The sequence below is a fragment of the Shewanella sp. GutCb genome (assembly GCF_002836135.1).
Lineage (GTDB): Bacteria > Pseudomonadota > Gammaproteobacteria > Enterobacterales > Shewanellaceae > Shewanella.
This window is the reverse complement of sequence record NZ_PJBL01000013.1, coordinates 1-57,671: the sequence shown is the minus strand read 5'-3', so window position 1 is coordinate 57,671 and position 57,671 is coordinate 1. Positions and strand designations below refer to the sequence as shown.

At 44.4% G+C, this 57,671-nt stretch carries 57 protein-coding genes and 1 pseudogene (1 of these 58 running past the window's edge); 40 read left to right on the top strand and 18 right to left on the bottom strand.

What is annotated here, in order from left to right; all coding sequences use genetic code 11:
• The 19 genes and pseudogenes from CXF86_RS07775 to CXF86_RS07685 form a co-directional block, all read left to right on the top strand.
• Nucleotides 1-538: the 3' portion of a beta-ketoacyl synthase chain length factor gene (locus CXF86_RS07775; protein ID WP_102038719.1), read on the top strand. 179 nt of this gene lie to the left of the window's left edge; only the last 538 of its 717 coding nucleotides appear in the window; its start codon lies off the left edge, out of view; its stop codon occupies nt 536-538.
• Nucleotides 531-1,350: pseudogene (locus CXF86_RS07770) on the top strand (lysophospholipid acyltransferase family protein). The gene CXF86_RS07775 and the pseudogene CXF86_RS07770 overlap by 8 nt, the downstream one beginning before the upstream one ends.
• Nucleotides 1,328-1,582, top strand: coding sequence for a phosphopantetheine-binding protein (locus CXF86_RS07765; RefSeq protein WP_101089487.1), 255 nt, complete (start codon nt 1,328-1,330; stop codon nt 1,580-1,582). The pseudogene CXF86_RS07770 and the gene CXF86_RS07765 overlap by 23 nt, the downstream one beginning before the upstream one ends.
• 8 nt (nt 1,583-1,590) lie before the next feature.
• Nucleotides 1,591-1,839: an acyl carrier protein gene (locus tag CXF86_RS07760; RefSeq protein WP_101089488.1), complete on the top strand. Its 249-nt coding sequence runs from the start codon at nt 1,591-1,593 to the stop codon at nt 1,837-1,839.
• Nucleotides 1,839-2,387 carry a COG4648 family protein gene (locus CXF86_RS07755; protein ID WP_102038718.1) on the top strand — a complete coding sequence of 183 codons (549 nt, stop codon included), beginning with the start codon at nt 1,839-1,841 and terminating at the stop codon, nt 2,385-2,387. Before CXF86_RS07760 ends, CXF86_RS07755 begins: the two co-directional genes overlap by 1 nt.
• Nucleotides 2,384-3,763, top strand: coding sequence for an AMP-binding protein (locus CXF86_RS07750; RefSeq protein ID WP_102038729.1), 1,380 nt, complete (start codon nt 2,384-2,386; stop codon nt 3,761-3,763). Before CXF86_RS07755 ends, CXF86_RS07750 begins: the two co-directional genes overlap by 4 nt.
• Nucleotides 3,760-4,149, top strand: a complete 390-nt coding sequence (locus CXF86_RS07745; protein WP_102038717.1) for an ApeI family dehydratase — start codon at nt 3,760-3,762, stop codon at nt 4,147-4,149. Before CXF86_RS07750 ends, CXF86_RS07745 begins: the two co-directional genes overlap by 4 nt.
• A complete protein-coding gene (locus CXF86_RS07740; protein WP_102038716.1) occupies nt 4,149-5,867 on the top strand; it encodes a glycosyltransferase family 2 protein in 1,719 nt (572 codons plus the stop codon). Before CXF86_RS07745 ends, CXF86_RS07740 begins: the two co-directional genes overlap by 1 nt.
• A complete protein-coding gene (hutH, locus tag CXF86_RS07735; protein ID WP_101089492.1) occupies nt 5,864-7,423 on the top strand; it encodes an HAL/PAL/TAL family ammonia-lyase in 1,560 nt (519 codons plus the stop codon). The genes CXF86_RS07740 and hutH overlap by 4 nt, the downstream gene beginning before the upstream one ends.
• A 34-nt stretch (nt 7,424-7,457) precedes the next feature.
• Nucleotides 7,458-7,928: an acyl-CoA thioesterase gene (locus tag CXF86_RS07730; protein ID WP_101089493.1), complete on the top strand. Its 471-nt coding sequence runs from the start codon at nt 7,458-7,460 to the stop codon at nt 7,926-7,928.
• Nucleotides 7,925-8,653 carry an outer membrane lipoprotein carrier protein LolA gene (locus tag CXF86_RS07725; protein ID WP_102038715.1) on the top strand — a complete coding sequence of 243 codons (729 nt, stop codon included), beginning with the start codon at nt 7,925-7,927 and terminating at the stop codon, nt 8,651-8,653. Before CXF86_RS07730 ends, CXF86_RS07725 begins: the two co-directional genes overlap by 4 nt.
• On the top strand, nt 8,650-11,067 hold the full coding sequence (locus CXF86_RS07720) for an MMPL family transporter (RefSeq protein ID WP_102038714.1): 2,418 nt from the start codon (nt 8,650-8,652) through the stop codon (nt 11,065-11,067). The genes CXF86_RS07725 and CXF86_RS07720 overlap by 4 nt, the downstream gene beginning before the upstream one ends.
• Complete coding sequence (locus tag CXF86_RS07715; RefSeq protein WP_101089496.1) at nt 11,061-12,338, top strand: NAD(P)/FAD-dependent oxidoreductase; 1,278 nt, start codon at nt 11,061-11,063, stop codon at nt 12,336-12,338. Before CXF86_RS07720 ends, CXF86_RS07715 begins: the two co-directional genes overlap by 7 nt.
• Entirely contained in the window at nt 12,326-12,976 is a 651-nt protein-coding gene (locus tag CXF86_RS07710) for a DUF3261 domain-containing protein (RefSeq protein WP_102038713.1), read from the top strand. Before CXF86_RS07715 ends, CXF86_RS07710 begins: the two co-directional genes overlap by 13 nt.
• 20 nt (nt 12,977-12,996) lie before the next feature.
• Nucleotides 12,997-14,226: a beta-ketoacyl-[acyl-carrier-protein] synthase family protein gene (locus CXF86_RS07705; RefSeq protein ID WP_257985311.1), complete on the top strand. Its 1,230-nt coding sequence runs from the start codon at nt 12,997-12,999 to the stop codon at nt 14,224-14,226.
• Nucleotides 14,219-14,695 (top strand): hotdog family protein, encoded by a 477-nt coding sequence (locus tag CXF86_RS07700; RefSeq protein ID WP_101089499.1) that lies wholly within the window; start codon nt 14,219-14,221, stop codon nt 14,693-14,695. The genes CXF86_RS07705 and CXF86_RS07700 overlap by 8 nt, the downstream gene beginning before the upstream one ends.
• Before the next feature lie 102 nt (nt 14,696-14,797).
• On the top strand, nt 14,798-15,523 hold the full coding sequence (locus CXF86_RS07695) for a 3-ketoacyl-ACP reductase FabG2 (protein ID WP_101089500.1): 726 nt from the start codon (nt 14,798-14,800) through the stop codon (nt 15,521-15,523).
• The gene (locus CXF86_RS07690) at nt 15,520-16,761 is read left to right on the top strand and encodes a beta-ketoacyl-ACP synthase (protein WP_102038712.1); all 1,242 of its coding nucleotides are present in this window, start codon (nt 15,520-15,522) and stop codon (nt 16,759-16,761) included. Before CXF86_RS07695 ends, CXF86_RS07690 begins: the two co-directional genes overlap by 4 nt.
• Before the next feature lie 160 nt (nt 16,762-16,921).
• The gene (locus tag CXF86_RS07685) at nt 16,922-17,248 is read left to right on the top strand and encodes a rhodanese-like domain-containing protein (RefSeq protein ID WP_101089502.1); all 327 of its coding nucleotides are present in this window, start codon (nt 16,922-16,924) and stop codon (nt 17,246-17,248) included.
• Between the two features lie 64 nt (nt 17,249-17,312).
• Here the strand turns inward: CXF86_RS07685 and CXF86_RS07680 are convergent, their stop codons facing one another.
• Complete coding sequence (locus tag CXF86_RS07680; protein ID WP_101089503.1) at nt 17,313-17,906, bottom strand: FMN-dependent NADH-azoreductase; 594 nt, start codon at nt 17,904-17,906, stop codon at nt 17,313-17,315.
• Between the two features lie 394 nt (nt 17,907-18,300).
• On the opposite strand from CXF86_RS07680, the gene CXF86_RS07675 reads away from it, so the two are divergent.
• Entirely contained in the window at nt 18,301-19,674 is a 1,374-nt protein-coding gene (locus CXF86_RS07675; RefSeq protein ID WP_101089542.1) for a DUF4397 domain-containing protein, read from the top strand.
• Between the two features lie 77 nt (nt 19,675-19,751).
• Here CXF86_RS07675 and CXF86_RS07670 read toward each other — a convergent pair whose 3' ends face one another.
• The 5 genes from CXF86_RS07670 to CXF86_RS07650 all read right to left on the bottom strand — a co-directional run bounded on the left by CXF86_RS07670 (nt 19,752) and on the right by CXF86_RS07650 (nt 23,241).
• Nucleotides 19,752-20,201 (bottom strand): thioesterase domain-containing protein, encoded by a 450-nt coding sequence (locus CXF86_RS07670; RefSeq protein WP_102038727.1) that lies wholly within the window; start codon nt 20,199-20,201, stop codon nt 19,752-19,754.
• 21 nt (nt 20,202-20,222) lie between these two features.
• The gene (dtd, locus tag CXF86_RS07665; protein ID WP_101089543.1) at nt 20,223-20,660 is read right to left on the bottom strand and encodes a D-aminoacyl-tRNA deacylase; all 438 of its coding nucleotides are present in this window, start codon (nt 20,658-20,660) and stop codon (nt 20,223-20,225) included.
• Nucleotides 20,661-20,745: 85 nt separating this feature from the next.
• The gene (locus tag CXF86_RS07660; protein WP_102038711.1) at nt 20,746-21,315 is read right to left on the bottom strand and encodes a hypothetical protein; all 570 of its coding nucleotides are present in this window, start codon (nt 21,313-21,315) and stop codon (nt 20,746-20,748) included.
• Nucleotides 21,312-22,268, bottom strand: a complete 957-nt coding sequence (locus CXF86_RS07655; RefSeq protein ID WP_101089545.1) for an alpha/beta fold hydrolase — start codon at nt 22,266-22,268, stop codon at nt 21,312-21,314. Before CXF86_RS07655 ends, CXF86_RS07660 begins: the two co-directional genes overlap by 4 nt.
• On the bottom strand, nt 22,237-23,241 hold the full coding sequence (locus CXF86_RS07650) for a virulence factor BrkB family protein (protein ID WP_257982829.1): 1,005 nt from the start codon (nt 23,239-23,241) through the stop codon (nt 22,237-22,239). The genes CXF86_RS07655 and CXF86_RS07650 overlap by 32 nt, the downstream gene beginning before the upstream one ends.
• 121 nt (nt 23,242-23,362) lie before the next feature.
• Between CXF86_RS07650 and CXF86_RS07645 the strand changes: the two genes are divergently transcribed.
• The 5 genes from CXF86_RS07645 to CXF86_RS07625 all read left to right on the top strand — a co-directional run bounded on the left by CXF86_RS07645 (nt 23,363) and on the right by CXF86_RS07625 (nt 27,911).
• The gene (locus CXF86_RS07645) at nt 23,363-23,584 is read left to right on the top strand and encodes a hypothetical protein (protein WP_101089546.1); all 222 of its coding nucleotides are present in this window, start codon (nt 23,363-23,365) and stop codon (nt 23,582-23,584) included.
• Nucleotides 23,585-23,646: 62 nt separating this feature from the next.
• On the top strand, nt 23,647-24,294 hold the full coding sequence (locus CXF86_RS07640; protein ID WP_101089547.1) for a DUF2959 domain-containing protein: 648 nt from the start codon (nt 23,647-23,649) through the stop codon (nt 24,292-24,294).
• Nucleotides 24,295-24,477: 183 nt separating this feature from the next.
• On the top strand, nt 24,478-25,692 hold the full coding sequence (locus CXF86_RS07635; RefSeq protein ID WP_101089548.1) for a 4Fe-4S binding protein: 1,215 nt from the start codon (nt 24,478-24,480) through the stop codon (nt 25,690-25,692).
• 759 nt (nt 25,693-26,451) lie between these two features.
• A complete protein-coding gene (locus CXF86_RS07630; RefSeq protein ID WP_257985310.1) occupies nt 26,452-27,600 on the top strand; it encodes a DUF418 domain-containing protein in 1,149 nt (382 codons plus the stop codon).
• A gap of 44 nt (nt 27,601-27,644) precedes the next feature.
• A complete protein-coding gene (locus tag CXF86_RS07625; RefSeq protein ID WP_102038709.1) occupies nt 27,645-27,911 on the top strand; it encodes a hypothetical protein in 267 nt (88 codons plus the stop codon).
• Nucleotides 27,912-28,220: 309 nt separating this feature from the next.
• Here the strand turns inward: CXF86_RS07625 and typA are convergent, their stop codons facing one another.
• A complete protein-coding gene (gene typA, locus CXF86_RS07620) occupies nt 28,221-30,050 on the bottom strand; it encodes a translational GTPase TypA (RefSeq protein ID WP_101089550.1) in 1,830 nt (609 codons plus the stop codon).
• A 721-nt stretch (nt 30,051-30,771) separates the two neighbouring features.
• Here typA and glnA point away from each other — a divergent pair.
• From glnA to CXF86_RS07605, 3 genes are all read left to right on the top strand, one after another.
• Nucleotides 30,772-32,181: a glutamate--ammonia ligase gene (glnA, locus tag CXF86_RS07615; protein ID WP_101089551.1), complete on the top strand. Its 1,410-nt coding sequence runs from the start codon at nt 30,772-30,774 to the stop codon at nt 32,179-32,181.
• A gap of 218 nt (nt 32,182-32,399) precedes the next feature.
• Nucleotides 32,400-34,580, top strand: coding sequence for a carbohydrate-binding family V/XII (locus tag CXF86_RS07610; protein ID WP_219622723.1), 2,181 nt, complete (start codon nt 32,400-32,402; stop codon nt 34,578-34,580).
• A 159-nt stretch (nt 34,581-34,739) separates the two neighbouring features.
• Nucleotides 34,740-35,972 (top strand): dicarboxylate/amino acid:cation symporter, encoded by a 1,233-nt coding sequence (locus CXF86_RS07605; RefSeq protein WP_102038708.1) that lies wholly within the window; start codon nt 34,740-34,742, stop codon nt 35,970-35,972.
• 62 nt (nt 35,973-36,034) lie between these two features.
• Here the strand turns inward: CXF86_RS07605 and CXF86_RS07600 are convergent, their stop codons facing one another.
• Nucleotides 36,035-37,054 carry a WD40/YVTN/BNR-like repeat-containing protein gene (locus CXF86_RS07600; protein ID WP_101089553.1) on the bottom strand — a complete coding sequence of 340 codons (1,020 nt, stop codon included), beginning with the start codon at nt 37,052-37,054 and terminating at the stop codon, nt 36,035-36,037.
• A 251-nt stretch (nt 37,055-37,305) separates the two neighbouring features.
• On the opposite strand from CXF86_RS07600, the gene CXF86_RS07595 reads away from it, so the two are divergent.
• Complete coding sequence (locus tag CXF86_RS07595; RefSeq protein ID WP_101089554.1) at nt 37,306-37,608, top strand: hypothetical protein; 303 nt, start codon at nt 37,306-37,308, stop codon at nt 37,606-37,608.
• Nucleotides 37,609-37,663: 55 nt separating this feature from the next.
• Here the strand turns inward: CXF86_RS07595 and CXF86_RS07590 are convergent, their stop codons facing one another.
• The gene (locus tag CXF86_RS07590; protein WP_102038707.1) at nt 37,664-38,797 is read right to left on the bottom strand and encodes an aminotransferase class V-fold PLP-dependent enzyme; all 1,134 of its coding nucleotides are present in this window, start codon (nt 38,795-38,797) and stop codon (nt 37,664-37,666) included.
• 1 nt (nt 38,798) lies between these two features.
• Complete coding sequence (locus tag CXF86_RS07585; protein ID WP_101089556.1) at nt 38,799-39,974, bottom strand: PrnB family protein; 1,176 nt, start codon at nt 39,972-39,974, stop codon at nt 38,799-38,801.
• A gap of 165 nt (nt 39,975-40,139) precedes the next feature.
• Between CXF86_RS07585 and CXF86_RS07580 the strand changes: the two genes are divergently transcribed.
• From CXF86_RS07580 to CXF86_RS07560, 5 genes are all read left to right on the top strand, one after another.
• A complete protein-coding gene (locus CXF86_RS07580) occupies nt 40,140-40,592 on the top strand; it encodes an Lrp/AsnC family transcriptional regulator (RefSeq protein WP_101089557.1) in 453 nt (150 codons plus the stop codon).
• A 123-nt stretch (nt 40,593-40,715) separates the two neighbouring features.
• Nucleotides 40,716-41,318: a TetR/AcrR family transcriptional regulator gene (locus CXF86_RS07575; RefSeq protein ID WP_101089558.1), complete on the top strand. Its 603-nt coding sequence runs from the start codon at nt 40,716-40,718 to the stop codon at nt 41,316-41,318.
• Between the two features lie 123 nt (nt 41,319-41,441).
• On the top strand, nt 41,442-42,599 hold the full coding sequence (locus CXF86_RS07570) for an iron-containing alcohol dehydrogenase (protein ID WP_101089559.1): 1,158 nt from the start codon (nt 41,442-41,444) through the stop codon (nt 42,597-42,599).
• 119 nt (nt 42,600-42,718) lie between these two features.
• Nucleotides 42,719-43,396, top strand: a complete 678-nt coding sequence (locus CXF86_RS07565; protein ID WP_101089560.1) for a type 1 glutamine amidotransferase domain-containing protein — start codon at nt 42,719-42,721, stop codon at nt 43,394-43,396.
• A gap of 112 nt (nt 43,397-43,508) precedes the next feature.
• On the top strand, nt 43,509-44,132 hold the full coding sequence (locus tag CXF86_RS07560; protein ID WP_101089561.1) for a glutathione S-transferase family protein: 624 nt from the start codon (nt 43,509-43,511) through the stop codon (nt 44,130-44,132).
• Between the two features lie 125 nt (nt 44,133-44,257).
• Here the strand turns inward: CXF86_RS07560 and CXF86_RS07555 are convergent, their stop codons facing one another.
• Nucleotides 44,258-44,830, bottom strand: a complete 573-nt coding sequence (locus CXF86_RS07555; RefSeq protein ID WP_232775178.1) for an MliC family protein — start codon at nt 44,828-44,830, stop codon at nt 44,258-44,260.
• 297 nt (nt 44,831-45,127) lie between these two features.
• Here CXF86_RS07555 and CXF86_RS07550 point away from each other — a divergent pair, with 297 nt between their 5' ends.
• The 3 genes from CXF86_RS07550 (at nt 45,128) to glnG (ending at nt 48,293) form a co-directional block, all read left to right on the top strand.
• A complete protein-coding gene (locus tag CXF86_RS07550; protein WP_101089563.1) occupies nt 45,128-45,646 on the top strand; it encodes a DUF4124 domain-containing protein in 519 nt (172 codons plus the stop codon).
• A gap of 179 nt (nt 45,647-45,825) precedes the next feature.
• Entirely contained in the window at nt 45,826-46,866 is a 1,041-nt protein-coding gene (gene glnL, locus CXF86_RS07545; protein ID WP_101089564.1) for a nitrogen regulation protein NR(II), read from the top strand.
• Nucleotides 46,867-46,883: 17 nt separating this feature from the next.
• Nucleotides 46,884-48,293, top strand: coding sequence for a nitrogen regulation protein NR(I) (gene glnG, locus CXF86_RS07540; protein WP_102038706.1), 1,410 nt, complete (start codon nt 46,884-46,886; stop codon nt 48,291-48,293).
• 91 nt (nt 48,294-48,384) lie between these two features.
• Here the strand turns inward: glnG and CXF86_RS07535 are convergent, their stop codons facing one another.
• The 3 genes from CXF86_RS07535 to CXF86_RS07525 form a co-directional block, all read right to left on the bottom strand.
• Complete coding sequence (locus CXF86_RS07535) at nt 48,385-48,939, bottom strand: porin family protein (protein ID WP_101089566.1); 555 nt, start codon at nt 48,937-48,939, stop codon at nt 48,385-48,387.
• Between the two features lie 171 nt (nt 48,940-49,110).
• Nucleotides 49,111-49,980, bottom strand: a complete 870-nt coding sequence (locus tag CXF86_RS07530; protein ID WP_101089567.1) for a cation efflux pump FieF — start codon at nt 49,978-49,980, stop codon at nt 49,111-49,113.
• A gap of 107 nt (nt 49,981-50,087) precedes the next feature.
• Nucleotides 50,088-50,573: a Spy/CpxP family protein refolding chaperone gene (locus tag CXF86_RS07525; protein ID WP_102038705.1), complete on the bottom strand. Its 486-nt coding sequence runs from the start codon at nt 50,571-50,573 to the stop codon at nt 50,088-50,090.
• 240 nt (nt 50,574-50,813) lie between these two features.
• Between CXF86_RS07525 and CXF86_RS07520 the strand changes: the two genes are divergently transcribed.
• Both CXF86_RS07520 and CXF86_RS07515 read left to right on the top strand, forming a co-directional pair.
• A complete protein-coding gene (locus CXF86_RS07520) occupies nt 50,814-51,497 on the top strand; it encodes a response regulator (RefSeq protein WP_102038704.1) in 684 nt (227 codons plus the stop codon).
• On the top strand, nt 51,498-52,868 hold the full coding sequence (locus CXF86_RS07515) for an ATP-binding protein (protein ID WP_101089570.1): 1,371 nt from the start codon (nt 51,498-51,500) through the stop codon (nt 52,866-52,868).
• A 34-nt stretch (nt 52,869-52,902) separates the two neighbouring features.
• Here CXF86_RS07515 and CXF86_RS07510 read toward each other — a convergent pair whose 3' ends face one another.
• Complete coding sequence (locus CXF86_RS07510; protein ID WP_101089571.1) at nt 52,903-53,550, bottom strand: TetR/AcrR family transcriptional regulator; 648 nt, start codon at nt 53,548-53,550, stop codon at nt 52,903-52,905.
• Between the two features lie 121 nt (nt 53,551-53,671).
• Between CXF86_RS07510 and CXF86_RS07505 the strand changes: the two genes are divergently transcribed.
• On the top strand, nt 53,672-54,559 hold the full coding sequence (locus tag CXF86_RS07505; protein ID WP_101089572.1) for a LysR family transcriptional regulator: 888 nt from the start codon (nt 53,672-53,674) through the stop codon (nt 54,557-54,559).
• Between the two features lie 91 nt (nt 54,560-54,650).
• On the opposite strand, the gene CXF86_RS07500 is transcribed toward CXF86_RS07505, so the two are convergent.
• The 3 genes from CXF86_RS07500 to CXF86_RS07490 form a co-directional block, all read right to left on the bottom strand.
• Nucleotides 54,651-55,757, bottom strand: a complete 1,107-nt coding sequence (locus CXF86_RS07500; protein ID WP_101089573.1) for a hypothetical protein — start codon at nt 55,755-55,757, stop codon at nt 54,651-54,653.
• A gap of 118 nt (nt 55,758-55,875) precedes the next feature.
• Entirely contained in the window at nt 55,876-57,120 is a 1,245-nt protein-coding gene (locus CXF86_RS22910; protein WP_102038703.1) for a dimethylsulfoniopropionate lyase DddY, read from the bottom strand.
• 385 nt (nt 57,121-57,505) lie between these two features.
• Nucleotides 57,506-57,671: acrylate reductase cytochrome subunit ArdB (locus tag CXF86_RS07490; protein ID WP_180961029.1), on the bottom strand; the 166-nt coding region annotated here is incomplete at its 5' end.

Sequence of the window (57,671 nt, the reverse complement as noted above, 5' to 3'; positions counted from 1 at the left end):
TGATGCTATTTTTCAATGTGAACCACCACCGCAATGTCGCAGCATTTTTGCTTCGCAGCATGGAGAGATAAACCGCACGATTAGCTTACTTAATGACATTGTCGATAAGTCTGCGTTATCACCCACCGCCTTTAGTCAGTCAGTGCACAATACTGCCAGCGGGATCTTTAGCATCATTAGTCAAAACAGAGCAGCATCAACATCCATTGCTGCCGGCAGTGAGACGCTATCCCAAGCCTTCATTGAAGCATACGCACTACTGGTTGATGATCCTGAGCCAGTACTACTTTCTTATGCCGATGACACCGTACCCAATATTTATAAGCCATTTACGAGTGAACCAGAATGGCCGATTGCAATGGCATTTCTAGTCGCGCCAATAACTTCACCGCAAGCGGCCTTGGCAACAATTAACTTAAGCGAACTGTGCCCCAAAGCCGCGACATTAAGCTTGGGTGATATATTATCTAGTATCGCGCTAAAACAGGCTATTTCAGGTAACTTTTCCGGTGCGCATTGGAGTTTGAGCTTTGAATAAGCACCCAGCACCTCGACTAACCGGTATCGCTTACTTGCCACGATGGGTAGGGGGCACGTTTTGCTATATCGTTTTTGGCCTTGGTGGATTACTCAGTTCATTGACCATTTTGCCTATCCTCAGATTTTGGCCTGGCACCCCCACACAACGTATAGAAAGAGTGCAGCATGCGGTTCACCTCATGTTCAAAGGCTTTGTCTGCATGCTCACTTGGACGGGGTTGATTAAGGTCAGTCATGGCGACCTGCAACAACTCAAGGATGCCAAGGGAATGATTGTCACCTCAAATCACCCTACCTTGGTCGACGTCGTTGTCTTGATCAGTTTAATGCCCAATACCAGCTGCATTGTCAAACAAGGTATTTGGCGCAACCCCTTTTTACGTGGTGTAGTATCCAGTGCAGGTTATATACCCAATCGTGGTGCAGAATTCCTATTAGCGGACTGCAAAGAGGTGCTCAATAGAGGCAATAATTTAATTATTTTCCCTGAAGGTACTCGGACTATCATTGGTAAACGCGTCAATAGTTTTGCTCGCGGTGCTGCCAACATCACTATTCGCACACGCAGCGACCTGCTACCCATATTGCTTAAAACCAACTGTGTTGGCTTTAGTAAACAAGAATCTTGGTATCAATTACCCAGACGTACCATCGGCATGCATATTGAAATAGGCGAAAAACTGCCCTATCTACGCTATGATGCAACTGCGGGTGGCGATGCTAAGATGGCTCGCCAAATGACCCGTGATCTAGAAGAATATTATAAACAACAATTAGATAAATACTTATGAGCTTAGAAAACGAAATTAAACAATTGATCATCGACAGTCTTGACCTTGAAGACGTCAGTATTGATGATATTGATGCTGAAGCACCACTTTTTGGTGAAGGGTTAGGGCTAGACTCGATTGATGCACTAGAACTTGGCTTAGCAATAAAAAAACAATTTGATGTGAAAATTGAAGCTAATTCAGACGCAACCAAATTACATTTTTTCAGCGTTGCTAGCTTAGCAAGCTTTGTTAAGTCACAACGAGTGTAGGAGGCATTATGCAAACTCGTGAACAAATTTTAGAAGCATTAACCCGTATATTAGTCGATGACTTTGAAGTCGACGCTGACGATATCACGTTAACAGCATCACTTTATGAAGCGTTAGATTTGGACAGTATTGATGCTGTCGATCTAGTGATTAAACTGCAACAGATGACAGGTAAAAAAATAAAACCTGAAGAGTTTAAAGCCGTGCGCACCGTCGGTGATGTGGTCGATGCAATTCAAGGTTTAGTTAAAGACTAATGCGCTTATTTTTGCAAATAGTGACTAGCCTAGTGGTGTTTGCCTATCCGTTGGCAGTCTATTTCGGCTTGCACTATTTGCCCGTAGGCACCGTTGCACTGGTACTGTGCGCCGTACTGCTGTTGCGCTTATTACTGCAAAAACAAAAATTAAAAGCACTATTATTACCCATTTTAATTGGTATTGGTCTCACCGCAGGCAGTTTTATCGCTAAAGAGCATGCGCTGTTACTGTTCTATCCAGTCGTGATCAACCTGACAATGTTAGCGCTCTTTAGTTACTCTTTGGTTCGTGGTCCTAGCATGATTGAGCAACTTGCGAGATTGAAACAACCCGACCTTCCTGATGAAGCCGCTGGCTACCTCAATAAGGTCACACGACTTTGGTGTGGATTGTTCATTTTCAATGGGTGCGTTGCACTCTATACCGCTCTTTATACTAGCTTGGAAACTTGGACCCTTTATAACGGCTTAATCGCCTATTTGCTTATTGGATTACTGCTCGCTGGTGAGTGGTTATACAGAACATTGTGGTTAAAAAAGACATGACTGAATTACTCAAATCTTGGTTATCTCAAGGGCCAACAGCACAGCAGTTAATTAGCTTCAACCATCACAATATTGTGACCGGTGCGGTTTTCAGCAACCAAGTTGCTCATCTGCACCAGCAGCTCAATCGTTCCCAAGAAAAGCGCTGGCTATTGAGCTGTGATAGTAGCGATATGTTTGCTGTTGGGCTCTGTGCAGGCTTGCTTGCCGGAAAGCAGATTATACTGCCCGCCAATACTCAAACGGGAACGTTGAGTGAATTAACCCATGAATTTGAGGGGGTTATTTCCGATTTACCACTATGTGAAGGCAAAGCATTTCTGCGCTTAGATAAAGATATTAATCTGCCTACATCGCAATGGCCTCAATCAATCCAATGGGGTGAGCTGGTATTATTCACCTCTGGTAGCAGTGGTAAACCCAAACGAATCTCCAAATCTATTAGGCAACTCGATGCTGAAGTCAGCATCTTGGAGCATACTTTTGCTCAGCATCTGCCACATTGCAGCGTCATAGCAACCGTTTCGCACCAACATATTTACGGCTTGCTGTTTAAAGTTCTGTGGCCACTTGCCGCTAGTCGTCCATTTTTAAGTGATTTAGTTGAGTATCCTGAAACGCTTAGCTACTACGCCAACTTATTTCCAAACTTGTGCTTAGTTAGTAGCCCAGCTCAGTTATCTCGCTTGCCTGATGCTCTCGACAATGAGCCGCAGTTGCGCGCCCCAAGCTTAGTCTTTAGCTCAGGCGGCCCACTCAGCTTTGAGGCCGCGATGGCAATAAAGCAATGCTACGGTCGTCTACCCACCGAAGTTTTTGGCAGTACAGAGACGGGCGGGATCGCATACAGACAACAACACTCCCCCGCTGAACCTTGGCAAACATTTGCCGAAATGGAGATTAAGCAAGACGCTGTCGATGGCGCATTGCAGCTGAAATCACCCTATTTAGAAAACGACCACTGGTTAAGATGTGAAGATAAAGTCGACATCGCGGCCGATGGTAAGTTTAGCCTACAAGGCCGCTTAGATCGCATCATTAAAGTCGAAGAGAAACGCTTATCATTAGTGCAGATGGAGTCACTTTTAGAGAGTCATCCTTACGTTACAAAGGCGGCCCTACTCTTATTAGAACAGCCCAGAATACAGCTAGGGGCAGCGATTGAACTGTCGCAGCAAGGTATTGAGCAGTTAACTACCGATGGCAAATTGGCACTCAACAACGTGCTTAAACGCCATCTATTAACCCAGTTTGAACGTGTTACCTTGCCACGTCGTTGGCGCTACCCAGAGCAGCTGCCGCTCGATTTTCAGGGAAAACGCGTACACAACACCATGTTGGCTTTATTTGATATCGATAAGTTTAAGAGTAAATGATTAAATCTACGCTACCGACGATTTTGAGCACTGCAATAGATGATGACACCATTTGTTGGCGTCTAGAGATTGCTGCTGAACTTGAGTATTTCAAAGGCCACTTTCCCGAGCAACCCGTGCTGCCAGGCGTCACTCAATTAGATTGGGCGATTAAACTTGGCAGCCAGCATTTTGGCTACGCCTGCGACGTTGCCGTGCTTGAGGTTCTCAAGTTTCAACAACTCATGCTGCCTAACACTCAGGTCAATTTGACCATGAGTCACAATGCCGCTAAAGCTAAGCTTATGTTTACTTATAGCGATGGCGATAAACGCTTTGCATCTGGCCGAATCGCCTTCAATATGGCCCCTCAGAGTATTCAACAGACCAATAAGGACATAGGCTAATGCGCATCGCTTTGGTCATTCCAAACTATAACCACCAAACGGCAATTGCACATACGCTTGAGCAACTTGATGAACTTGGTTTGCCTTGCTACTTGGTCAATGATGGCAGTGATGATGAAACTCGCTTTTTACTCATCGAGCTGGCCAATAAATACCCCTGGGTAACGCTGCTGCACCATCCTTTTAATCGTGGTAAAGGCGCTGCGGTAATGACGGGACTGCGCACCGCTTATCAAGATGGCTTCAGCCACGCACTGCAAGTTGATGCCGATGGGCAACACAATTTAGATGATATTCCGGCGATGATCGCCCGTGCAGAATCAGCACCAGAGGCGTTAATCTCTGGGCTACCTCAATATGATGAATCGGTGCCTAAGGCTCGCTTATACGGTCGCTATCTCACCCACATTTGGGTCTGGATAGAAACACTCAGCTTTGATATCCAAGATTCCATGTGCGGCTTTAGAGTTTACCCGTTAGCCGAGACTGAAAAGCTGTTTCTAACTCATGCTCTTGGCGAGCGAATGGACTTTGATATAGAAGTGCTAGTGCGCCTGTATTGGCAAGGCGTACCCGTTATTCATATTCCTACCCGTGTTATCTACCCCGAAGATGGCATTAGCCACTTTCAAGGGTTCAAAGATAATGCGCGTATCTCTCTCATGCACAGCAAACTGTTTTTCAGCATGCTACTGCAGCAACCTAAGCGCTTGTGGAACAAATTCAGCCAAGGTAAACAAAGCCAACACTGGTCCACTATGCAGGAGCGCGGCAGCTACTGGGGCATTAAATTGATAGCTGAAAGCTATCGCTACGGTGGTCACTGGTTATGCCGTGCCATTATGTACCCCGTTATCTGCTACTTCTTTGCCACTGGATCCACGGCCAGATCAGCATCACAGCAGTTTTTAAGCCAAATTAAAGCGACTCAGCCAAACCATCCTTTGCTTAATGACAAACTCAGCTGGCGTGACAGCCTCAAGCACTTTTTTGCCTTTGGTCATGCAGCGCTTGACCGCATCGATGCCTGGTGTGACCGCATCAAACTCGCCGAAGTCGACTTTCCCAATAGACAACTCTTAACAGAACAACTGGAAACTGGCAAAGGGGCTGTTTTACTGGTTTCCCATCTAGGTAATCTAGAGCTTTGCCGCGCAATATCGATCCACCAGCGCAAAGTGAAAGTGAATGTCATGGTCTTAACCGAGCACGCCGAAAACTTTAACCGTGTATTGCAGCAACTCAACCCAGATAGCGCATTAAACCTCATTCAAGTGACCGAGCTTGGGCCAAGCACTTCTATCTTGTTACAGCAAAAAATCGATGAAGGTGAATTGGTGGTTATCGCCGGAGATAGAACCTCCTCGCAAACGGCTGGCCGTGTTATCTACAAGCCCTTTTTGGGTCAAGATGCACCGTTCCCTCAAGGACCCTTTATCCTTGCAGGCTTATTAGATTGTCCAGTGTTTACCATGTTCTGCTTACGTGAAGAGGGTCGTTACCACGTTCACCTCAGCCATTTTGCTAACAGCCTGAAAGGCCCACGAGCTGGCAGAACTGAACGACTCGACAATGCAGTACAAGATTTTAGCCAGCGCCTTGAATACTTTGCGCTGCGCCAACCACTTCAATGGTTTAATTTTTATGATTTTTGGCACAAGGATGAAAATATCCAACGTACCAATGTTCAAGGCAGTAAAGGACAACAACACAAATGACCCACGCTAATTCCCTAAACATCAAGCAACAAACCGTTGAGTTTGGCTACCGTAGTTTGTCTCTTGAAGACGTTGTAGCAATTTCAAAAGGGGCAACCGCACAGTTAAAGCAGACCGAAGAATACCGAGCCTATATTCAAAAAGGTGCATTATTTATCGATAGTTTGCTCAAAGAAGAAGGCGTGGTTTATGGCGTTACCACGGGTTACGGCGACTCCTGCACTGTCACCGTCGGCCTCGATCTTGTTCATGAGCTACCACTGCATTTGACCCGTTTTCATGGCTGCGGGCTTGGCGATATTCTATCTGTGGCACAAACACGGGCGGTAATGGCTTGTCGCTTAAGCTCTCTCGCCTATGGTAAATCAGGCGTCAGCTTTGAACTACTCGAACGCATTGAGACACTGCTGAACCTCAATATTACTCCGGTGATCCCAGAAGAAGGTTCCGTCGGTGCCAGTGGTGATTTAACGCCCTTGTCTTACCTTGCGGCCGTACTCATTGGTGAGCGTGATGTCATGTATCAAGGTGAGCGACGCCCGACGAGCGACGTTTATAAACAACTGAATATTATCCCGTTGACGCTGCGCCCTAAAGAGGGACTCGCGCTAATGAATGGCACTGCGGTGATGACAGCACTGGCTTGTTTAGCCTTTGATCGCGCTCAATATATGGCTCGATTATCAAGCCGCATTACAGCGATGGCCTCACTGACGTTAAAAGGAAATTCGAACCACTTCGATGAGATCCTGTTTGCCGCTAAGCCGCACCCGGGTCAAAATCAAATTGCCGCGTGGATCCGTGAGGACTTAAATCATCACACTCACCCGCGTAACTCTGACAGATTGCAAGACAGATACTCAATACGCTGCGCACCACATGTGATCGGTGTACTGCAAGATGCGCTGCCCTTTATGCGCCAGTTTATCGAAACCGAGCTTAACAGCGCTAACGATAATCCTATTGTGGATGCCGAAGGTGAGCATATTCTTCACGGCGGGCACTTCTATGGCGGCCATATCGCATTCGCGATGGATTCGATGAAAATTGCCGTGGCCAACATTGCCGACTTAATTGACCGCCAGATGGCGTTAGTGATGGATCAAAAGTTTAATAATGGTCTGCCCGCTAACCTTTCAGCGGCAATGGGTAAGCGTAAAGCCATCAATCACGGCTTTAAAGCCGTACAGATTGGCGTGTCTGCATGGACTGCTGAAGCACTAAAAAATACCATGCCTGCCAGTGTGTTTTCACGCTCTACCGAATGCCATAATCAAGATAAAGTCAGCATGGGCACCATTTCGGCGCGTGATTGTATGCGAGTGTTACAACTTACAGAACAAGTCGCGGCCGCAGCGTTGTTGGCCATGTCTCAAGGTATTCGGTTGCGTATCATGCAACAAGAGCTAGCGCCAAGCTCTATCACGCCATCACTGGCTAAGACGTTAGCGCAAGTCGAAGCCGATTTTGAACTGCTTACCGAAGACAGACCATTGGAGCAAGCACTCCGTGCTACCGTCGACAAGATCCAAAGTGGCGATTGGGAAGTATGTTAGTGGGCGTAACCATGCCAACAAGGATAGTGACCTTATGAAAGGGATTATAAGCACCGAAATTGAAATAGTTATCCCTTTCCATGATGTCGATTCAATGGGCATTACCTGGCATGGAAACTATCTGCGCTATTTTGAAATCGCTCGCTGCCAGTTACTCGACCTTATCGATTACGGTTACCGAGCAATGCAAGCTTCAGGCTATAGCTGGCCCATTGTCGACTTACAGATCAAGTATGTACAGTCGAGTACTTTTGAGCAAAAGGTGATCATCAAAGCCGCCATCGTTGAATGGGAGAATCGGTTAAAAATTAATTACCAAGTATTGGATGCTGTCACTAAAAAACGCATTACCAAAGGCTATACCATACAAGCGGCGGTTGACATGCAAACGCAAGAGTTGTGCTTTGTTACGCCTGAGGTGTTTCAACATAAAATAGCCAAACTTGTCGATGCGAGTGATCAATCAAGCGCGTCGCTGACCCCGACCACAGGCTCAAATAAATGACGTTCGCAGGATCTGAGTCGCGCAGCTGCCAGTTTATATTAACCTGCATCCTCTTAATCGGTAATGCCGTGAGTTTTTCGGCTCATAGTGGGACAGATTTTGATGCTTTATTTGCACAAACGGCATCATCGAGTGAGTTAACCCAACTCTCTAAGCAGCTAGCACCAAGCTCACAAGCGAAGGGTTTATTTACTCAGTATCGGCACTTAAAGGTGCTTAAGAAGCCACTGGTCAGTAAAGGCAGTTTTGTCTTTTCTAAACTGCTCGGCGTGATCTGGCAGCAGCAGTCGCCCTTCAATAGCACCCTAATCTTACAAGCGGGTCGCTTGACTCAAATCGACAGTCAAGGGCAAGTCCACATTAGCGATGCACAGCAATCCACCACGGCCAATCAACTGTCGCAATTAATGCCAACCCTGCTTAACGCCTTGCTCAGTGGTGATCTACACACGCTCGAGCAACATTTTCAATTGAGCTTACAAAGCGCCAGCGCCGACAACGAACAATGGCAACTGGGTTTGACGCCAATAGACCCTTTGGTCAAAAAAGCGATCCCTAGGCTGGTGTTAATGGGTGAGAAACAGATCCAGACCTTGATCCTATTCAGTGACAACCAAGATAGCAGCCGCATCGAATTTTCGGCGATCAATGAAATGCCGTTAACTGAGCAAGACAAAGCACGTTTTTCTCCCGCACAGGAAGATAGCAGCAGAGAAACCCGATGAGCACAACATCTCCTCTAGCCGTATTTAGCGTGTTAGCCACGCTCAGCCCAAGTAAAAAGTTACTGGTCTGGCTGACATTGGTATTTTTCACGTTAACACTGGGGTTTTTGCAATGGCAATCTGGCGCCAAGATCCAGACTGATATTTTGGCTATGCTGCCTAAAGTAAGTGAAAAACCACTTGAGCAACGTGCCATTGCTCAAGTTGAACAGCAGTTAGCCAATCGACTCTATATCGGGGTTATTAGTGCTGATAAAAACCAAGCAGTGAGCGCTGCATCTGCACTCATGCAGCAGTTAAAATCAAATAGCACCGCGGTGTTCACTGACATCAGTAGCGCTGACATTTCGCAAGCCGAAGCCTTAAACGCCTTTTACTTTCCGTACCGATTCAACCTACTGACCGATAAACAACAACAGCAACTCACACAAAATCAGTGGCCACAGCTAACTCAAGCGAGTTTACAGAAACTCTATAGCGCCTTTGGTTACGCCAATAGCGCCTTGATAAGTCATGACCCGCTGTTGCTCTACCCCGATAACTTACTCGCACTGGCCCCTAAACAAGCGTTAAGTGTAGAGAACGCTGTGCTCGTGACTCGCCTACCCAGTAATGATGCTAAAGCTACGCCACGCTATGTCGCTATCGTGATGGCAAAAGGGTTACAAAGCGTCTTTAGTCCTAATGCTCAACAATCACAGCTGAGCGCACTCAATACTGCACAGCGGGCGGTCAGTGCCGAATTTGCTGCGGTTGATTTTATACACGCAGGCGCGCTTTTTCATGCCGCGGCAGCCACTGACAATGCAAAAAAAGAGGTCTCAAGCATTGGCCTCATCTCGCTTATCGGGGTTATCGCCTTAGTCTGGTTTGCCTTTCGTTCCATCATGCCGTTAATGATTGCTGTCATTACGTTAAGCTGCAGCCTGCTTTTTGCCGTCGTACTCACGCTTGTGGTATTTGGCGAGTTGCATTTACTGACCCTAGTATTTGGCACCAGCCTTATTGGCATCGCCATTGATTACTGCTTTCACTTTTACTGCGAACGATTAAATCATCCTCAGCAAGATGCTAACCGGACTTCATTAGCCATTCTGCCAGCGATTTCATTAGCCTTAGTCACCAGTATTATCGCCTATGGCTCACTGGGGCTAGCGCCTTTCCCTGGGATGCAACAAGTCGCCATATTTTGCGCTGCGGGTCTAATAGGGGCTTATTTAACCTTGGTGTTTGCCTACCCTAAATTGGCGGGTGCAAAACTAAATGACGGCCAACGCCTGCTTGAGTTTGCTGATACATACCAAGGTTTTATGCTTAAGCGCGCCATACCATCATCGCGATTATCAACAGTAATCCTGTTACTTAGCACGGTAGCTTTTATCGGTGTCGGGCTCTCGCAGCTTAAGAGCGATGATGATATTCGTCAATTACAACACACACCCGCAGCCATTCAGCAGCAAGAAGACACGCTACGCACCTTACTCAGTGGCGGAACGGATAATCAGTTTCTGCTGGTATCTGGACAAACTGAAGAACAAGTAAAGCAAGCGCTTGAGCAACTCGAACCTATTCTCGAGACGGCACAACAACAGCAATTACTTGGCAATCACTTTAGCTTGAGTAAATTTCTGCCCAGTGAAAAAACACAAGCAAGCAACTACCAGTTACAGCAGCAAATTTATCAGCAACATTTAGTCGAAATCCTTAACCGTTTGGGGATCGAAGACAGCATTAAACAGCCGTTAGCGGATGAGTTTACTGCGGCAAAAAACCGCTATATTCATGTCGAAGACTTCCTACAATCTTCCGCAGGGCAGCAGTTAAGCTCTATGTGGCTAATGCCGCAACAAGACTCTGACTACGCATCCATTGTATTACTCGGTGGCATTAAACAACTCGACACATTGTCAGCCCTGTTTAGCGACAATCCCAACGTTGATTTAGTGGATAAGGTGGGCGACATATCCAAAGTAATGGGCCACTATCGTCAACTAACACTGGCACTGCTGGTCATCGCATTGATCACTGCCGTAAGCATATTCACCTTTAGATTCGGTGTAAAACTTGCTTCAATAGTGGTGAGCGTACCCGGATTTGCTGCGATATTAACCTTATCGACCTTGGGGATAATGCACGCGCCATTGACTCTGTTTCATGCGTTGGCGCTGATTTTAGTGTTTGGGATTGGCATTGACTACAGCCTGTTTTTTGCTGAAGCGAATCAAAAGACACGCGGGGTGATGATGGCTGTACTCATGTCAGCGATATCGACACTACTCGCTTTTGGTTTACTTGCATTTAGCCAAACCCCAGCCATTAGCGCATTTGGTTTGACCCTATTGATAGGCATTAGCTTTACCTTTTTACTGTCGCCATTTATTCAAATTTACACAAGGAAACCATCTCAATGTTAAGCTCCAATGCACATCAGAACACGATAACTCAAGATGTTGAAAAGAGTCGTGTTGAAGACGTCGATGTTGCCATCATAGGCGCTGGCCCATCAGGGAGTATTGCGGCAAGTTTACTGCATGCTCAGGGCAAACGCGTTCTGGTGCTAGAGAAACAGCATTTTCCGCGTTTTTCAATTGGAGAAAGCCTACTCCCTTGCTGCATGCAAGTGATTGCTGAAGCCAATATGCTCGACGCTGTTAACGCGGCGGGCTTTCAATATAAAAATGGTGCAGCGTTTAGATGTCGCGATCAATACACCAGCTTCGACTTTAATGACAAGTTCACCCCGGGCCCAGGGACAACTTTTCAAGTTGAACGCGCTCAGTTCGACAAACTGCTGGCAGACGAAGCCACTAAGCAGGGGGTAGAGATCCGCTATGGCCAGTCAGTAGAGTCGGTAAACCTTGACTCAGTACCTGAACTAACGGTACAAAATGAAGCCGGCGAAACCTACACCGTTAATGCAAAGTTCATTCTGGATGCCAGTGGTTTTAGCCGAGTGTTACCCCGATTACTCGACTTAGAAAAACCATCACACTTACCCACGCGTACTGCCGTTTTCAACCATATCAACGACAATATTACTTGTCCCGATTTCGACCGTAATAAAATTCTCATCAGTGTTCACCCTGATAATAAAGATATTTGGTACTGGTTAATCCCTTTTAGCAATGGCCGTTGCTCAGTCGGTGTTGTGGCAGAGCCACATCAACTCGGTAACTTAGCAGGCAATTTGGACGACGTGCTGCTGCAGATGATATCTCTAGAACCTGGGCTTAAAAAATTGCTCGCCAATGCAGAGTTAGTCAATGACTCCGCGCTGCTACAAGGATACTCCGCTAACGTAAAGACCTTAGCGACCAATAAGTTTGCGCTCTTAGGCAATGCTGGAGAGTTTCTTGATCCGGTCTTTTCATCCGGCGTGACTATCGCAATGCAATCGGCTTCTTTGGCGGCTAAAGCCCTTATCAAGCAACTCGATGGTGAAGCCATTGATTGGCAGGATGAATACGCTACGCCATTAATGAAAGGCGTTGATACCTTTAGAACATACGTCGAAGCTTGGTACGACTGCCGCTTTCAAGACGCTATATTTTATAGTGATCCCGACCTCACCATTAAGCAGATGATCTGTTCAATTTTAGCGGGCTATGCTTGGGATCAAAACAATCCCTTTGTCAGTGAATCAAAAAGACGCCTTAATATGGTTGTAGAAATATGTCGCAGCTAACGCATGTTCTTAAAGGCATAAGCTGCTTTAGCTTGCTGCTGTTAGCGGGTTGCAGCCAAACCTTGCAAAGACAAACCTGCGTTGAACTGCCAAGCAACGTCAGTTACTGTCTGGCGCCGCTCAACGACGCCAGCACAATTGAGCCGTCAAAGCCTTTCACTGAGCGTAGCCTGACTCAAAAAACAACCATAAAGACCCAATCAAGTCAGCATGAACTGCTCACTCAATTGGAGCTTAATCCGCAGCAGCTGACGTTAGTTGGCTTAGCCCCTTTAGGCCAACCACTATTTACGCTGACTTATGATGGCGATAAGCTTATCAGTGAGCAAAGCACGTTACTCGGCGATCAATTTAAAGCCGAGTATCTGTTAGCTATTATGCAACTTGTCTATTGGCGTGAAGACAGCCTCAATCGCCATTTACAAAATGGCTATATACAGGGCTATAATTGCGATGGTGCGTATTGCCGAAAGCTATTTGCTGCAGTGCCGAGAGGGAGTAGCAAAGAGATGAAGATTAATGCAGAAGATCCGCAGCCGATTGTCACCATCCGTTATAGTCGGCCTGAACCATGGCAAGCCAAAGTCGAATTGAGGATTGATGCTGCTGATTTCGAGCTCATCATCACTCCGTTATAAATCTATTATGGTGATTTAAAGTGAAGTCAAATATCGCAATAGCAATAACCCAAATAGGTTTATGTACCCCGCTAGGTGACACCTCCGCGTCTGTGCTTAATAATCTCATTACCGCAAATGTCGACGGCATGAGATGGCGCGATGATTTAATGTTTGATCGCCCGGTACTCGTGGGTGAAGTGGCCAGTAAACTACCGGAGTTGACGACGCAATGGCGACACTTTGATACCCGTAATAATCAGCTCGCCCTAGTTGCTGCCAAGCAAATCGAACAATATGTTATTGCAGCTAGCACCCAATATGGTGCCAACCGAGTTGCCGTTGTCATTGGCACGAGTACCTCAGGTATCGCCACTGGCGAGCAGGCGTTAGCACATCATCATCAGCATGGTGAATTTCCCGCGGGATATGATTATTCACAACAAGAGTTGGGCGACAGCAGTCTGTTCTTACAAAGTTACTTTGGGCTCAGCGGACCTTGCTTTACCGTCTCAACCGCCTGCTCTTCAAGCGCTAAAGCATTTGCTAGCGCACGACGACTGCTCAACGCTGACCTCTGTGACATGGTCATTGTTGGCGGGGTCGACTCCTTGTGTCAATTGACCCTCAATGGTTTTAACTCATTGGAATCAATCTCCAAAGCCCATTGTCAGCCATTCAGTGCTAACCGCGATGGCATTAATATTGGCGAAGGGGCTGCATTGTTCACCCTAGAGCGAGCAACCGAACGTGATGCTATTGTATTGAGCGGTGTGGGCGAATCCAGCGATGCTTATCATATTTCTGCACCACATCCTGAAGGGACTGGCGCGATTATGGCCATGCAATCAGCGTTAAAAATGGCAAGCTTGAATGCAGGGCAGATCAACTACTTAAATCTACATGGCACCGCAACACCCAAAAATGACGCTATGGAAAGCCGAGCCGTCACTGCTGTATTCACTAAACAGCTCCCTCCTTGCAGCTCAACCAAACCGTTAACCGGACATACCTTAGGCGCAGCTGGCGCGATTGAAGCAGCCTTTTGCTACCTGTTACTCAGCGATTTAAACGTCGATAATAGACTGCCACCACAAGTATGGGATCAACAGCAAGACCCAGATAATCCCTCATTACCTTTGGTGAACTCCGGCGACACAGCGGCGATACACCATGTAATGAGCAACTCATTTGCTTTTGGTGGCAGCAACGCCAGCCTCATATTCAGCCGCCATACAAAAACCACTGATGAGACTCAACCACATGTTTGATTTAACCACCCTTGCCAGCCAAGACGTTGAGCAATTTATCCCTCATCGGCAACCTATGGTGCTGATCAGTAATCTATTAGAGTATGAAGCTGATAATTTACTCACACAAACTAAGATAACGACAACCAGTCCCTATTTTGATGACAGCCTGCAGGGGGTGCCAAACTATGTTGGTATTGAATACATGGCGCAAAGCATTGCCGCTTTAGCAGGGGTTGAAGCGCATCTTAGGCAAGACATCATCAGAGTGGGTTTTTTACTGGGAACGCGCAAACTGAACATGCATATTTCGCACTTTAAAGCGGGTGAAACCTACCAAACCCAAGTCACTCGACTGTATCAAGAAGAGTCTGGCTTAGCGGTTTTTGATTGCAAAATTATACACAATGAGCAGATAGTTGCCGAAGCAAATGTGAACGTTTTTCAGCCTCAAGACACTAAAAACTATATTGCCGAAGCGACTGGCTGAACAAAAAACATACTAAATTGAATTAAACATCATTGATAACAGCATTATCCCATTGAAACTTAAAGATAGTTTGCATAACAACGGAGCTGTTAGGGAGAAAAGATGACTAAAAGAGTACTGATCACCGGTTCAAGCCGCGGAATAGGCAAAGCGATAGCATTAAAGCTGGCCGCTGCAGGCTTTGATATTGCAATGCATTATTATCAAAATATCGACGCCGCAAACGAAACGCAGCAAGCATTAGAGCAGCTGGGTGCGTCTGTATCTTGCCTTAAATTTGATATCGCCGACCGCGCAACCGTAAAGCAAGCCATTGAACAAGACATTGAACAGCACGGCGCCTATTACGGCGTGGTGTTAAACGCTGGCATTAATTGCGATACCGCTTTCCCCGCCATGACAGAGTCAGAGTGGGACAGCGTGGTACACACTAATCTAGATGGTTTTTACAATGTAATTCATCCCACGGTAATGCCAATGGTACAAGCTAGACAAGGGGGTAGGATCATTACTATGGCCTCTGTTTCTGGTATTGCGGGCAACCGTGGGCAAGTCAATTACAGCGCTTCAAAGGCCGGGATCATCGGTGCCACCAAAGCATTATCACTTGAGCTAGCAAAACGCAAAATCACCGTCAACTGTATCGCTCCAGGGTTAATTGAAACCGATATGGTGGCTGATATCCCTAAAGAGATGGTCAATACTCTCGTCCCGATGCGACGTATGGGTAAAGCTTCAGAAATTGCAGGGTTGGCTAACTTTTTAATGTCTGAAGATGCCGCTTACATCACTCGCCAAGTGATCTCCGTGAATGGAGGCATGATATGAACCCGCTACCCCGCAGAGTCGTCATCACTGGCATCGGTGGGATTTCAGCCCTAGGTCATGACTGGCAAACGATTGCGAGCAGTCTTAAAGCTAAGAAAAACTGTGTTGTTCGACTCGATGAGTGGGACAAATTTGAGGATCTAAATACTCGTTTAGCCGCGCCTATTACTGATTTTGAGAAACCCGCGCATTATTCTCGCAAAAAAATCCGCTCAATGGGCCGAGTCTCCATTATGGCAACACGAGCCAGCGAACTGGCTTTAATGGATGCCAACCTGCTTGATGACCCTGTGGTGACATCGGGGGCAATGGGGATCGCTTACGGCTCATCCACCGGCAGTACCGAACCCATTATCGCTTTTGGCGATATGCTGAAAACCGGGGATATGTCAGGCGTCACAGCGACCAGTTACATTAGGATGATGGCCCACACCACCGCGGTAAATGTTGGCGTTTTTTTTGGTTTAAAAGGACGAGTGCATACTACCAGTAGTGCTTGCACCTCCGGAAGCCAAGGAATTGGTTATGCTTATGAAGCCATAAAATATGGCCAACAAGACCTTATGCTTGCCGGTGGTGGTGAAGAGTTATGCCCAACTGCGGCCGTTGTGTTCGATACCCTTTTTGCCACCAGCACTCAAAACGATACACCGTCACAAACGCCTAAGCCATTTGATAAGCAGCGTGATGGATTAGTGATTGGTGAAGGCGCTTGCACCTTAGTGCTTGAGGATCTCGAACACGCCCAAGCCCGTGGCGTTAAAATCTATGCCGAAATCGTCGGTTTTGGTACCAACTCAGATGGCTTACATGTCACCCAGCCAAACGCAGGAACGATGGAAAAATCTATCCGACTCGCGCTTAAAGATGCTGCTATTGACGCCAGTAGTATCGGTTACGTCAATGCCCACGGCACGGCAACTGAACGTGGCGATATCGCCGAAACACAGGCGACCAACGCCGTGTTTGGCCCATCACAGCCGATTTCATCACTTAAAAGTTACACTGGCCACACCCTTGGCGCTTGCGGTGCACTTGAAGCTTGGGTCAGTATTCAGATGATGAACGAGGGCTGGTTTGCCCCCACACTGAACCTTACCGAGATTGATCCTGAATGTGCTCAGCTCGACTACATTCAGAATGATATAAGGTTACTCGAGACTGATTATGTCATGAGTAACAACTTTGCCTTTGGTGGGATTAATACTTCACTGATTTTTAAGAAGTGGTCGACATAACCCCTTTATAAATAGCTCCTTTTGGGAGCAGGGTTAGTTAGCATAATCTTTATATCAGTAACCTTGAATGGTGGATTAGAAAAATCTTATTGAAATAAATCTAATAAACGGTTTTAATAGGTGTCACTAATATATAAATTGCTATGTGAAAGGAGAGTCCATGTCTGAACCTATACTTTCGACGCTGTCTAGCTGTCAGCCAGGAGATAAGTGTTGGCAGCTTATCGAACAAGGCGCCACTGTTATTGATGTTCGTAGTCCTCAAGAGTTCGCTGACGGCCATCTGCCAAACGCGATCAATGTGCCGCTGGATGCCTTGGCGGCATGGGTAGTCCGTATCAACAACCCACAACAAATGTTTCTACTCTACTGCGGCGCGGGTATCCGAGCGCAAAAGGGCTGCGATATACTTAACGCCAGCGGTTTAGCCAGTGTGGTTAATGCTGGCGCCCTTAAAGATCTATTGGCTTGTAAGCCGCAGGGCTAGCATCACTTAGCAACAAAAAGGTCGCTAATGTTAGCGGCCTTTTCAGTTATTCAGTGGAAAGTCATTAAGCACCTATCAATGCCAGTTCTTGTTTTGCTTGGGCTAATCCTTGCTCTTTTGCTTCAGGCCCCATAGCCAATGCTTCGCTATAAACAAATTCGACGTCATCAATGCCGATAAAACCCAGTACCGTCTTAAGGTAAGGTACAACATGATCTGCTGCGGTATTTTTGTGCACGCCGCCTCGAGTGCTAATAACGATAGCCTGCTTGCCCTTAATTAACCCTACTGGGCCATTTTCGCCATAGGTAAAAGTCACTCCAGCACGTGCAACAAGATCGATCCAATTTTTAAGCTGAGTCGGTATAGAGAAATTGTACATTGGCGCAGCAATCACTATGGTGTCGTGTTCTTTCAACTCTTGAATTAAGGTATTCGACAGTGCGATAGCATCTTGTTGACGTTGCGATAAATCATCACTACCTTGCATACCCGACGCAATTTCACCGTCTAAAACAGGAATAGGCTCTGCTGCAAGATCGCGGATAGTGAGCAGCTTTCCTTGTGCTAAAAACTGCTGGCTTAGATGCTCTATTAATTGAGCTGATTGAGAATAGCCACCTAAGATACTTGATTTCAATACTAGAACTTTCGACATAACGTACTCCATATAATGATGATCAAGCTAAGATGAATTTAACTGCTCAATCGAATGACGTCAGTGTAGAGTGCAATAAAAGACAAAAATAGCGGATAAAACTCCGCTTACTGTTCGATTAAATCGAAAGAACTCACCACTCGTCTCTACAATCAAACCGTCATACACTCCAATTCGATATTCATCACTACATTTTAATGCCAGTAAAACATTCGAAATTATAAATAAATTTTTAAAATAATGAATAAGACTAATACTCTATTAAAACAGATAAATAGTTTAAATATTATTCAGCAAGTGAATTGGATTATAGAGAGAGATGTAACAAAAATGTGATCGTTGTTTTTAGAAAGCCCGTATAGCGAATGGAACCCAACACAAGAAGGGAAATCCAATGCAACGTTTACATACTAGCGCCTTACTTATTGCAACACTCGCCTTAACCGCTTGCGGCAGTGACGATGACAATGACAATATCGCAGTCGTTTTACCTGAACCTGCAGCTTCATCACAAATTCGTGTCATTCATGCCAGTGCCGATGCACCCATGGTCAACATATTAGCCAACGGTAACGCATTACTCACCGATGTTGATTATGCTCAATCCTCAGGATTACTGCAGGTCAGCTCAGCTGAATACGATATCAGTGTCGATGCCCAATTACCTGGCGACGAAACACAAACTGTTTTTACTGCATTCTTGGATGCAGAAGCGGATATGGAATACACCGCGGTCGCAGTCGGTAGCGTCGCAGACAACAGCTTAGATCTTGCCCTTATTGAAAATCCTACAGCCGATATTGCGGCTGATTATGCCCGAGTACAAGTGTTGCATGGCACTGTAGGTGTTGGCGAAGTTGACGTCTACGTCACTGCTGTCGATGCCGATATCAGCATGATGTCGCCCACGCTATCGCTAGATTATATGGCTTACACCGCCCAAATTGAGCTCGCCGCTGGTGACTATCAAATTCGTATCACAGTCGCCGATCAAAAAGCAGTGGTATATGACTCAGGTACTGTTGCTTTAATGGCACTAAATGACTATTTCCTCACTGCGGTCACCAATGTGTGGAGCGGTTCATCACCCGTGGCACTGCTGGCAGCGCTTCCTGAAGGGCAAGTATTAATACAGGATAAAGATGCCGGAGCAGGCCTCAGAGTTATCCACGCGGTCGCAGATGCGCCTGCTGTCGATGTGTTTCTAGATGAGGGGACAACACCTGCGGTTGCTATGCTCACATTCAAGCAAGTAACTCCCTTCTTGAACGTACCCGAAGGGGACCACACTGTTACCGTGGCAGCTAATAGCGATAATAGTGTCGTTGTCATCGACATGGCAGCTGTGACCTTAGATCAAGGTATGAGTTACTCGGCACTTGCTGTTGGCTCACTCACAGAGAATGACATTATGCCGTGGGTATTGATGGATAGCCCTCGACGTATAGCAACGGCAGCAAAGCTCAATATTGCCCATGCTTCTTACTCTGCAGGTAATGTTGATATCTACTTAACTGCGACTGATGATATCAGCGATGCAACTCCCGCATTGAGCGATGTGCCCTTTATGGCAGCCTCTGGTGCACTGTCCATTACAGCGGGTGACTATGTTGTTAGCGTGACACCACACGACAGCAAAACCGTTGCAATCGGTCCACTAGCGGTATCCTTAATGGCAGGCGGTATTTATAGCGTCGCGGCAGTTGATAATATCGGCGGCGGAACACCACTTGGCGTGATTTTAATGGATGATTTCACCGCTAAATAGATGACTATAACCAAACTTAAGCGACTTAACTCAGTTGAGTCGCTTTTCTATTTAATCTGAATGTCTCAACAACAAAATTATAAATTTTTGGTGGGTAAACTCACAAATATAGCGTCAAAATTAGCACATAATTTATCGCCACAATATAACTCTATAGTTAAAGGAACTCGTGCCCGTTTACCTCGCCGTAACACAGAAAGATCCGCACCAGCCCAATGGGTTCTAGCAACAGGGGCCTCGTTTATTGGTGCAATATAACGAATATGTGCATCGGCCAGTACGATATCACCATCAACCTCGGCCAATTGTTGCTGCAACCACATCATCCCCCAACCAGTTAATGCCATTAGGGTATAAATACTGCCCGCAAACATTGTTTGATGAAGATTGATGTTCGGCTCTAATGGCGCTGTAACACTAAAGCTGTCGGCGTTAAACTCAATTGGCGTCACTTGCATAAACTCGCTAACGGGTATGGTTCGATACCAAGTCTGTTGTAGTTGTTTTAGTAATGCCGTTTCATCCATCGGTTTTGATGTCATGACAAACTAAACCTGTAGATTAAACGTCACCGGGCCATCATTAACTAATGAGACTTTCATATCGGCGGCAAATTCCCCCGTTTGAGTATTGACCCCTTTCGACTGACAGAAATCAACAAAGGCTTGATACAGTTCACGCGCTTGATCTGGCGTACCAGCACCTGAGAAACTGGGACGTAAACCACGGCCAGTATCCGCTGCCAATGTAAACTGTGAAACCACCAGTAAACTACCGCCCGCCTGCTCTAGATTCAGGTTCATCTTGCCATTTTCATCAGAGAACACGCGGTAACTCATTACCTTAGTAGCCAATTTTTTCATTTTTGCCACATCATCTTCTCGCTCGACACCTAGCAAAACCAACAGGCCTTTATCTATCTCTCCAATGGTCACACCATCAACGACTACATTTGCTTCGCTCACACGTTGAATCAGGGCTATCACGTAAAAACTCTCCGACTTAAAAAGCTAAAAAAAAGCGCCTAGCTTACTCATGTAAGTCATAGGCGATTTTCTATAGCGGGTAAACTTACATTGATTTAATCTGTTGCATCACAGGGATTGGCTTAATAACATCTTCTGAGCCTTCAGGCAGCGATTTAGCAACCTGACGCAAGCCTTCATCGGTCCAAAGTAAAAAGCGACGGATCTCTTCCATGCTAATGGTATCAACAAATGTTGCGGCGCCTTGCACTTGAATCACAGCACCTCGTTCTCTAACTACAAACTTTGCAAAGTTGAGCTTTTGGTTAAGCGTACCAATCATAATCAACATCTCTTTGCTGCCCACATACTTAGGGTGGATAGCATAAAAGCGGTTCATTAAAATTCGGTCGATACCTTCAGGGTTAATACTTGGCTGCAGGATAAACTGACTATTATCAAAATTTACCGCCACGCCATTAGGCCCAGCTTTAGTCGCTAAGTAGTTTTTACTGAGCAATGCTTCTAAAAGTTTTGTTGAAGCTTGTTCATTCGTCATCCCACCTAAAGTCACACTATCAGGGGTTTTAGTCGTTACTTCAACGTCAGTGTTGTTCTCTGTTGCAGCACAAGCACTAAGGCTCATGACCAAGCCTGCTAATAATAATTTTTTCATTGGATACGAATTCCTTTATTTATTTTTAGGGCCATTTCCCTTACGGCGCTCACGATTGCATTCGCCATTTTGACGTCCGCCAATGCATGATAACCGCCGTTAACTTCCATCACCTTTATCTGATGATTTGCTTTATCTTGCAAAAAACCATGTACAAAACCGCTTGGACAAACCCTGTCTAGCTCTCCCTGAATAATGAGCGTTTCCGCTTGAATATCCATCACAGTGGCAGACAGCAGCTCAAAGGCACCGAAGTAATTATGGGTCACATAATAAAGCTCGATGCTTGCTAATGCCTGACTGAGAATGACATTTTCACCCACTTGCAAACAACCAGGGTAGGCCAAAGCCAGCTCCCAGTTTAACCAGCACCTCACAAAATGTTGACGAATGCTTGTAGAATCATTGTCGAAACCCTCTCGGTAACATGAAAATAATCCATCGAGTTGATTACCCGGTACCGCTGCCACACTAAAGGCCAAATGCTCAGATGGAAATAAGCGAGCGGCCCCCTGTTGACCATACAACCATTGAATGCTTTCCTCGCTAGGAATAAAGGCGCCCCACAGCACTTGTTTGGTCACTCGGTTTGGATAAAACCCAGCGTACAATAGCGCCAATGTTGCGCCAAATGAGCCACCCGCTAGCGCCCACTTAGCAATACCTAACCACTTTCTAACCTGTTCAATATCAGTGAGTAAATGATTAACACTGTTGTGCTCAAGTCCTCCTCTAGGTCGCGAACGCCCCGCCCCTCTTTGATCCATCATAATCACGTGGTAAACCGAAAGGTCGAACAATCCTAACTCATCAAATGAGCAGCCAGCCCCTGGGCCACCATGTAAATACAGCAACGGAATACCATCAAGATTACCGTATTGGCTTATATATAATTCATGCTCATCACCGACCGCTAACCAGTCACGCGCTATCAACGTCTGCAGCCTTAGCATTGTCTTTAAGCCCCTCTTTAGATGTCGATTTAAGCTTGTCAGCATCAACAGGGCTGCTATCGGTAGCCGGCACTGGTGTCTCTATTTCGCCGCAATTTTCTAATAATAGCGCCGTCCTAGCCAGGTGTCGTTCGCGTAAATATTCCGGCAACGCAGCGGTTATCTCAGCGCCAACCAATACGATAACCCACGAGACATACACCCAAACAAATAAAATAGGGATCACCGCTAATGCGCCGTAAATAGCCTCGTAGCTCGGGAATTGAGTTACATAAAATGCAAAGCCTTTCTTGCCCAGTTCAAACAGCATCGCGGCGACAATGGCACCCAGTAATGCATGGAAAAACTTAACTTTCTTATTCGGCACCACCATATAGAGCAGCAAAAAAGCAGCCACCGAAAATATCATTGGCAATCGCTCAATAATCAGCGGCACCACGCCCGACAATTCAGAGTCATCAAATAGCTGAAGTGACACAAGATAGGAGCTAGCCACCAAGCTTGCCCCTACCAAAACAGGCCCCAACGTCAGTACCATCCAGTACATCGAAAACGACACCGCAACTTGACGTTTTTCTTTGGTACGCCAAATACTGTTAAGTGACTTATCAATTGCAGAGATGAGCATTAATGCAACTACCACAAGGGCTGCGATACCAACGGTGGTACCTTTAGAGGCGTTGGCCACAAATTCATTAATATAAATCTGTACCGTATCGCCAGCAGCAGGTAAGAAATTGTCATACACAAACCCCTCCAACTGCTCGCGAATACCGGCAAAGACTGGAAAAGCCGACAGCATAGAAAACATGACGGCCACAATCGGTACTAACGAGAGTAACGTTACGTAGGCTAAGTGCCCCGCTTTAATATTGACTTGATCTTCTTTGAAGCGGCGCAGCAAATGTAAAAAAAATGCCCAAATACTCCACAAAAAAGACCGAAATTGATTCACTGCTATCTTATTTTTCACTTGTCACTCTTGATTCTGTTAAAGTTGTACCGAATATGTACAACGATAAATGATTTGTTTAAATCTATATTGGTACAATAAAGCTTATAACCTTCTCTTTACAAGTATAAGGATCGAATTGATGTCTCAACAGGGTTCCGCTGGCAATGTTATTGCCGCTATCGCAAGCTTTTTCTTTCCCGGTCTTGGGCAACTCGTTCAAGGTCGTATACTCGCTGCATTAGTGTTTTGTATTGTCGTAATCGTCGGTTATGCCATGTGGTGGTTAATATTCCCCGCAATCATCGGTGCAATAGCCCATTTGTGGAGCATTATCGATGCGGCTAAATATCGCGCCGATTAGTCCAGCGCCAATACACACAAGTTTAGGGTTAAGCTTTAGAATCACATTCAGGATTGAATAAGATGAAAAAAATATTATCTGTTGCCATCATAAGTTGCGGTTTACTACTGACGGGTTGCCAAAGTGCCTACTATGGCGCCATGGAAAAGGTCGGTTATCACAAACGCGACATCATGGTCGATCGTGTTGAAGACGCCAAAGAATCTCAAGAGGAAGCACAAGAGCAGTTCAGCTCCGCTCTTGAAGAGATGCAGGCGCTACTTAACCATGACGGTGGCGATCTCGAAAGTGCTTATAACAAGGCCAAAGATGAATATGAGTCGGCGCTAGATGCGGCCGATGATGTCACTAATCGCATCGACAAAGTTGAAGATGTCGCCGAAGCATTATTCGATGAATGGCAGACAGAGATAGCCGAGATAAGCAAAGCGAGTCTGCGCCGAAATAGCGAAACCAAGCTTAAACAGACTCGCCGTTCATATACTCAACTGATCAAAAGCATGCGTCGTGCTGAAAGCAAAATGCCGCCGGTACTCACGGCCATGAAAGACAATATGCTTTACTTAAAGCATAACCTTAACGCACAAGCCATTGGCGCCATTAAGGGTGAATTTAGCAGTTTACAAACTGACATTTCTGGCCTGATAAAAGAGATGAACAAATCAATTGATGAGTCGACTAAGTTTATTGCTGCATTAGAAGGCAAATAAGCGACGACTAAAGTCCGGTTCCTACGCCCTGTGGCTTAGGAACCGAATTTGTGAACTCAAAGCCTTATTTCTTATAGTTTAATCACAAGTTTACGACCTACTCCACAATCTGCTTACACTCCAAGAACTTCTTCCTTTAAAAAGTTTCACACTAGTATCAATCATTATTAAACTGACACCGTTATGAGCTTTATCGAATCATTAACGCTTACTTTGGCACTAACCTACAGCGTTAGCTTGCTTTATTGGAGTGGCAAAAAATGGGGGGCAGCAGCTAGCGGAGTATTGGTTTCAGCCGCAGTCATATCTAGCCTATATTGGCCTCTAATCGCCGCTCTTGCCATTGCGGCAGTCATTATTGGCTTAGTCAGCAAGTTTCAACCCCAAGTCGCTCAGGGCGACATGAGGAGCAATAACTTACGCGAAGGGGTGCAGCATCTGTTAGCGCTATCGATGCTGCTGGTTGGAATACAGTTTGCGGTGAATAGCGCACTGCTCAAAGCCGGGATTACGCCTTGGCTTATGCGTCCCGATGTTGGTGATGCATTCCTACCCATTGCTGGCGGTATCGAACTCAAAGCAATTATCAGCCTCGGCATTTGGGATCAAACTCACCCTGCAGCGGCAGTAATGTTAACAGTAGTACTACTAACCGGCTTGATCTGTAAACGTGCTTTTTGTGGCTGGGCTTGTCCGCTCGGTTTAGCTGGCGAATACCTCTATAAACTCAGAATACGCTTTATCAAACGTGAATATTTACCACCAGCTTGGCTAGATTGGCCACTGAGAATGGTGAAGTACCTTCTTTTACTGGCGTTACTTTATATCATTGTGGGTATGCCTGCACAGGGAATACCTGACTACCTCAGTGGCAACTATCACAAGATAGCCGATCTAAAAATGGCACTGTTTTTTATCACTCCAGGCCTAGTTACTTTTCTCTGTTTCAGCTTTATTCTGAGCCTGGCGTTATGGCGCCGACAAGGATTTTGCCGTTACATCTGTCCTTATGGTGCATTACTCGGGCTAGTCAGTTTTTTAAGTCCATTTAAAATTCGCCGCAATACTCAGCATTGCTTGATTGACAGTAAAGGGATGAACTGTGATAAATGCAGCCGCGCCTGCCCTGCCAATATTTCGGTACATAGTCAGATCAATATCCGCTCAGATGAATGCCAAGCCTGCATGCGCTGCGTATCAGCCTGCCCCACAAAAGAGGCTTTGCAGTTTAGCACTCGCAACGGTATTAAGTTATCGGCACGAGGTCTTACTATCGCCTTAATGACACTATTGTTTCTGGTCCCTCTGATTGCTTACCTATGTGGTTTTTGGGTAAGTCAAACACCAACAGAAACGCGGATGTATTTAATCCAACACCTAAATTCGATAGGGCATTAGCGCGAGTCGAAGCAACACAACGTCTCCAAGGATGGAGACGTTTCTTTCAAGTAGAGGGAGTGCACTCACGTCTGAATATCGGATTTTTCAAAAACTAAACTTTTGTTAATGCAGAAAGTGGGAACCATCTAGAGTTATCACACTCTGATTATATGAGGCTAATGTTTGTAAGCCATTTTGTCGGTTAACCACTGAAAATGCCCTGCTAAATATTTGTTTTGTTCATCATCACTCCCTACTGCGCATTCCTAGTTAGGTTTGGCACAAAAATTCAGTTTCAACGCTAGCGCACTGTAAATTGAACATATTATTCGGCAATCCATATGGATTGCTTTTTTTTTGGCTAACGTTTTATTTTAATCAGATTTATACCCAAACCACATGAAAGGTAATCGATTGTAGATGTCGTGATTTCGCAAGCGGCTTAATGCTAATACCAATTCCATTAAATAGTTGGTCATTCAGCGGGAATTAAAATCACTGTAGGCAAGTAAGTCGATTGTAGCTAATAGTTATTCTATATCGAAAACCACATACGTAGCATAAAGTGATTTTAAACCCGCACTACGTGAGCTTCTCAGGACTTCCATTACTGCGTTGCAAGTCTCAAAAGGGAATAACCATTTCTTCAACAATGCGCCTAGAATTGAAAGCCCTGAGACAGCTCTGAATTGATCACATATTTAATGGAACTGGTATAATATTGTCTAGCCTATTATTGCACTTGGAGTGCAAGCAAAAAACATGGAACCGTTAACCGTGATAATAAATAACCCATCGCAGAACCCGACAGATTTTGATCGTAACGCTAATATCGATGTTATTCGTGGCTTAGCTGTATTGGGCATTTTGTTCATCAATATCTACTTTTTTGGCAATGCTATTTCAGGCTACGCCAGCCATGAATCCAACCCATTGCATGACATTTTAGTGGAGTTGTTCAGCAATTTTTTTATTGAAGGCCGCTTCATTAGTTTGTTTTCAATGCTATTTGGGGTCGGATTGGCGATTCAGTTCGACAGATTGTCAGCACAAAATAGAGATGCTTATCAATTAGTGAAATCCAGGTTGAAGTGGCTTGTGATTTTCGGGGTGATACACACTATTTTCATCTGGTCTGGTGACGTACTTTTTACCTATGCACTCAGTGGGTTTGTGGCACTTTGTTACCTTAAACTTGATCACAATAAACTGCTAAAAAAATCACTTTTGTTTATCGCTGCCCCTGTGCTGCTCCTCACCCTGATGAGCCTATTATCTCCCGAGGAAAAATTTATACGTGGATCTGCGCTATTTGAAGAGGAGTCCCTAATATGGTTTGGATCGTATGCAGAACAGCTGACGATGCAATTGACGATATTTGCAACGATGCTATTTGTTATCCCATTAACTCTTATGTGGTTATCAGCAGGCTTAATGCTGCTTGGCATAGCGCTTTACCGTAAAGGCATTTTTGAGCACGGCTTTAACAAAAACCAACTTATCCAGCTTGCAGTGGCGACGGTACTATTATCGGTTTTCGATAGCTTACTGACTCTTTCAACAGATCCTATATTAAATACCCTATCAGGTGTTGCCGTTATCGTCAGCGCAATACCTATGGCGCTGATTTACATTCATATACTGGTTAAAATATGTCAAAACCGTTCCACTGTATTGGCGCCATTACAGAAGGTAGGCCAATTATCATTAAGCCTATACATCCTGCAGTCAATTTGTGGAGTACTAGTGTTTCGCTATTTTGCGCCAACACTAGTGAACACACTCGACAGGCCAGGCTATATGTTGATTGCGCTTGGTTTCTCTATTTTTCAAATCATGCTCGCAACTGTCTACCTTAAGTATTTCAAGCAAGGGCCATTGGAATGGTTATGGCGTAGACTAGCTCAGAGCAAACCACTAGCCTGATAACTGATTCAAGCTTATTTTCTACCAACATCCAAAGGCGTTCTATGACAGTTAAAACGAATGAAAGTACAGTTCTTGCCTGTGTTTGGTTTTCTGCAGCATTCGCTTTATGTGCACTAGCAGTGCACTCCGCGATAAACGGCGCACTCACTATTACACCTTGCTTGCTCGGCTTGGCCGTAATACACGTATATGTTGCCAGACAAAGGTTGTTGAAGTATCAATTACCTGAAGTGCAATATAACAAAACTATCCGCATGCTTGCGATATTTGTCGTGATCATGGCCGGTGCTGCTGCAAGTTACTACTAAATGGGTTTAGTCGTTGAGGCTACGTATAGATCAATTACCCAATGGACCGCTGTAGTTAATCAATAGTTAGCAAGACATAACCCCCTCTTAGTACATCCTGTACTTCGAGGATAAATACATCTGACAGCCAAGGCCTATGATATTCCCTATATCACTTAGGCATTCCTCACATCCCTGTGGGTCAAGGAGGGAATGCCAATAAATGAATGGAACATTTATGACCATGTATAAAAAAGCCCCAAACATTTTCATGTTCAGGGCTTCTTCTTAGCGCTCAATCCTTTTAAGGACTGAAGCTAAACGAAACGATTACTTGCGGTTATGACGCTTACGATCGTTTTCGCTCAAGTAACGCTTACGAACACGAATGTTCAGCGGTGTTACTTCAACTAGCTCATCATCATCGATGAACTCAAGCGCTTGCTCAAGTGTCATGTCGATATGCGGAGTCAGTACTTGTGCTTCATCGGTACCCGATGCACGCATGTTAGTTAGCTGCTTACCTTTCAAACAGTTAACAGTCAAATCGTTTGCACGAGCGTGAAGACCAACAACTTGACCTTCATAAACTTCAGCAGCGTGAGTAATAAACAGACGACCACGAGCTTGAAGGTTAAACAATGCGAATGTCAGTGCTTTACCAGTTGCGTTAGAGACCAATACGCCACGGGCGCGTTGACCAATATCACCACCTTTCACAGGACCGTAATGGTCGAATGAATGGTAAATAAGACCAGAACCTGAAGTGGCTGTCATAAAGTCAGTTTGGAAACCAATTAGACCACGGCTAGGGATAACAAAATCGATACGTACACGACCCTTACCATCCATCTGCATGTCTTTCATGTCACCCTTACGGATACCAAGCTTCTCGATAACAGCACCTTGATGTTGCTCTTCAACGTCAACAGTCAAGTTTTCGAATGGCTCACACATCTCGCCATCAATCTCTTTAACGATAACTTCTGGACGAGAAACAGCTAGCTCGTAACCTTCACGACGCATGTTTTCAATCAAAATTGAAAGGTGAAGTTCACCACGACCCGATACGCGGAAACGATCTGGGCTTTCAGTTTCTTCAACACGTAGTGCTACGTTATGAACAAGTTCCTGCTGCAGACGCTCAAGGATGTTACGTGAAGTTACGTACTTACCTTCTTTACCAGCGAATGGAGAGGTGTTGACCTGGAAGGTCATTGTTAGTGTTGGTTCATCAACAGACAAAGCTGGTAATGCTTCTACGTTGTTAGTTGCACAAACAGTGTCAGAAATTAGCAACTGACCAAGACCCGTAATTGCAACGATATCACCAGCGTTAGCAATCTCGACTTCGTTACGTTCTAGGCCCATGTAGCCTAATACTTGGCCCATCTTACCGTTACGTTTCTTACCATCAGCACCAATAATAGTGACCTGTTGGTTAGTCTTAACGCTACCACGCTTGATACGACCAATACCGATAACACCCACGTATGAGTTGTAATCGATTTGAGAGATCTGCATCTGGAAATCACCTTCAGCATCAGCGTCAGGAGATGAAACTTTCTCAACGATAGTTTCAAATAGAGGAGTCATGTCACCATCTGAGACTTCTGGATCAAGAGAAGCGAAACCGTTTAGTGCAGAAGCATAAACGATTGGAAAATCTAGTTGCTCATCGGTTGCGCCTAGGTTGTCGAACAAGTCAAATACTTGGTCGATAACCCAATCAGGACGTGCGCCAGGACGGTCAATCTTGTTGATAACAACGATTGGCTTAAGACCTTGAGCAAATGCTTTCTTAGTCACGAAACGAGTTTGTGGCATTGGACCATCAACTGCGTCAACTAGTAGTAATACTGAGTCAACCATAGATAGAACACGCTCAACCTCACCACCGAAATCGGCGTGACCAGGGGTATCAACGATGTTGATACGGTAATCGTTCCACTTGATGGCAGTGTTCTTGGCCAGAATCGTGATACCACGTTCTTTTTCAAGATCATTTGAATCCATCACCCGCTCAGTGGCTTCTCCTCGAGTCTCAAGGGTTCCTGACTGCGCCAGCAGCTTATCAACCAAGGTAGTCTTACCATGGTCAACGTGTGCAATAATGGCGATGTTACGTAAATTCTCTAACACGGCTAAACCTCTTACCATCGGTATAAATATATAGGGGGGGGTACTGACAACCACTAAAACCAAACGATTATAGTTGTTGCTATAAAAAGCGTGACATTCTACTCTAGGTGGCGAGTATCTCACAGGATTATTTTTAACCAATCGTTAGAAATAACTTATGCGTGTTGCTTTTTCCCGTCATAACGTCCGCTTTACATACACTTTCCATCATTATCTTTGATAGGATTATTTATATTCCCGTTCCTTTTAAATACCTCTTTGAGGCATTTAGCGTCCTTTTAAGTGATAAATTTTGTTAAACATCCTGTTTACGACCCCTTTAGTCGACTTCCTAGTTTAGTCTGTTTAACCAGATACGCCTGCGAGCGGCATGAAACTGTCTTTTATCTGAATAACACTTATCTACATTTGGTTGATTTTTCTTTGACTTGTCCCCTATAAAAAAGTCTTATTCTTGGCTATTCTGTTGTCTTGCTTTTAACCATTAGCCAACGGCTAGTCAATATGAAAACAGTCTAGCTGCACAATGATGGCGCGTGCACCATTTTGATCCGCTTGCCGCACCAAAATGGTGCGTTAAAGCTAACTTTATATTTTTAGTATGATTTAGAATTCATATAAATCATAATGTTACATGATTGGCACGACTCTCGCTTTACAGATAGCAGAATCGCATATTGCGTTAAGCATTAAGATAAAAAACAAGGGATAACCCTTTACCCTACTCGGAGACTTTAGAATGTCAGCAGAATCAGTTTTACAACAACTACAAGAATTAGAAGTTAAGTTTGTTGATCTACGTTTTACCGATACCATAGGTAAAGAGCATCACGTTTCGATCCCAAGCCACCAGGTTGATGAAGACTTTTTCGAAGACGGTAAGATGTTTGACGGCTCTTCAATTTCAGGTTGGAAAGGCATTAACGAATCAGACATGGTGCTCATGCCTGATGCTGCAAGTTTCGTACTTGACCCGTTCACTGCTGAAACAACCGCAAACATTCGTTGCGATATTCTAAACCCAGGCACAATGACAGGTTACAACCGTGACCCACGCTCAATTGCTAAGAAAGCAGAAGACTACTTACGCTCTACTGGTATCGCCGATACAGTATTGATTGGTCCTGAGCCAGAGTTCTTCCTATTCGATGACGTTAGATATGGCGCTGACATGTCAGGTTGTTTTTACAAAGTTGACGCTGTAGAAGCCGCTTGGAACTCAGGTACCAGCTACGAAGGCGGCAACAAAGGTCACCGTCCAGGCGTTAAAGGCGGTTATTTCCCAGTAGGGCCAGTTGATTCTTCACAAGACATACGTTCAGCAATGTGTCTTGTACTTGAAGAGATGGGCCAAGTTGTTGAAGCACATCATCACGAAGTCGCCACTGCTGGTCAAAACGAAATCGCCACTCGCTTTAATACGCTTACGCTTAAAGCGGATGAAGTTCAGGTGCTTAAATATGTTGTCCATAACGTGGCTGACGCCTACAACAAAACAGCAACCTTTATGCCTAAGCCAATCGTTGGTGATAACGGTAGCGGCATGCACGTGCATCAATCTCTAGCAAAAGATGGCGTGAACATTTTTGCTGGCGACAAGTATGCAGGCCTAAGCGAAACAGCATTGTTCTACATCGGCGGCATCATCAAGCATGCTCGCGCAATTAATGCATTTGCAAACCCAGCAACGAACTCATACAAGCGTCTTATTCCACACTTTGAAGCGCCAGTAATGCTTGCTTACTCAGCAGCCAACCGTAGTGCTTCTATCCGTATCCCAGTAGTACCAAGTGCTAAAGGTCGTCGTATTGAATTACGTTTTGGTGACCCAATGGCTAACCCATATTTAGCATTCTCTGCAATGCTAATGGCTGGTCTTGACGGGATCCAAAATAAGATCCATCCAGGCGAAGCAATGGATAAAGATCTATATGACTTACCACCAGAAGAAGCGGCTGAAATCCCAACAGTTGCCACTTCACTGGAAAATGCACTTGAGTGTCTAGACGCTGACCGTGAGTTCCTAACTCGTGGCGAAGTATTTAGCAATGATTTCATCGATTCATACATCAAGCTTAAGACTGCTGATGTTGAACGTGTTAACCAAACGACTCACCCTGTAGAGTTCGAGCTTTATTACAGCTTGTAAACTTAAAAACTGAGTTAATGGCGTAGTTAAAGCGCCATTTAGAAAGCCCTAAGCGGAAACGTTTAGGGCTTTTTTGTGCTTATAAATCAATAATATTTTTGTCCATAATGCGATTATAATAATGAACAACTATAGTTATTCTGAATAAAGTTTAACCATTACAATAGCCAGCGTGTTAGCTTGATATTCACCACTCGATCAAAACAGAAGGGACTGCTATGTCAGCTAAAATTTTTGCATGTTTCCGCTCAACCCTCGCCGTAATCATGATGATGCTATTGGGTCTAGCCAATGCTAACGCGATTGAGTGGCCACAAGAGGTAACCGAAAAAGAGGGCACCATAGTGGTATATCAGCCACAGCCTGAATCACTTAACGGTAATATTCTGCAAGGGCGTGCGGCAATGTCTCTCGAACTCATCGATAGAGACGAGCCCGTTTTTGGCGCTTTTTGGTTTAGTGCACGCATCGATACCAATACCGATAACGCTACCGTTAGAGACGTTAAAGTCACTCAGGTTCGCTGGCCAGAGTCGACTGAAGCAGACGAGCAGCGCTTTACCGAAGTGGTAGAAAAAGCCCTAGGCAGCAGTAGTTTTAATATCTCAATGGAGCGCCTTTCTGCCAGTCTCGCCAATGCTAAACAAGAGAAACAAAGCTTAGAGAACATTAAGAACGATGCCCCCAACATTATTTTCCGTCAGCAACTCAGTGTACTGCTGTCTTTCGACGGCGCGCCGCAATTTAGGGAAATAGAAGGCAGCCCTTATGAGCGAGCATTAAACACGCCATTTGCGGTTGCACGTAACCAACAGACTAAAAAGTTATACCTCAGCAGCGGTACGTTCTGGTACACCGCAGACAACCCCATGGGCCCTTGGCAAACAACCGAATATCCGCCTGAAGACCTCGTTAAAATGCTTCCTAAACCTGAAGATGCCACTCCAGCAAAAAGTGCCTCAGCACCCGCCGTCATCGCCGTAAACACCGCCACCGAATTGGTCGCAACAGAGGGTAAGCCCAGATGGAAAAGCCTGACCGAAGGCAAGCTGCTGTACGTCAGCAACACAGAGACCGCATGGATTAGAGAGGTTTCTTCAGGTGATATGTATTTATTGCTGTCGGGGCGCTGGTTTAAAGCCAAGAAGGAAGCTGGACCTTGGGAGTTTGTTCGCGCCGATAAGCTGCCGACGAGTTTTAATGATATCCCACCTGAGTCCGATATTGGAGGCCTACGTGTTTCTGTTGCAGGCACCACAGAAGCAGACCAAGCGATGCTCGATGCGCAAATACCACAAACTGCTGCGATTAAGCGCAGTGAAACAAAGCTAACTGTTGAATACGATGGTGAGCCTAAGTTTGATGCAATCCCAGGTACTAAGGTCGCTTATGCCGTTAACACCTCCACTCAGGTATTGAAAATAAACGGTCAGTACTACGCAGTAGATAATGCCGTTTGGTTTGTCGCTTCAGCGGCTAAAGGCCCATGGACAGTCGCAGATAACATCCCGACAGACGAGATTGCAAAAATCCCCCCAAGCTCACCTGTGTATAACACCACTTATGTCGAGATTTATGACTCTACACCCGAGGTTGTCTATGTGGGTTACACTCCAGGCTATATGTGGTCCTACCCCTATTACGGTGTACCTGTATATGGCACAGGCTGGTACTACCCACCCTACTGGGGCCGTTACTATTATCCAAGACCACCGACTTGGGGATTACATGTTGGTTATAACCCTTGGACAGGCTGGAACGTCGGTGTGAGTTGGAGCAATGGTTTCTTTAGCGTGGGGGTTGGCTGGAATGCTGGCTGGGGTAATAACTATCATCCAGGCCGATGCTGTGGCGGTTATTACGGTGGAGGTTACCGTCGCCCTGTCGTGATAAATACCGGTGATATTAATATCGGTAACAGTGTCAGTATCGGTAATAAAACCAATATCTCCAACAAGGTTACCAAAAACAACAATATTTCAGGTAACCGCGTGGGGAAAAATAACCTCTATAACCGTCCAGAGAACCGCGTACGTAATGCTGACTCAAAGAAAATAAACAACAATCTTAGACAAGCGACTCACAACAAGAGCCGTGACAATAACGTCTTTGCCGATAAAAATGGCAATATTGCACGAGATAATAATGGTGAGTGGCAAAACCGCAATAAAGGCAATTGGACACCTGCGCCCGCAACTAAACAGAGAGTTGAAACAGGGCTAAGTAATCGTGATATCAGCAAGCCTGTCACTATGCCATCTAGGCCTAATACTGATATGAGTCGCCCCAACAATATGAATCGACAGATGAATAACCGCAACATTGACCGAGAAGGATTGAACCGCTCACGCAACGCAAGGCAACACGGTATGGCGCGAGAAGGTCGAAGAGGACGTTAATTAGCGACGATTCAATATTTAAAGGTCTGCTTGCTGTAGGCCTTTTCCTTTTCTTCTACCGCTTGTTAGGTTGACACCCCATCGATGGCTAGATAGCTTGATGGGATACCCCATCGAAAGTCAGTGTTCTGACAACCAATAATAAGTGGACCTTCATTTATGTGGCAAAAACTTGAGCCCTATCGTTCTTCAATTGTTTTACTGTCAGCACTATTTATTGGTGGCGTTATCGGTATTGTACTGCCTGATTTTGCACTTGAATTAAAGCCTATTGGGCAGATTTTTCTTAATCTGCTATTCATGATTATTGTGCCACTCGTTGCTATTAGTGTGACCTCTTCCATTGCACGAATGACTGACTTAAAAAAACTCGGTGCCATTCTTATTACCCTCTTCTTGGTGTCAATTGTAATGGCGATTATCCCCGCCGTATCGATTGTAGGCTTGGCTCTGGCCTTCGATCCTGCGCAAGGTGTTTTACTCGATCTGCATCAACATGTTGAAGCGGGGGCGGGCACAATGGATTTCGTTGGTTTGCTCACTACCAATGATTTTGTTGGTTTGCTGTCTAAATCCAATATCCTGGCATTGATCATCATGTCGGTCATCGCCGGGATCGCTATTGGTCAATCAGGAAAAGATGGTGAGAAAGTCTCAGATATCCTTGATAGTCTCAATACCGTTATCATGAAGATAGTATCCATTTTGATGGTAGCTGCCCCAATAGGACTAGGCGCCTACTTTGCTTCAACCATGGCCAGTCAAGACACCGAACTGTTGAGCACTTTTGCTCGCGCTATTGGGCTATTCTTTGTTGCGGCAATTATCTATTTCATCATCGGCTCAACTCTTTACGCTTGGTTAGGTGGCGGGACAAAAGGCGTTACTCAATTTTGGAAAAATGCGGTTGCACCGTCAGTTACCGCATTAGGTACCAGCTCCTCTCTGGCCACGTTACCCGTTAATATCCGAGCCGCCAATAAGATGGGCATAAAAGAGGAGATAGCAGATATTTGTCTGCCTTTGTTGGTCAATCTCAATAAAGGCGGTGCCTCGATGACCACCGCGCTAAAGATTGTATTTATCTATTCAATATTGGGTTTGGATTTCACTGCAGATGTTTTTGCGCTCACCGTACTTATTTCAGTGTTGTCAGCATTTATTATTAGTGGCGTGCCTGGCGGAGCCTTTTTGGGTGAAATTTTTATCGTCACCACTCTCGGTCTACCGATAGAAGTTATCCCTATTTTAGTCATTATCGGCACAGTAACCGATGCACCTGCCACACTCATCAATGTGATTCACGACCTAAATGCCACTCAAATTATTGAACGGATCAATGGTAAACGCTACCAAAGTAAAGTGACTGAGTCGCCGTTGAATAAACCATAAAATCCAAGCAAGTCACTTGGGTTTTATGGTTATGTCTTGGGATCTAATAAACGGTAAAAAAATCAGCTCTCGGGGGGCACTACGTAGACCGCCACACGGCCTTGATGCCCAGCTGCCACCAAGGTATCACCATCAATCGCCAAGGTGTAATAACCTTGTGTCTGACCTTGAATCGACAACGGCTGCCAACTAAAGCCATGGTCAAATGAGATATCTGTAGCCAACTTACCCGTCGCTATACACATGGCTTGATGACAAACCATCGCGGTTCTCAGTCCGGCAGTCGCCTTACGCGTTTTATGCCAGACTTTGCCTTTTAGATACACCATATTAGCATCATGCTTATCACGCTGTTGGTAATCACCGCCGACAACAAAAACATCGCCAAGAGTATTCATCGCCACGCCATAACCGCCGGCAGTTTGTGTATCGTCATAGAGTGGAATATGCGTTCTTTGCCAGTAATCACCGGAGTCTTGCGAGGTATAAATAGAGCTACTATGGCCGCCAGTGGTGAACCATGCTTGACCCGCTTTGCCGACCATGAGGGTATTACCACTCGCGGCAAAGGCCACTTCACGGTCGAGCAGTTTAGGAAGATGAGCTCGAGCAATCCGTTGCCAACTTTTACCACCATCTTGAGTGCGTAAGATAACAAAGCAACCATCAACAGGATCCCCTAACAGCAATCCGTTGTTTCTATCCCAAAAAGCAATAGAATCAAAAAAACCCGTTTCATGTTTATTTTCGAGCAACAGTTTCCAAGAAGCCCCCTGATCTTCAGTAATATAGAGTGTAGATAACTCGCCCTCACCAGCCCCCATCACAATGGCAGTGTTAGCGTCGAAAACTTCAATATCACGAAAATCGGTTAACGGTTGCTCTGTAACAGAAACATCGAGCCAAGTTTTACCTGCATCCTTAGACAAAAAGACACTATTGTTAGAGCCACTCACCCACACTATGCCATCAGCAGCTGCGCTACCACGAAAAGATAAACTTGCATCAATCTGCTGTGTCTGCCATTCAACTGAAAAGGCACTAACACTGCACAATCCCAATAACAGTATGAATATCTTCATTAAACTCACCTTGTAAAAATGAATGGCTTTAACTATCAATCAATAATGTTAAATAGGCAACCTAGAATAATTAATTGAATTTGTCGGCGACTACTCAATAAGAACAAGACAACGAATATTAGTGTCAGCTTAAATAAGTACTTATTAAACAACTAATTATGTTAACAACATGCTAATAAAAAGATGGACATTAATTAGTCAAGATGATAAAAATGTGACTTAAGTCACATTTATTTATTCTGGAGAAAATAATGAAAATTACCCTTACCGCCCCACTAATGATGGCAACATTACTCTTCTCTGCAGCAAGCTTCGCAGGAATGAACTCTGTAGCACTATGTAATGATTGCTCTAAAAGCGCGGCGTTAGAAGCCGCAACGGCACTTGAGAATAATAATGTCTATGTGGTCGATTTTGTCAAAAGAACAGCTCAAAAATATGTGTCTGACAGTAAAGGAAACACCATTGCTGCCAATATGAGCCTAGGTGAAATTACCCGCCTGAATCAACAATTTGATTATCGAAAAACGTATCTTCATGCTGTTAAGCACTAATTTAAAAGTGTCCCTATTTGCTCTTTATCCAACGGCTAAAGAGCAATATTATTGGTTACCACCCTGTCGTGCCAACAAGTTCTAATAGGCGCCACATATCAGCTTCATCATTGTATATGTGCGGCGACACTCGTATCCCTTGGCTTCGTGCATCAACACTGATGTTGGCACTTTTTAGCGCAGATAATATCTGTTGCTGCCGATGACCGAAATTTAGGATCATGGTTCCACTGCGTTTATCTTGTTCTCGGGGAGAGACCAGTTCACTGCCAAGCTCATTGGCCACCAGCTCAATCAAATGCTGATTATGCTGGCGTAGCTTTTCTGAACCCAACTGACAAAAATAATCAATGCTATGAGCCGCTATCGCATAAGGCGCTACAGACGGTGTCCCGCCCCAAAACTTAAGCGCGCTTTTATGGTATCTAAAATCATGAATATCGAATTCAAACGGATTTTCATGACTAAACCAACCTACGTCCTTAGGCTGACAATCTGCAATATGCTGACGGTTAACCCAAAGGTAAGCCGCTCCAGGGCCACCACATAACCATTTAACACTGGAGCCAATCATAAAGTCAGCCTGCAGAGCCCCTAAATCTACCGGCACCACACCCGCTGACTGAGCGATATCAATCAGTGTGAGTACACCTCTCGATTTTGCTGCCGCAACAATGTCATCGACTGGCGATAGCTGCCCAGTATTAGAGTAAGCATGACTCACAAACACCATATCAATATCTGTCGTTAAGTGAGCATCCCATACATTAGCATCGGTAATATCCAGCGCTTTAGGGATAAATCGCAGTTCGCAGTTTTTTGGCAGCGCTTTTTTGAGTGCAAAACCCATGCTGGGGAAATCAATCTCACTCATTAAGATCACGGTATCATCACGTTGCAATGAATCAACGGACATCACCAATTTGGTCAATGCGCTCGATAGATTAACTTGCGGACAGAACTCGCTCGCAGGGGCATTAAACATTCTCGATAAACCATCGGTAAATCGCTCAATAATGCCAAGCCAATCTCTCCAAGGCTCAATACCAGACTCTTGCCATGGTGTGAAAAACTGTTGCTTAAAATCAGCCTCAGCCGTTTGAAGCGGCCTGCCAACTGAATGGTTCAATAAGTAACTTCCAGGCGCGAGCATAAAATCTTTTTTATAGTCATGGTTAAAATCCCCCATATCAACGAGCCTCTAAGCTTGCAGTGAGCGATTTAATATCGTCATATCGCGTCTTGATATCACTGCGGCATGCCGCAGACCGCCTATCTCGTAGTTTTTCCAGCGCATTAAGCAACACTGGTAATGGCGGGCCACTCGCGGTAACTTTATCCATATGTTGCTGCTCCATCGTTTGAGAAGGGATAGCAATATACTTATTTACTAATTCATTGTGATGCTGAATCGCTGTTTCACCGTGCAATCTACACACCTCTAGAAACAGCCTTACGTTTTCTTTAAACCAGGCTTCATGGTGCAAATGCCGCAGCGCTAACAGCTCGTCCATAAAGCTAGAACGACGCATACAGTCACGCAAAATGCGTTGATCTTCTGGCATCATATACAGAAACTTATCAACCAACATTTGTGAATATCCAGCTTCGTTGGCAGCGCACAGCCCTAAAAGCATATCGATGACATTGATACCGGCAAAATCACCGGCATTTGCACCGCGGTAAACTTGGCTTCCAACACGATAGGGTTTGTAGTACGGCCTCACGCAATAGAAGAAGTCATTAGTATCGAGCTTGTTAAAGAGTTGCTTATTCGACTCTTTTACATCTACGAGCGCTTGCTTGGCGACAACCAGTAAATCGGCGGCAATGGGATGAGAAATGCCTAGAGGTTGTATTTTTAATAATGCGTCTGCTGCACGCTTATAGGCAAGAATACCTTTGGTATTATAATCAACAAACAGCTTTTCAGCGGGCAGGTTAGTAAACCGTTTGTATAGGCCGTTATCAGCGCTGTTATGTGTGGTTAAGTGCGCGGTGGCAAACCTTGGAGTAACACCAATAGAAGCGCCGATATGCATCGCTAAAGCAGAGGCTTCTGTTAATGGTGATACCTGCTCACGAGAGGGCTCGGTTATCTCATGACGGCGACAAGCAGCCATGTACAAGCCTACATTCCCCAGTAAGCCGAACGCGTGATCAAAGCCTTCGTCGGTATTTCCCTCCGCCAATAATGCCGCGATCATCTCTCGGCCTTCAGCTTCTAACGCTATTTTAAGTGACTCACCAATACCTTCGACATTGGCACGATCAACTTGCGTTGCATATAACAGCTCTAATTGGGTATTGAGCTCCACAAAACGGGTACGGATCCAATGGTCAAAAGCCCGAGTATTCAATGTCATCTAGCGGTTCCTGTTATTGTTATTATTATGTTGAATTAGCCTATCAGGATCTCGAGGGGTAAAATCGTCATTTTCCCTTCTATAACTTCCATTTCAGATCGGATTCCACTATAAATTGACTACATTCGATTGAAATAAACTATAAAACTAAATTCGGAGTTCTCTTTGGACAGTAAAGATCGCAATATTCTCGCTATTTTGCAGCAACAGGGCCGTATTGCCATTTCAGAGTTGGCTGCAAGGTTAAACATGTCTGATACCCCCTGCCTTCGCCGAGTCAGAAAGCTCGAACAGACGGGAGTTATAAGCGGCTATGCGGCACAAATAGAACCTAAAGAGGTCGGGCTCAATGTGGTGGTCTATGCCTTTGTGCGCCTCACAGAAAATTCAGATCATCATGCTGAGCGCTTCGAAACGGCGATGCAAAGTCTGGAGCAAGTGATGGAATGTTCTGTTGTCACCGGGGCGCATGATTATGTTTTAAAAATTGTTGCCAGTGATTTACTTAGCTACGAAAGCTTCGTTAAAAAGTCATTGGGTAGCTTAAATTGTATTGCGGGCATTGAATCAACGGTGGTGCTAAAGCAGAATTTCTCACGAAGCACCCTGCCTTTATAATACTCATAATTTCATATGTTTAATGAAAAATAAATCTAGATTAAATTAAGTATAATGTACTTAAACTGACCCATCGCAAACATTAACTAGACGACCGGTCTAATTGAGTTTAAGATACGGCCTATGAAAATTGAATCCCAACAAACACGTCAGCATATTATTGACTCTGGTTATAGCTTAATTTCGAGTAAAGGCTTCTCGAATGTGGGCTTGTCGCAGATCCTAAAATTTGCCGATGTTCCCAAAGGCTCTTTTTACCATTACTTCAAATCTAAGGAGCTGTTTGGTGAAGAGATCATTAACAGTTACTTCAAGGGATACTTACACAGTATTGATGAACTATTTGACGCCAAAAATGGTTCAGGTCTTGAGCGACTCATGAGCTACTGGCTGCGCTGGCAGGCAACTCAGAGTAATTGCAGCATTGACCAAAAATGCTTAGTAGTTAAGCTCAGTGCCGAAGTTGCAGATCTTTCTGAGTCGATGCGCCTAGCGCTTGATAAAGGCTCATCAGGCGTTATTACGCGTCTTGCCCACTGTATCGAAGCTGGGATCAACGACGGTTCACTTCCAGCGATGCACGCCCAAATTACGGCAGAAACCTTATACCAGCTTTGGTTAGGCGCGAGTTTAAAAAGTAAATTATCACGTGATCCAAATGTGATTGAACGCGTATTGCAAGTAACCAAAGCCCTGTTGGCACAGCCTATATCTCCACTGAAATAGCCAACAGTTTTATCTCACCCGCCTATGATTAGCGCGGGTATTTTTTTAACTATTTAATAGACGACTGGTCTACTAAATATCTCATACTCATTCGATAATACTTGTCGATAGATAGGAAAGAATATGAACAGTTTTGACTATTACAACCCAACTCATATTAGCTTTGGCGAAGGCAAGATTGCCGAACTGGATAACTTAGTCGCAAAAGATGCAAAAGTATTAATACTGTTTGGCGGCAATAGCGCCAAGAGTACTGGCACGCTAGATGAAGTAAAGGCAGCACTTGGACAGCGTGATGTTGTTGAGTTCGGCGGTATTGAGGCAAACCCAACTTACGAAACATTAATGAAAGCCGTTGAAGTTGTTAAGCAGCAAAATATTGATTTTCTATTGGCGGTCGGTGGCGGCTCTGTTATTGATGGTACTAAGTTTGTCGCTGCTGCAGCCCTATTTGAAGGTGAGCCATGGGATATTCTTTTGAGCTGGGGCGCAAAAGTCACTCAAGCACTGCCATTTGGCACAGTGCTAACCTTGCCAGCCACAGGTTCTGAAATGAATAGTGCTAGCGTTGTTACCCGTAAAGAGTATCAGGCTAAGCTCTCTTTCATGAGCGACCATGTTTATCCAAAGTTTTCTGTTTTAGACCCAAGTAAAACTTTCACTCTACCAGAGCGCCAAGTGGCCAATGGGGTTGTCGATGCTTTTATTCACATCACTGAGCAGTACTTAACCTACCCTGTTAATGCTCCAGTACAAGACCGATTTGCCGAAGGCCTACTTCAAACGTTAATCGAGCTTGGACCTAAAGCCCTCAGCGAACCAAAAGACTTTGATGTTAGAGCCAATCTCATGTGGGTTGCCACAATGGCTTTAAGCGGCGTGATCGGTCGCGGTGTTCCCCATGACTGGGCAACACATATGATTGGCCATGAACTTACCGCTTTATATGACATCGACCACGCTCGCACTATCGCTATCGTGCTGCCCGGTATGCTGGATTGTCGCCGTGAAGGTAAGCAGGAGAAGTTACTGCAATATGCCGATCGCGTTTGGGGCATAGCCCAAGGCACTAACGATGAGATCATCGATGCTGCAATCGCTAAAACACGTGAATTTTTCGAAGCAATGGGCATTAAAACCCGCTTAAGCGACTATGATTTAGATGCCAGCAGTATCGACAAAATCATGGCACAGCTTGAAGCTCATGGCATGACAGCGCTCGGTGAAAAACAAGATGTAGATTTAGCAATGAGTCGCAAAATTTTAGAGCGCAACCTTTAGTCGAGCAAGCGCACTTAAGCTTTAAATATACCCGCTAAAGTGCGCTATCTAACTTATAACGAATACACTTTTGAATATCGTTTTTAACTAAAACGATTAAACATTAAAAAGGATTATAAATGAACGTATTAATGGTACTGACCTCGCACGATAAATTAGGCGATACTGGTTTAAAAACAGGCTTTTGGTTAGAAGAATTTGCCAGCCCTTATTACCGCTTTAAAGACAGCGGTTTTAACGTCACACTAGCATCACCAGCGGGCGGTCAACCACCGCTTGACCCAACCAGCGAGCAGCCAGACTTTCAAACAGCAGCCACTGATAGATTCAATCAAGATAGTGACGCACAAAAGCTGCTAGCGACGACTCAAGTGCTTGCCAACATTAATGCTGAAGATTACGACGCCATTTTCTACCCTGGTGGCCACGGACCATTATGGGATCTGACTAATGACGCTAATTCAATCGCGTTAATTGAAACCTTCTATCAAGCAAGCAAGCCCGTCGGCTTAGTGTGCCATGCTCCCGGCGCACTGAAAAATGTCAAAGCCGCTGATGGTACTCCATTGGTTGCGGGTAAGAAGGTTACTGGCTTTACCAACACCGAAGAAGCTGCCGTGCAGCTTACCGATATCGTGCCTTACCTTGTTGAAGATATGATGATCCAACACGGCGCCCTTTACAGTAAAGGCGATGACTGGGCGAGCTACTTAGCGGTTGATGGTCACCTAATTACGGGCCAAAACCCAGCATCATCTGAAGTGGTTGCCGATGAGATAATCAAGCAGCTTAAATAGCCTATTGCTGTTCAAATAAAGGGGCTTTGCCCCTTTCTATCAATGCTTCCCGTTTTCTCTCACTCTATCCGTTGTCGCCATACCCACGGCGAACAATAGCAAAGGACAGCCAATGATCACCTTGCACCATTTAAACAAATCTCGCTCAAAACGTATTATCTGGTTACTAGAAGAGCTTGGACTAGATTACCAAATCAAAGCTTACCAACGAGATAGCCAAACATTTTTAGCCCCGCCAGAGCTTAAGGCTATTCATCCACTCGGTAAGTCACCGGTGATCGAATATAACCAACAGATTATTGCCGAATCAGGTGCGATCACTGAATATCTTATTGACGCTCACGCGGCAGGAAAGCTAGCGCCAGAGAAAGGCAGTAAAGACTATGTCGAGTATCTCCAGTGGCTACATTTTGCGGAAAGTTCGGCAATGCTGCCATTGTTGCTCAGAATGTTTGTTGCCAAAGATGGTTGCCAAACTAACTTTTTAGAAGGTTACGCCGCTGTTGAAACTGAAAAAGTGCTTAGCTATGTTAATCAGGCCTTAGAGGGTAAGCGCTACCTAGTGGCTGATAAGCTCACTGGTGCAGATATTATGATGTCGTTTATCGTTGAGATGTTAGTTGCCAGCGGTGAGGCAGATAAATACCCCAATATTGCCGCTTACGCAAAACAGTTGAACCAGCATGCCAATAGCGCTAAAGCGGGTGAAATTGAACAGCAATATGACAACAGTTAGCAGTTCTTAGACTAAGTTAACCGATTACAAAAAAGGCAGCCTATAGGCTGCCTTTATGTTTACTGAATTCATGAACTAAAACGATTGAGCTATGGTGCTTAACGCAAGATATCACCTCTGCAGCGCTAGCGAATTTTACAAATAGAGTGCTTATCAAAATAACGGACGCTTGCTTCGCCATGATGTTCCCAAAACTCAAAGTTTGCCCCTTGATATTTAGCACCACTGCCACTGGGTACATTCGTCGCCAGCAGTTGTTGCTCATCAAAGGTAAAAACAGCCGTGACTGGATCTAACTGGGTATAAAAAACAGCAGTAATTGGTGGGAAACCCTCACAATCAAACAGAACACCCGCAGGGACCTCTAATAATCCACCTTGGATTTGTAACTCTATAATCCGACTTTGATAGTTTTGCACCACACACTCACGCACACTTACACTTTGTGCTTTCCAGCAGTCATTACGGCCTTTTATCCAGCCTCTTTGCATCGCTTTGGGTTGTTCTTCTGTAGGGATGCTTTTCAAAGCTTGTTTATATACTGTCGCTATTGTTCTATCTAATGATGCTAGCTCATCATCTTGGCAGATCAGATGCTCTACTGCACCACTGGCCTTATTACAGTCAAAACTAGGCGATGCCGCTAAAGTTGAAAAACTGCTCATGCTGACCAACACCAGAAATAAAATTTTATTCAAAGCCATCATCCACCTCAAACTATACTGTAAAAATTAGCATTATAACGACTCGCTGCAATCCGTCATATCGAGCTCTACTATTGGTATTATACTTAGACCAACAACATTGCCACAATTAAGGGGAAATATGGATCTGCTCACTGTGCAGTTAACACCTACATTAGCATATAAGCACCGACCTTAGGTTCACAACCTGGATTGCTTAGACAAATGCATAATTATCGTCAATAAAATTCATGATTTATTATTGAAAAGACGCTAGTCTGAGAGAGCAAACGTGCCACAAAGGAACTCACTATGCGCCTAGGTTTTTTGGTTTTAATGCTGCTTGTCAGCCCATTTATCCATGCGACAGTATACAAATGGGTAGATCAGGACGGTAAAATACATTTTTCCGATCAGCCCGTAAAAAATGCTGAAGTCGTTGAGTTTAACAAGAACACCGAGAACCAAATAAAACTTCCCCCGCCTCCCAGTCCATCAAATAGTCATTTATCTCCTACTGGCGATAAGATTAATTACCGCATGCGTATCGCCTCTCCTAACGAAGAAGAAACGGTAAGAAGTAATGAAGGTAATATTTCAATCGCACTGCAGATTGAACCTGAACTTGCTCCTTCACATCTATTAGTGCTGTTTATGGACGGTAAGCAACAAAGTGATGCTCAACAAAGCGGTTTGTTCCAAGTGAATAATGTCGACCGCGGTGAACATACTTTTATTATCAAAGCACTAACACAAGACGGCAAACTACTTGCATCAACTCTCCCAAGGAAAATTTTTCTTCACCGGACAATACAGAATAGAGCAAGATAATGTCTGCTCTCATTCGCGAATAATTAGTTAACACGAATAAATACATTCACTTAACTGGTTTAGCTTAATGTTATTGCTCCGATGAAGTCGAGTTGCAGACCGCACCACTTTGGTGCACCATAGTGGTGCAACTAAGTTAGAATCCCAAAATGGTGCAACTGATTAAGGCGGAGTAGCAGATGGATACAGGTTTATTGCTCAATCACTTAGTGACTGCAGTGCTCGTTATCAATGATGAGCTGGAACTGCTTTACACTAATGTTGCTACTGAGCAGCTTTTGGGCGTTAGCAATAACAAGCTACTTGAACTGAGTTTGCCTGAGCATTATCAAACATTGGCCGTTGATCTTCCTATGCTGCAATTAGCCATTAAAAATAACCAAGGACTGACCGTTAATACCGTTTCACTGGTCACTCTCGATGGTCAACAACACACTGTCGATGTCACCCTAACACCGATAGAACAAGAGCATGGTCAGGCCTTATTAGAGCTACGACAGGTCGATCAACAAAGGCGTATCCACCAGCAATTAACTCAAGATGCACAGCAACAAGCCGCTCAATTTCTAGTGCGAAACCTCGCACATGAAATAAAAAACCCGTTAGCTGGACTAAGAGGGGCTGCGCAGCTGTTATCTCGAGAGCTTGAAGAGGCTGAACTCAGAGAGTTTACCGACTTGATTATTGAACAAGCAGATCGTTTAAGAGGGTTAGTAGACCGGTTATTAGGCCCACAAAAGCCAACACAGCACCGTCTTTATAATATCCATGAAGTGGTACATAAAGTATTACAACTGGTCAATTTAACCCTGCCTGACAATGTTACCTTGTTGCAAGATTATGATCCTTCGATCCCTGATATTGAAATGGATCCAGACCAACTGCAACAGGTTGTGCTCAATATTGTGCAAAATGCGGTGCAAGCACTCGATATGACCGGCGGTAATATCCGCATAAAAACGCGCACTCAGCATCAAATAACGATTGGTACACAACGACATAAATTAGTGTTGATGCTATCAGTAATCGATAACGGTCCAGGCATTAACCCGGACTTAATAGATACGCTGTTTTATCCCATGGTCACAGGCCGTGAACAAGGTTCAGGCCTAGGATTATCGATTGCGCATAACTTTGCCCGATTGCACGGCGGCCGAATTGAATGTGACTCTTCTGTTGGACGCACCGAGTTCACCATCACTCTACCCATCAATAGCTAAATGAGGAAAACAACAACATGACTGAACAAGTATGGGTCCTCGATGATGATAGTTCTATTCGCTGGGTGCTTGAAAAATCATTACAAGGCGCCAAGCTCAGCAGTGCCAGTTTTGCCGCTGCCGAGTCATTGTGGGATGCCCTTGAAACAGCGCAGCCCAAAGTGATTGTGTCTGACATTCGCATGCCAGGTACCGACGGCTTAACGCTACTAGAACGTCTACAAACCCATTATCCACATATTCCCGTTATCATTATGACCGCCCACTCCGACCTTGATAGCGCAGTCAGTGCTTATCAAGCAGGCGCATTTGAGTACCTGCCTAAGCCGTTTGATATTGATGAAGCCATCTCCCTCGTTGAACGCGCGATTACGCACGCTAACGAACAAAGTAATAGCAGTGCACCTGCAGAACCCATTGTTGCCACTCCCGAAATAATTGGTGAAGCGCCGGCAATGCAAGAAGTTTTTAGAGCTATAGGTCGATTATCACGCTCATCGATTAGCGTGCTGATTAATGGTCAATCAGGTACCGGTAAAGAGCTGGTCGCCAGTGCATTACACAAGCACAGTCCCCGAAAAGGTAAGCCCTTCATTGCAATTAATATGGCGGCGATCCCTAAAGACTTAATCGAGTCGGAGCTGTTTGGCCATGAAAAAGGTGCCTTTACTGGCGCAGGAAATGTTCGCCAAGGTCGATTTGAACAAGCAAATGGTGGCACACTCTTTCTAGATGAAATTGGTGACATGCCTTTGGATGTACAAACTCGTTTGTTACGAGTGCTAGCCGATGGTCAGTTCTATCGCGTAGGCGGTCACTCTCCCGTACAGGTTGATGTGCGTATTATTGCTGCAACGCACCAAAATTTAGAACAACTCGTGCAAGCAGGCGGCTTTAGAGAGGATTTGTTTCATCGTTTGAATGTGATCAGGGTGCATCTGCCGCCGTTATCGCAACGACGAGAAGACATTGCCCAGCTCGCACGTCACTTTTTAGTTATCGCAGCAAAAGAGATCGATGTAGAGCCCAAAATTCTGACGAAGGAAACGGCCAATAAGCTGGCAACACTGCCTTGGCCTGGTAATGTTCGTCAGCTAGAAAACACTTGTCGTTGGTTAACCGTGATGGCGTCTGGACAAGAAATTTTGCCACAAGATCTGCCTCCAGAACTGCTAGAGGAACCCGCAGTATCTCACGACCAACACACTGGCACTGCCGACTGGGAAGCTGCATTAAAACGTTGGATAGATCAGCGCTTAGCAGAGGGTGAAAGTAACTTGCTCACTGAAGTGCAGCCCGCTTTTGAACGGATATTGCTAGAAACAGCCCTAAAACACACCAATGGCCATAAACAAGAAGCTGCTAAACGTTTAGGCTGGGGGCGTAATACTTTAACTCGTAAACTGAAAGAGTTGGCGATGGAATAAAGAGCAGCACCAGAGTGTGACACTAAAAAAGGATATCGTTTGATATCCTTTTTATATTTCAGTGTTGCTCTCTAATACGCTCTAGCATTGACTAGAACTGGTAATGCATACCTAAGGTCACGTTTGACAAATCGATGTCAAAATCACTGGCACCAAAATCATCTGAATCCAGATCTGCTGAGGTATAATCGTATCCTAAACGGATATTGAGATTGTTAGTCAGCGCTGCGTTAACACCGGCACCCGCAGTCAAACCAACGCCTGTGTAATCTACATCACGAAATACACCGTCCATGATTACCGCTACAGACGCTACACCCACTTTACCGTATAAAGAAAATGTATCGTTGATAACCCATGTGAACTTAGGTGCAACAGAAAATGAAGCTGCATAAACATCAACAAAATCTTCATCGACGAAGTTATTAGTAATATAAAGAGTGCCTTCTAGACCGAACCACTCATTGAAGTTGTATCCACCATAAGCACCATAGCTTTGGCCTGATTCGGAGTCGCCCTCAACATCAGCGGAAAATGCGCCAATTTGACCACCCACATATGCTCCAATGCGATCCGTCTCTGCAGAAGCAATATTTGAAGCCGCCAACCCTAAAACAGCTAACGCTACAATTGATAATTTTTTCATGATGATTCCCTTACATCGTTTTAATGCGAAGGAATTTAGCACAGTAAAGATACAAATTGCGACAACTATGTGTAAGTAATTATATTAACTACCTATTTACAACAAACAAAGAACCAAGAGATAACCATCAGCACAAAACACTCAGCGTTTTTACTTGTCATCCATCAATAATTACACTGGATCTTGGTGAATAATCACCTCAGCATAGTTAAACTCTCGCCGGATCCGAATGGACGTTTCAACGGCTATGGTATGAGCCTGTTCCAAGCTCAGCGAGCCATCTAACTCCAAATGAAATTGAATAAACATGGTCTTACCCGACTCTCTTGTTCTGAGATCATGGATGCCCCTAACTTGAAGATCAAGGATCGCGATCTCGGTGATTTTATCTCGAGTTTCATCATCTAGCTCTCTGTCTAACAGTGACTGTACCGACTTATACGCTAAACCAATCGCTTGTTGGCCAATGAAAAGTGCAATCAGCACAGCAAATAAGCCATCGGCCCACCACCAGCCATATTGTGATAAAACCAATGCTAATAACACTGCAGCATTCAAGAACAAATCCGACTTATAATGCAACGCATCAGCCTCGACTATCGTGCTTGAGGTAGCTGCCAAGGCTCTTTTCTGCAGCATCACTAGAGCGAAGGTAAGCACTATCGCGATAATCGACACAATCACACCGAGAGTGGCATGCTTTACTTCAATAGGGTTGATGAGTCGCTCCCCCCCATGGAAAAGCAGTAAAAATGCAGAACCTAGAATAAATGCAGATTGGGCAAGTGCTGCTAACGGTTCAGCTTTACCATGGCCGTATCGATGATCTTGATCGGCGGGAACTATCGCATAGCGGATGGCAATAAAGTTAACGATAGACGCCAAAGCATCAGCAAAAGAGTCTGTTAAAGATGCCAGCATACTGGCTGAGCCAGAATACATCCATGCGGCTAACTTTATGGTGATTAGGGTTAAGGCTGTAGCAACCGCTGCGCGGCTGGCAAGCTTCACCCAAAAATCATATTGGGAAGTGTCATTCATAAGATCGGTTTACAAGTAAAGTAAGGGAAGTCCAGATCTTAAGTTTATATCAAACTGAGGGGGAAAACTGATGATCCCCCTCATGTTTAATATCGATCATATGTAAATCATCTTTTGTGGTGTTTGTTTTTGGCAAAACGTTGCTCAAATTTCTGTTGCTGCTCAGGTGTCAGCAGTTGATAAACCTCGTTTTGCAGTTTCATCATATTGACTGCTTTTTGTTGACGCGCTTCCTGCTTAGCCATTAATGCTTGCTTCACCTCTGCCTCATTGAAATTAGCAGCAGTGATAAATGCTAGCATCTGTGTTTTTTGCGCTGCACGCTCCTCTTTCGAAGGACGGTTTAGCTCCATCTCTTCACGATGCGAACTCAATATGGCTTTGACTTGAGTTTTTTGTTCATCAGATAAATCTAAACCGCGGAACATTTTACGCATTTTATCATGATGCCCGCCACGCTCACCTTTCATCTGATGATACTCTTGCAGGTTATGGTGTTTAGACTGTTCATCCGCGGCACGCACTGTAACAGTGAGTAATGTGGTACTTGCCACTAACGCCAATAATCCTGCTTTTAAAGTATTCTTTTTCATATGCTGCCTCTTTTAAATTCGATTTAGCGTGGTTACGCTAAGCTGTTTTCGACGCTTACCAGTGTAACCATTGCAATGTAAGCGAGGGTTTAGCTTACGTAAAACACTGTAAAGCTGACGCAGTAAACCTAAATGCCGACGACATGACTAAATGACCTTTACATTGAATTACACTGCTAAACAGCAATTGACATCAAACAAGGTATACTCCTGATATTGAGCGTAATAAAAAGGGTTAGCATGAGCCGTATACTGTTGATAGATGATGACTTAGGTCTTTCTGAATTACTGGCACAACTATTAGAACTAGAAGGGTTTGAACTGACATTAGCCCATGATGGCCAGGCAGGACTCGATCTCGCATTACAACAAACATTTGATCTCATCTTGCTCGATGTGATGCTACCTAAACTCAATGGTTTTGAAGTATTACGTGCACTGCGTACCAAGAAGCAAACTCCGGTATTGATGTTAACGGCACGAGGCGATGAAATAGACAGAGTCGTTGGCCTTGAGATTGGCGCAGATGACTACCTCCCAAAACCATTCAATGATCGCGAACTCGTCGCACGTATTCGCGCCATTATCAGACGCACGAATATTAAACCTAATGACAATACTCAAACAATACAGTCCTTTGGTGATCTCAGTCTAGATCCTGCTCGTCAAGAGGTGCATTGTCAGGAACTGCTTATCATTCTGACCGGAACTGAATTTAGTTTACTGTTTGAGTTAGTACAACATGCCGGTGAGCTCGCGTCTAAAGAGACACTCAGTGAAAAAGTGCTGCGAAAGAAGCTGATGCCATTTGATCGTAGTTTAGACATGCATCTGTCTAACTTACGTAAAAAGATGCCTGAACGTATTGATGGTCGTCCACGAGTTAAAACGATTCGTGGCAAAGGTTATATCTGGTTACCTTAAATGTCATTGAGAAAAAGTCCCAACAATATTTTTGTAAAGTTACTGCTCGGCTTTTGGTTATGTAGCTCATTGATCATAGCCCTCATCGGTTTGCTGCCGCTATTACAGCAAAACCATGACCAGTCAGAGTTACCTCCTCGCCTCGAGAGCATGTTAGCAAAGCTGGCACAGAAGATCATTGACTCACCCCAAGTAATGCAACCCGATAGGATGAAGCGCTTGAGCCGCTTCAAACAGAGAGATGGTCGCCCGGTAAGGATCTACCTTGTCGATGAAAACTCACGTGTGCTCAATACTCATAAACCTTCACGAGCTCTACGTCGGTTTATGCTGATGGCTGATGAAGCCGGTAAACCAATAAAGCATCAATTCAGAGATGAGCTGTTATTTGGTCCATATGAGTTTAAAGCAGAAGGTAAGCAATACGCTTTATATGGTCGTTTACCCGAGCATCACCCTCGACCTTGGTTTTTCTTTTTTATTGATAACAAAATCCTCACCTTAAGTATTGCAATTTTATTGTCAGGCTTGCTCTGCGGACTTTTTGCCTGGCATCTAGGCAAACCTTTACGTTCACTAAAAAGCAGTGCTGACGCCTTAGCTAATGGTGATTTAAGCAGCCGTGTCGACAGTGCAACAGCCAAGCGAAATGATGAAATTGGACAGCTTGCTCAAGCATTTAACGGGATGGCAGATTCTGTTGAAGATATGGTCAAAAGCCAACAGCGATTGATAAGCGATATCTCACATGAACTCAGAACACCATTGACTAGGCTCAAGCTATCACTGGCGCTAAGCCGTAAAAAAGGTCAAGAAACCCAAGAAACACAGCGAATAGAGTACGAAGCGGATTTGTTGGAACAGATGATTGCCGAGTTACTAGAACTGTCACGGGTTAAGCTCAATGCCAGCGAGTCTAAGCGCAACTTAGAACTTGCAGAGGCCTTAAGTCAGGTGCTAGATGATGCCGATTTTGAGGCTCAACAACAAAACAAACAGCTACATATTGATATCGATGAATCGATACGAGTGCCGCTTTACCCTAGGCCACTGTCTAGGGCGGTAGAGAACTTGCTGCGTAATGCGATTCGATATGCAACTTCACAAATTACTATTCAAGCTTCAATTACAGGTCAATTAATTAAACTTGAAATTATCGATGATGGACCCGGGATCCCAGATACTGCCGACTTAGAAGCTATTTTTAAACCCTTCTATCGTCCGCAATCTGCAAGAGATAGAGAGTCTGGCGGATGGGGCTTAGGCTTAGCAATTGCTGAAGCTGCGGTGACTGCGCATCAAGGTCAGATAAAAGCTGAAAACGGCTCCCCCACGGGTCTTAAAATTACCATAACATTGCCCTTGGCGTAAACGGGACTCCATACCCAAATGACTTGGGTATGGACTATGCCGCGCTTGCGGTCGCTTCTAATGACGCAAGCCAGTTTATATAGTCGCTCAGCTTGGGGATCCGCTTATCTGAGTGTCCCATTAATTGTGCCAATGCGTAACTAAACTGATGGTATAAGTTAGCGTCATTGTAGTGCTTACCCGCATCATCACAATTAATATGTGCGCCGCGTAAATAATTGGCCACCAGCTCTGCTCGATTAAAACCTTCAACAATACCAACGGCTTTTATTAACTGACGATTCCATTCAATATAGTCGCCATAAGCTTGTCCAAAAGCACAACGATTATCGTCAGTTGCTTGCTCAAGGAGTTCAGAATTTGGCATCACTCTCGAAATAATAAAACGATTATATAAGAGATCGTCACGTATACCCCAGCAATGGTGCATCAAAAAGCGCGTTAAACAGTCTTGATATTGGCTCTCGTCGATAGCGGCTCTTTCTAAACGCTTCTTAAAGTGTGCCGTCGCCACCGTCACCATTAAATCCGCTTCACTTGGAAAATGATTATAGATTGTACCTTTAGAGATCTGACTAGCTTCAACCAAATGAGAACGCCGTAAGTCAAAACTTTTATGGCCACGCAGGCATCGCTCCGCAACGTCAGTTAAGTAGCTTTCTCGTTGTTGCCAATTACTCATGTCGACCTCTTCACGAATCTAACAATTAGTTTAAATAAACTTCACATTCATAACATAGCAGCCTAGGACTTACGGCGGTATTGAGTAATACTGATACCACTATGAATAAACTCAATAGCCCATGTTAAAAATTGAATTGTTAGAAAGCTTTATTGCGGTAGCTGAATGTGGAAACCTTTCCAAGGCGGCGGATAAACTCTGCCGCACACAATCAACCATTAGCTTACAAATCAAGAAGTTAGAGGAAAGCGTAGGTCAACCTTTGTTACTCAGAGACAACAAAGGTGTCACGCTAACTGAGTCTGGTAAGACGTTACTTAACTACGCTTATAAGATGATGCAACTCAGCTCACAAGCACTTGATGAACTAAAGGATTGTCAAAACCGTGAAGTGATACGACTAGGTGTGCCGACAGATTACATCAACCGTTATCTCGGCAGTTGTTTGCTGGAGTTTATTCGCGAGTTTACTTGCATCGAGCTAGTCATCGATACCGACGTGAGTGGTAATCTTTATAAGCGACTGCACAACGGTGAATTCGATGTCATTGTTGCGACTCACTGGCAAGCACCTGCAGCCGGTCATGGTGAACTGCTATTTGAACGTCGTTTTCATTGGGTTGCGGCAAAAGAGGGCAATGCCCATAAACGGGAAACCGTGCCTATGGCTTTGTATCCTGAAAACTGCCCCATTCGCGCACAGGTTTTTGCCAACCATAGAATATCCATGCGCCCGATGAGTGTATTACTATCAACCCCATCGCCAGCGGCAATATGTATGGCGGTCGAAAATGACTTAGTGATCGCTCCCGTCGCCGAATTTCGAATTAGTGACAAGATGCAAATTATCGATCCTATTAAACACAATATCCCACCACTGCCGATTTTCAATGAGTCCTTGTATCTCAATCCAGAGACACAAACTGAGGCCACAAATCAATTAATTAACTTAATAAAAGCCAATGTAACTGACTTGGGTGAAGTCACTCAAACTGTCAATCCCAGTTAACCACGGCTTCAAATCTGTTAAACAAAAAATGCCAACAATATTGTTGGCATTTTTTTATGTTTTTAAACTAACCTCTAGAGTGAGTAAGCCACTAGAAGTAGTAAGCGAAGTTGATATTAAATCGTTGATCCCAATCGTCATCAGCTTGGGTTAAGCCTAAGCTGTTGCCACCCAACCATAAGACGTTTTTAGCCATATAATAGTCAACATAAACAAAGACTGGACCATATGCTAATGACACACCCGTGGTATTTAGCAATGAATCATCAAACGCTTCAACATCTGGCTGTACCATACTAAAGTCATTATAGAGCGTGTAGCTTCCCCATGAAGTTGTGATGTTTTTTGATAAGTTAGCGGTATAGATATTACCTTTGCTAGCAACTTCAAAAAACCCATCTAACATGCCCATACCAATCTTATTCGGATCAATTTGACCATCGTCATATTGATCATAATCATAAGCTAAATATTGTGCTTGAAGGCCCCATCCGTCATAACTCATATCAAGGTGTGCAGCATAATTAAGAGTATCGCCATTTTCACCAAACGCTGAGTTATAGAGTTGTCCGTACTCAAGTGATGCACCCACTATCGTAATCAATTCCCCATTCGTAAGCGTAAAGCTTTGACGAGCCGCTAAAGTATTAGCTTCTTCGTTATTATAACTCGTACCATCAACCGTGCCTTTAGCTACCGTACCCGCAAAATCTCGATGATCACTGCCGCCATATACCGCATTCTTAATAAAGGCGAACTCTGTTAGTGAACGACCATTTTGATATTTTGCCGCAACACCAACACCATAATCGTCTTCAAAGCCCAAATAGTAGTTTAAGCTATACCACCAGTTATGCGATGCGTAGCCCTTATTACCAAAAGGTTTATTGATAACGCCGCCGCTAACCGTTAAGTCTTCATTGACATCCCAATAAGCATAACCATATTTTAAGAAATCATAACCTTGATAAAACCGATATTCAGCTTTAACGCCAATATCATTCCATTTGTCTGAAAAAGTAACGGATAATAAGTTAAAGTCGAGATCACCAATTTTATCTTTTGACGATTCAGAATAATCACTATAACTGTAATTAGCACGAACTGAACCACCAACTTTTAAATCATCAGCAACTGCAAAGTTACTCGTAATAGCTACCAGCGCCGAAAAAGTCAGCGCTATATTTAGCTTGCTCATCGAATACGTCCTTTTATTTAAAAAATAATATAGTGTTAAAAAATTAATTGAGAGGGTTATATCTACAGTGGGATTAAATTAATAGACGATAGACTTTATCTATCGCCATATTAAATCACTACCATTTAATTTTGGTTAAATCACACTGAATAACTTCGCCACGTTTAGCCGGTGTTCCCGGATTTTCAGCTGATTCGCACAGCAAAGTTGTGCCATAGTCATTACGCTTGTCATTCGCGTTACTTCTGGCCCAGACTGATACGATAGCGCGCTCTTCAGGCTTAGCTTCGCAACTACCGTCAACATCAAATGCATGGATAGTATTCTGGTGGAAGTAGATCAATGGATCTTGTTCGCTGCTACCTGATAACCACATAGTTTGTGAATTATGCTGACCTTCATCAAATTGCACTCGACGTATTTTGTCATCCTCTTTTACGGTTGTAACAAGAGGTGAATCTTCACGGATAGCCATTGTTTTGAACTGATTGGTACAAGCTGGCACACGCATGTTGTAGTACATCTCAGAGATTGCGTGATTATGGAACGGATACAAGGTATCAACAGATTGTACTGTCATACCCACTTCTGCACCGACCTTTTCGCCATTAATTTCATCGATACGTAATAAGCCCCAATGACCAAATATTTCAGCGTATGCATAACCACCACGAATATTGTTAAAGTTCTTATCGTTACGCTTACTTTCTTCTGCGTACATAGGGAACCAACCCGCCGCAGCCCATAGATTGGGTAACGCGTTAGCACTAATGTCATAAGGAAATACCGCAGGCATTTTGACTTCATCACCCGTCACCATCTTGTAAAAATTATCGGTAAAACTCTTACCTAACTTTTTCACTTCAGGGTTAGTGACCTTCTCTTTAAAAAAGGTCTCAAAAGTAGTGCGATTCAGCCATTTCGCCACGGGAGAGTTTTCCGTTAGCTCACCACCTGGATTGTAGATCCAAGCAACGTCTTCACGTGCACCAAAGCACTTTTTTGCTTCATCAGCGTTATTAATCACCTGATAGATGTTTTTCACCATCAACTTCATATCACGCCTATCCATCAAGCACATACGTTGACCGCCCTCTGTCGAGTCAATCATAGCCGAGTCCGAATTAAGGCAACCGCTTGTTTGATCGTTGGTCAGTGCAATAGCGTAAGCTTTTAGATAGGTTAAAGTCTCATCCCATAGAATATCGACATACTTTTGGTCATCAGCAGAATATTTTGCTTGCTCAGCTAAACAACTAAACTTTGCCGACTTAATCTCATTAGCATCTAAGAAATCTGGAATCTCAGCTGCCGCGACACTATTGGACAGAAGCAAAGCTCCCAATACTATTTTACCGTTCATACATCACCATTATTGTTTAATTATATAATATAAAACTCCGCGTAATATTATATTTGGAATCATTTCCAAAAATGATTAAACCACAAACTTTTATCAAAAAAATCATCATCTGTATCACACAACCAAAATATGATGACAAAATTTAATTGTATTAATTAAATTAGAACTTAATCAATAAAACTTTACTAATAGTAATAGATGTATATCCACACAAATAAAAAGCCCCGCAATAAAATTGCGAGGCTAATATTAACTTATAGAAACTTGCAGGGATCTTATAAATTTTCTTTCAATAAAAAAGGCCATTACTGAGTAGCATGGCCTGATCCTAATGATTAGGATAATTGAGATGAAACGCCACTCATCACAATGAGTGGTTTACCGTTTACTCTTTAAATTTATCAAACTTAAAAGTATGGCAGTTACTGCATAATGGCTTTTTAGATGTATGCTCGCCATGACACTCTTGGCAAGGTAACTCTTTACCGTAATGCAGGTTGTTATGTGGATTCTGCCACTTATCTTCTTCGTTACGCGCTGTTTGCTCTGCC

What these genes read in the sequence shown, in the direction of transcription:
- CXF86_RS07765 (WP_101089487.1), top strand. Translation starts at nt 1,328, where the DNA reads ATGAGCTTAGAAAACGAAATTAAACAATTGATCATCGACAGTCTTGAC.
- CXF86_RS07760 (WP_101089488.1), top strand. Translation starts at nt 1,591, where the DNA reads ATGCAAACTCGTGAACAAATTTTAGAAGCATTAACCCGTATATTAGTC.
- CXF86_RS07755 (WP_102038718.1), top strand. Translation starts at nt 1,839, where the DNA reads ATGCGCTTATTTTTGCAAATAGTGACTAGCCTAGTGGTGTTTGCCTAT.
- CXF86_RS07750 (WP_102038729.1), top strand. Translation starts at nt 2,384, where the DNA reads ATGACTGAATTACTCAAATCTTGGTTATCTCAAGGGCCAACAGCACAG.
- CXF86_RS07745 (WP_102038717.1), top strand. Translation starts at nt 3,760, where the DNA reads ATGATTAAATCTACGCTACCGACGATTTTGAGCACTGCAATAGATGAT.
- CXF86_RS07740 (WP_102038716.1), top strand. Translation starts at nt 4,149, where the DNA reads ATGCGCATCGCTTTGGTCATTCCAAACTATAACCACCAAACGGCAATT.
- hutH (WP_101089492.1), top strand. Translation starts at nt 5,864, where the DNA reads ATGACCCACGCTAATTCCCTAAACATCAAGCAACAAACCGTTGAGTTT.
- CXF86_RS07730 (WP_101089493.1), top strand. Translation starts at nt 7,458, where the DNA reads ATGAAAGGGATTATAAGCACCGAAATTGAAATAGTTATCCCTTTCCAT.
- CXF86_RS07725 (WP_102038715.1), top strand. Translation starts at nt 7,925, where the DNA reads ATGACGTTCGCAGGATCTGAGTCGCGCAGCTGCCAGTTTATATTAACC.
- CXF86_RS07720 (WP_102038714.1), top strand. Translation starts at nt 8,650, where the DNA reads ATGAGCACAACATCTCCTCTAGCCGTATTTAGCGTGTTAGCCACGCTC.
- CXF86_RS07715 (WP_101089496.1), top strand. Translation starts at nt 11,061, where the DNA reads ATGTTAAGCTCCAATGCACATCAGAACACGATAACTCAAGATGTTGAA.
- CXF86_RS07710 (WP_102038713.1), top strand. Translation starts at nt 12,326, where the DNA reads ATGTCGCAGCTAACGCATGTTCTTAAAGGCATAAGCTGCTTTAGCTTG.
- CXF86_RS07700 (WP_101089499.1), top strand. Translation starts at nt 14,219, where the DNA reads ATGTTTGATTTAACCACCCTTGCCAGCCAAGACGTTGAGCAATTTATC.
- CXF86_RS07695 (WP_101089500.1), top strand. Translation starts at nt 14,798, where the DNA reads ATGACTAAAAGAGTACTGATCACCGGTTCAAGCCGCGGAATAGGCAAA.
- CXF86_RS07690 (WP_102038712.1), top strand. Translation starts at nt 15,520, where the DNA reads ATGAACCCGCTACCCCGCAGAGTCGTCATCACTGGCATCGGTGGGATT.
- CXF86_RS07685 (WP_101089502.1), top strand. Translation starts at nt 16,922, where the DNA reads ATGTCTGAACCTATACTTTCGACGCTGTCTAGCTGTCAGCCAGGAGAT.
- CXF86_RS07680 (WP_101089503.1), bottom strand. Translation starts at nt 17,906, where the DNA reads ATGTCGAAAGTTCTAGTATTGAAATCAAGTATCTTAGGTGGCTATTCT.
- CXF86_RS07675 (WP_101089542.1), top strand. Translation starts at nt 18,301, where the DNA reads ATGCAACGTTTACATACTAGCGCCTTACTTATTGCAACACTCGCCTTA.
- CXF86_RS07670 (WP_102038727.1), bottom strand. Translation starts at nt 20,201, where the DNA reads ATGGATGAAACGGCATTACTAAAACAACTACAACAGACTTGGTATCGA.
- CXF86_RS07660 (WP_102038711.1), bottom strand. Translation starts at nt 21,315, where the DNA reads ATGAAAAAATTATTATTAGCAGGCTTGGTCATGAGCCTTAGTGCTTGT.
- CXF86_RS07655 (WP_101089545.1), bottom strand. Translation starts at nt 22,268, where the DNA reads ATGCTAAGGCTGCAGACGTTGATAGCGCGTGACTGGTTAGCGGTCGGT.
- CXF86_RS07645 (WP_101089546.1), top strand. Translation starts at nt 23,363, where the DNA reads ATGTCTCAACAGGGTTCCGCTGGCAATGTTATTGCCGCTATCGCAAGC.
- CXF86_RS07640 (WP_101089547.1), top strand. Translation starts at nt 23,647, where the DNA reads ATGAAAAAAATATTATCTGTTGCCATCATAAGTTGCGGTTTACTACTG.
- CXF86_RS07635 (WP_101089548.1), top strand. Translation starts at nt 24,478, where the DNA reads ATGAGCTTTATCGAATCATTAACGCTTACTTTGGCACTAACCTACAGC.
- CXF86_RS07625 (WP_102038709.1), top strand. Translation starts at nt 27,645, where the DNA reads ATGACAGTTAAAACGAATGAAAGTACAGTTCTTGCCTGTGTTTGGTTT.
- typA (WP_101089550.1), bottom strand. Translation starts at nt 30,050, where the DNA reads ATGGTAAGAGGTTTAGCCGTGTTAGAGAATTTACGTAACATCGCCATT.
- glnA (WP_101089551.1), top strand. Translation starts at nt 30,772, where the DNA reads ATGTCAGCAGAATCAGTTTTACAACAACTACAAGAATTAGAAGTTAAG.
- CXF86_RS07610 (WP_219622723.1), top strand. Translation starts at nt 32,400, where the DNA reads ATGTCAGCTAAAATTTTTGCATGTTTCCGCTCAACCCTCGCCGTAATC.
- CXF86_RS07605 (WP_102038708.1), top strand. Translation starts at nt 34,740, where the DNA reads ATGTGGCAAAAACTTGAGCCCTATCGTTCTTCAATTGTTTTACTGTCA.
- CXF86_RS07600 (WP_101089553.1), bottom strand. Translation starts at nt 37,054, where the DNA reads ATGAAGATATTCATACTGTTATTGGGATTGTGCAGTGTTAGTGCCTTT.
- CXF86_RS07595 (WP_101089554.1), top strand. Translation starts at nt 37,306, where the DNA reads ATGAAAATTACCCTTACCGCCCCACTAATGATGGCAACATTACTCTTC.
- CXF86_RS07590 (WP_102038707.1), bottom strand. Translation starts at nt 38,797, where the DNA reads ATGGGGGATTTTAACCATGACTATAAAAAAGATTTTATGCTCGCGCCT.
- CXF86_RS07585 (WP_101089556.1), bottom strand. Translation starts at nt 39,974, where the DNA reads ATGACATTGAATACTCGGGCTTTTGACCATTGGATCCGTACCCGTTTT.
- CXF86_RS07575 (WP_101089558.1), top strand. Translation starts at nt 40,716, where the DNA reads ATGAAAATTGAATCCCAACAAACACGTCAGCATATTATTGACTCTGGT.
- CXF86_RS07570 (WP_101089559.1), top strand. Translation starts at nt 41,442, where the DNA reads ATGAACAGTTTTGACTATTACAACCCAACTCATATTAGCTTTGGCGAA.
- CXF86_RS07565 (WP_101089560.1), top strand. Translation starts at nt 42,719, where the DNA reads ATGAACGTATTAATGGTACTGACCTCGCACGATAAATTAGGCGATACT.
- CXF86_RS07560 (WP_101089561.1), top strand. Translation starts at nt 43,509, where the DNA reads ATGATCACCTTGCACCATTTAAACAAATCTCGCTCAAAACGTATTATC.
- CXF86_RS07550 (WP_101089563.1), top strand. Translation starts at nt 45,128, where the DNA reads ATGCGCCTAGGTTTTTTGGTTTTAATGCTGCTTGTCAGCCCATTTATC.
- glnL (WP_101089564.1), top strand. Translation starts at nt 45,826, where the DNA reads ATGGATACAGGTTTATTGCTCAATCACTTAGTGACTGCAGTGCTCGTT.
- glnG (WP_102038706.1), top strand. Translation starts at nt 46,884, where the DNA reads ATGACTGAACAAGTATGGGTCCTCGATGATGATAGTTCTATTCGCTGG.
- CXF86_RS07535 (WP_101089566.1), bottom strand. Translation starts at nt 48,939, where the DNA reads ATGAAAAAATTATCAATTGTAGCGTTAGCTGTTTTAGGGTTGGCGGCT.
- CXF86_RS07530 (WP_101089567.1), bottom strand. Translation starts at nt 49,980, where the DNA reads ATGAATGACACTTCCCAATATGATTTTTGGGTGAAGCTTGCCAGCCGC.
- CXF86_RS07525 (WP_102038705.1), bottom strand. Translation starts at nt 50,573, where the DNA reads ATGAAAAAGAATACTTTAAAAGCAGGATTATTGGCGTTAGTGGCAAGT.
- CXF86_RS07520 (WP_102038704.1), top strand. Translation starts at nt 50,814, where the DNA reads ATGAGCCGTATACTGTTGATAGATGATGACTTAGGTCTTTCTGAATTA.
- CXF86_RS07515 (WP_101089570.1), top strand. Translation starts at nt 51,498, where the DNA reads ATGTCATTGAGAAAAAGTCCCAACAATATTTTTGTAAAGTTACTGCTC.
- CXF86_RS07510 (WP_101089571.1), bottom strand. Translation starts at nt 53,550, where the DNA reads ATGAGTAATTGGCAACAACGAGAAAGCTACTTAACTGACGTTGCGGAG.
- CXF86_RS07505 (WP_101089572.1), top strand. Translation starts at nt 53,672, where the DNA reads ATGTTAAAAATTGAATTGTTAGAAAGCTTTATTGCGGTAGCTGAATGT.
- CXF86_RS07500 (WP_101089573.1), bottom strand. Translation starts at nt 55,757, where the DNA reads ATGAGCAAGCTAAATATAGCGCTGACTTTTTCGGCGCTGGTAGCTATT.
- CXF86_RS22910 (WP_102038703.1), bottom strand. Translation starts at nt 57,120, where the DNA reads ATGAACGGTAAAATAGTATTGGGAGCTTTGCTTCTGTCCAATAGTGTC.